The following is a 42,862-nucleotide window of genomic DNA, read 5'->3' on the forward strand; positions in this document are numbered from 1 at the left end:
TAATGGATAGTAGAGAGATTAATGATGTTATTGTAAATCGTCTCGATAATTTTATAGAAAATACAGGGGCTATCGTTCTAGAATGTGGCAATTATATTTCAATAACAAATTTACTAGATCAATACTTCCAAAACAAACCACCTTTTGCAGAAACAGGTAACAAGAAAAGTGAATTTCCCGATGCTATAGTATTATTAGCTACAGAGTCATGGGCGAAAGAAGAAGGTATTCAAGTATTAGCCGTTGCTAGCGATAAAGATTGGAAGAATTACTGTGACACATCAGCTAATATTGACTACATTGAAGATTTAGCTAACGCTCTAAGCAAGTTCAATAAAGCAACAGCTCCTTTTGCTTTCTTATCCTTTCTAACTTCTCAATTAAGAGAAAAAGAAGATAGTGCAATTAATTTTGTAGAAAGGATTCATAACAATTTAGAGATGTATTTCGATGGTTTTACACCAGATCAAGAAGCAGACTCTTCTCATTACTGGGAACCAGATGGTTGTCATGGCTGGCTAAGTGACTTTAAGTTAGCCAATTATGATTTCAAAATAATAGATCACGCAGAGGATTACGTGGTTTTGGAAATGAATACTATTATCTCAGTTGAGGTAGAGGGGGAATTTTCTCTTTCACACTACGACTCAATAGATCGTGATTACGTTGGTATTGGTGGAGTTACAACTACTACTGAAGTGCAGTTTAATTCTGAAATATTAGTCACTGTATGTGGCGACTTGACTGGTGATTTATCAGATGTAGAGATCGAGGACGTTGAAGTTGTAAACCCTATAACTACAGTTGATTTTGGCACGTTAGAGCCTAATTACGGATATGATGAATAAAGAAATGTACCAAACCAAAAAAAGGACGCCTCTCAGCGTCCTTTTTTTAAAATCAAAACCTTAAGTCTTAAAGATTACTCTTCAACACCCGCATCTTGACCTTTATATTTCGCATTTGCGTAGTCCCAGTTTACGAGCTTGTCTAGGAAGGTGTCAACATAGTCAGGACGACGGTTACGATAATCGATGTAGTAAGCGTGCTCCCATACGTCACAAGTCAATACCGCGACTTGACCATGGGCCAATGGGTTGTCAGCGTTACCAGTCTTCGCGATTGATAGTTTACCGCCGACTTTATCAGCGACAAGCCAAGCCCAACCAGAACCAAACTGTGAAGTTGCTGCGTTTTTGAACTCTTCACGGAACTTGTCATAGCTACCAAAATCTTCTTCGATTTTTGCTTTGAGATCACCAGTCGGTTCGCCGCCGCCGTTTTCTGGGGTCATGCAGTTCCAGTAAAACGTGTGGTTCCATACTTGTGCTGCTTGGTTAAACATGGTTTGTTTGCTATCGTCTTTTGCCGTAGCTTCAATGATCTCAGGTAGTGTCTTATCTTCAAGACCAGAGCCTGGTAGCATATCTTTTAATTTATTTACGTAAGCTGCATGGTGCTTGTCATGATGGTATTCTAGCGTTTCGGCACTGATATGTGGCTCTAGCGCGTCTTTTGCATAAGGTAGATCTGGTAGAGTAATGTTTGACATAATTATTTTATCCTTGCTTATTTGCCGCTCTTATCTCACCTGCCCCACAGAGGCAAGCAACATACCGAGCTAAATTGGCTGAGTTTATTGTTTGAGATGAATTTTATCGCTTAATACTTTTGTCGTTTAATACATGATATTTTTACTCACAATATCACGTATTGTCATGAATCCAAAAGCAACATTAGTGTTATTTTTTGCCCGAAAGCCAAGTGTTTGACTTCGCGGGCGTTTATTAACTTAATATTCACAAGCTATAAGATATCATTCACTGAATCTTGGCACCTATTATAGCAACAGTACGCGACAATATCAGTTACTAAATGTTATGGACGATACAACCTGTATAGCAATTGGTTATTTATCGAGCCACGCTATCTGGTTGTTTGAGCTTAACCGGTATAATAAATGGGCGGATGCGAGCCATTATGCATGTTTACTCTATTGAGCCTACCGCATTTACTGGTAACGTCTTTTTTGTCCCTCGACTTGATGGAATGATTTTATGAGCACTACCACAGGCCAACTATCTGGTCACCCCGTACCATCGCCAAATGAGGCAACCGCTGCCAGCCAGTGGGTACTCGCCAGTAATAACAAAGGCAAGCTTGCTGAGTTTAAACGTCTATTTGCGGCGGCAGATTTGGATGTGACGATCGTCCCGCAAGGCCAGCTTGATATCGATGATGCCACCGAGGATGGGCTCAGCTTTGTAGAAAACGCCATCATCAAGGCGCGGCATGCCAGCCGAGCCAGCAACCTGCCTGCCATTGCAGATGACTCAGGGTTATGCGTGCCCGTATTGGGCAATGCGCCTGGCATCTATTCGGCGCGCTACGCAGGCGAGCATGGCAATGATGCTAAAAACAACGCCAAGCTCATCGCTGATTTGCAGCCTATTCGCGCCGCCTCGCCAGATACGCCTATCAAAGGCATGTTTGTTTGTGTGCTGGCGATGGTACGCCATGCCGACGACCCGCTGCCGATTATCGCCCAAGGTCTGTGGCATGGTGAGATCTTGCAGGCAGCGCAAGGCGACGGCGGCTTTGGTTACGACCCCCTGTTTTGGCTGCCCAAGCGACAAACGACGGCCGCCAGCCTTAGCGCCGCTGACAAAAACAGCATCAGTCACCGCGGCCAAGCCATTCGGCAGTTATTGACGCAGCTACCGCTATGACAGTTGATGCGCTCTAAAATAGCGTTAGCGCTAATAATGCATGTCATCAAACATAAGGTAAATAAAGAACGCTTTATAGGTAAACACTAGGTAAACAGATAATTTTTACTTTAACAAACAGATAGATTATACTGTTCTACTTTTAAAATTTTGTTGAAGGCCGTTATTTGCCTGTATAATTCAGCAAAAAGCGTTATTATGCGCGGCATAAACGGTTTATTATTGATATTTGATAGCGTGTACTCAAACGCTGCCTGACAGCGCTTGGCCTTATAGCCGTGGCGCAGTTAGGTTATAGGGACGCCTGAGGCGATTGCTTAAAGGCCAGCTGAGCGACTGCGCGCTATCACTATCCCCTATTTATTCCAACGGCAATCAGCAGCACACGCCCGTATTTTGAGGTGCGATTGTCTATCATTATTATTTAACCCTAAAGGTGTAATTAACATGGCTACAGATTTGCAAGTCACAACCAACAAGCTATCTAATAAAGAGACTCAGCTGACGGTTAAAGTCCCCGTGGAAAAAATCCAAAACAAAGTAGAAGGCCGCATCAGCCAAGTGGCGAAAACCGCCAAAATCGACGGTTTCCGTAAAGGCAAAGTGCCAATGTCGCACATCCGCTCACAGTACGGTGCGGGCATCCAGCAAGAAGTGATCAACGATGTGATCCGTGATACGGTCTTTGAAGCGATCAAAGCTGAAGACATCCGCGCTGTTGGCATGCCAAACATCGACGACGTCAAACTAGAAGACGATTTTTTGGTGTATCAAGCCACTGTTGAGATCTTCCCAGAAATCGACGTACAAGGTATCGATGAAATCGAAGTTGAGCGTCACACTGCAACCGTCAGTGACGAAGACGTCGACACCATGATCGAAAACCTGCGAAAGCAGCGTCAAGAGTATGTTGAAAAGAAAGGCAAAGCAGCCAAAGACAACCAAGTGACCTTTGACTTTGAAGGCTCTATCGACGGCGAAAAATTTGAAGGCGGCTCAGCTGAAGACTTCAAATTGGTCATCGGTAGCAACCAGATGATTCCTGGCTTTGAAGCGGGTATCAAAGGCATGAAAGCTGGCGAAGAAAAAGTCATCGATGTGACCTTCCCAGAAGATTACCAAGCAGAAAACCTAGCCGGTAAAGAAGCACAGTTCAAAATCAATGTAAAATTGGTGGAAAGAGCCAAGCTACCTGAAATCGACGACGAGTTCCTAGAGCTATTTGGCGTGACCGAAGGCGGCGTTGAGAAGCTAAAAGAAGACGTACGCAAAAACATGGAACGTGAAATCAAAAACGCTGCGCGTAGCCAAGTCAAGCAAGCGACTTTTGATGCATTGCTAGAAAAGAACGAGTTTGACGTACCAAGCGCCATGCTAGAGCAAGAAATCGAGCGTCAGCGCAACATGATGATGCAGCGTTTTTCTCAGCAGTTCGGCGCTAGCGCTGACAGCTTTGACAAAGACATGCTGCCAAATGAGCTGTTTGAAGAGCAAGCGCTACGTGCTGCCCGTCTTGGCATCATCGTCGCTCGCGTCATCGACACCAAAGGCCTAGAAGTTGACCAAGAGCGTGTCGAAAACTTCATCAAAGAAGCGGCAGAAAACTACGAAGACCCAAGCGAAGTCATCGAGTACTATACCAATGACAAGCAGCAACGCGCCAACATCGAGTCTGTGGTACTAGAAGACCAAGTGGTCGACTATTTGATCAGCCAAGGTAAAGTAACTGACAAAGAAGTCAGCTACCAAGACCTGCTCGCCGCTCAGCAGCAGCAAGCAATGTAATCTTGCTTAGTCGTCCAGCCAGACCATTACGATCATCGCTAAGCACGGGTGATCATTGGTAACGACGATCAAGGTAATACAAAAATGCCCTAACCATTGTGTTAGGGCATTTTTCTTGGTAGATAGTTATTGATGGATAGAGTACTGGCACGTACGCCCACACTGACTGACTTTTTATCGAGTGTTTTTCATCATCGTTTATGACCAACCCCTTGATAAATAGTTGCAGACGCCTTATTAATAGACAGTCATTTATCAATTTTCACATTAAAAAGTTACTATTGCCTCAATAAAAAAGTTACCATTAGCTCAATTATTTTTTAGCGACACCTAGATGGTTTTATGGTGATAGTTTTATGGCATCTGGCTCGTACTAGGTATAAACGGCCGTATTTACAATGATAAGCCGTCAGCAAAGCTTGGCCACTCGCTACCCTCAAACCCTTTATTTTATGGACTTATACATAGGACATCTTTATGACAGATTATGATCGCATCACCGCCAACCCGTATTTTGATATGTTGATGAGTGCGCACAACGACGTACAAAACATCCAAAGCGCTCCGCAGTCTGCCTTAGTACCCATGGTGGTCGAGCAGTCTTCACGTGGTGAGCGCTCGTTTGATATTTTCTCGCGCTTGCTGCGTGAGCGTGTGATCTTTTTGACCGGTCAAGTCGAAGACCACATGGCCAATCTTATCGTTGCTCAGTTGCTATTTTTGGAAGCAGAAAACCCAGACAAAGACATTCATTTATACATCAACTCACCAGGCGGCTCAGTCAGTGCCGGTTTGGCAATTTTTGATACCATGAACTTTATCCAGCCTGAAGTATCGACCATCTGTATGGGCGGCGCGTATAGCATGGGTTCATTCCTATTGGCAGCAGGCCAAAAAGGCAAGCGTTACTCACTTGCCAATGCACGCGTGATGATTCACCAGCCATCAGGCGGCGCGCAAGGTCAAGCGACCGATATCGAGATTAATGCCCGTGAAATCCTCAAAATCCGTGATCGCCTAAACCGCATTTTGGCTGAGCGCACCGGCCAGCCGCTTGAAAAAATCGAAAAAGACGTCGAACGTGACTTTTGGCTAGATGCGCAAGAAGCCAAAGAGTACGGTCTGGTCGATGAAGTACTAGAGCGTCGTCCGACTTCGTTGTAGTCTTTGGGCGCCGCGCCATCATCGCGATATCCGCAGCCATTTTGTTACATTTTATGCCTGAGCACTTGCTGTTTGGGCATTGATGGACATACTCAGAATACTTATAAGCTTTAAATTTTAGGAGCGCCTTTTATGGCAGAAGATAACACCCCGCAGTGCTCATTTTGTGGTAAAGCCAAAAGTGACGTACAACAGCTCATTGCCTCTGACGATGCCAATATCTGTAATGAGTGCATCGAGCTATGTACCGACTTAATCGCAGACAGCGCCGAGCAGAGCGACGATAGCGATATTGACACCTCGTGGGTCAATAAAAAACTACCAACGCCAAAAGAAATACGCGCCAAGCTTGATCAGTATGTCATCGGGCAGGACGCGGCCAAAAAAGCCTTGGCAGTGGCGGTTTATAACCATTATAAACGTCTAAAAGTCAGCCAGACTTTGGCCAATGACAACAAAACAGCCAAGATTGGCGCTGATGATGCCATGGTTGAATTGGCAAAAAGCAATATCTTGCTGATTGGCCCGACCGGCTCTGGTAAGACACTGCTCGCGCAAACCTTAGCGCGCCTGCTCGACGTGCCTTTTGCCATGGCCGACGCCACCACCTTGACCGAAGCAGGCTACGTCGGTGAAGACGTCGAAAACATCGTGCAAAAACTACTGCAAGCGGCTGACTATGATGTGAGCAAAGCTGAGCAAGGTATCATTTATATCGATGAGATTGATAAAATCAGCAAAAAAGGCGACAACCCGTCTATCACGCGCGATGTATCGGGCGAAGGCGTACAGCAAGCCCTACTCAAGCTAATCGAAGGTACAGTTGCTGCTATCCCGCCTCATGGTGGCCGTAAGCATCCACAGCAAGAGCTGATCCAAGTCGATACCAGCAACATCCTCATCATCGTTGGTGGTGCATTCGCTGGCCTCGACCAAGTGATTCAGCAGCGTACCGAAAAAGGCGGTATCGGTTTCAATGCGGATGTCAGCTCAAAAGACGACAGCCGCCGTAGCTCAGATTTGCTTCAGCAAGTCGAGCCTGAAGATTTGATTAAGTTTGGTTTGATTCCTGAGCTGATCGGTCGTCTGCCGGTACTGGCCGCGCTCGAAGAGCTGGATGAAGAAGCGCTGGTGCAAATCTTGACCGAGCCAAAAAACGCGCTGGTCAAACAGTACAAGTATTTGTTTGATATGGAAGGCGCTGAGATTGAGTTTACCAAAGAAGCCCTCGATGCCATCGCCAAAAAAGCCATGGAGCGCAAAACAGGCGCGCGTGGTCTGCGCTCTATCGTAGAAAACGCCTTGCTAGAAACCATGTATGAGCTACCATCGATGAAAAACGCCAAAACCGTGATGGTCGATGAGTCGGTCATCAATGAAGGCAAAACGCCTAAAATTGCTTAATCTGAGCATGACTAAAGATAGCAGGACAAATGGTAGGCTATCTTGACAATAATCCTAAAAAAGCGTCTGGCAGCAGTGCTCAGGCGCTTTTTTGTGTTCGCTCGTCTGTATGCATAAATATATATGCCCAAGCGCACAAAAGGCGTATAAAAAATCCATAAAAAAATAAACTGGGCTTTTTTGCGGTATGCATAACCATCATAGTAATACTTAAGGTAGCTTCATATCACCTTCTACCAGCCAGCCCATACGCCGCATCACATAAGCGACAACACCGGCAATCACGGCTGGCAGCACAAACATCAATAACACAATCGCCGTCCATAGCTGTGCGGTGCTCATCAGTCCTTGCGAGGCCTCGATAACGCCAAATACCCCGACCAACCCGGCCGTCCCCATGCCAGCGCCAGTTGCGGTACATGCCAGCCCAAAGCCGACGGTCGCAATAGGGCCGACGATGGCGCTTGCGATGACCGCAGGCAATAGCACCAATGGTTTTTTTAGTACATTGGGAATCTGTAGCATACTGGTGCCAAGCCCCTGAGAGATCACCCCGCTCATGCCGTTGTCCTTAAAGCTCGCTACCGCAAAGCCGATCATGTGCGCCGCACAGCCCACCACTGCCGCACCGCCTGCCAGCCCGCCAAGCCCGATAGTGATACAGATGGCAGCGCTGGAGGTGGGAAGTGTCAGCAAAATCCCCACCACCACAGCTATCACCACCCCCATCAATAACGGCTGCAGCTCAGTAGCTGCTTGGATACCTTGTCCAATAGCGCTGACGGCAGCGACGATGGGCGGATTAAGTAGGGCACAAACCAGCAACGCCGCACTACATACCACCAATGGCACCAACAAAATATCAAGTTTGGTTTTACCTGCGACCCACGTACCAGCACGATACGCAAATACCGATGCCAAATACGCGCCAATCGGATTGCCTGGTATGGCGACAAAAGTCGCAGGTGCGCCTACCTGAGCGGTAAATAGCGTCCCTGCCATTAGCGCCTCGGAGTGGGCACCGAGCATACCAGCGACCAAGCAACTGAGCATCACCAGCGTCGGTGCTTTTAGATAGTACGCAATACCCACGCCGATACCCGCCCCCATCATGACTGAAGCCAGCTTGCCGACAGCCACCAGTGCTGGCAAATTTAACCAACCACCGATTTGCGAGATAATAAGACCAGCTATCAAGGTGACAAACAAGCCCAACGCCATGCCAGTAAAAGCATCAATAAAATATTTTTGAAAAAAAGCCTTAATGACACCGTGGGGTGCTACTGCGTGCGATACAGTCATAGCCATGCTCTTTGTAAGTTTTGGAGATAAATTGTGGTCAAATAAGGAAAATAGCGCCGTTCATATCGGGATATTGACCAGCTATTTGACGATGGTTGGCAAAATTTAGCCATTTTTAGCCCATTTAGATAACTATCGAGTGAATTGAAAACACGCCCTAAAATAAACGATAAAAAAGGCGTCGCTCGTACCAGTAAGCGACGCCTTTGTTTATAAACGAATCATCCTCCTAAGCTGCCGATGCTAGCGGCGCTGCTCGACGATGATAGAGTCGATGCCGTTATTTTGTAGGCGCTGCTGGGCGGTGGTCACCGCTTGACGATTATTCATCGGCCGTGAGATGACCTGATAGATGGGCAAGCCATTACCTGTGGTGTTTTTTACCACTCTTGCATCGACACCTGCCATCAGTACTTGAGCGCGGCGACGATCTGCTTCATCAGCATCACCAAAGCTATTGATCTGCAAAATGTAGGTGGCTGACGGTTTGGCGGCCTGTACGCTAGCGGTTCCGGCACCTGAGTTATTGCTACGGTTAGCGCCATTACTATTGCTAGTAGGCACAGGGCCATCGTAAGTGGCGTCTTCTTCGACAATGACAATCTCATCACTGTTTTCGGCTTGATTGGGCGCTGTCACTGTGCCATCCGCGATACCGACATTGTCTGACTCATCATCACGACTGGCGCTACTATCCTGCGGCTGAGTGACGACCACATCCGGCTCAAAGGCATTGATATCGCCTATTGCACTGTTGCCCACCTCGGCGATGTCTTCATCAGGAATCGTCGCCATTTCTTGACTGGGCAATATGTCATAAAACTCATAATCACCATTATCCGTGTCGGTATCGACACGCGGCTGTACCTGACGGTCTGGGTCATCGCCGGCGGCACTATCTGCTGGACTAAAATCAAACAATGGCGAGAGGTAGATAAACACCCCAATCATCAAGGTCAGTATCGCCCCGACGAACATCCATAATAAGCCTGACACACTACTGGTTTTGCGCTTTTCGGTCGCGCCTTTAGGTTTTTTGGCTAGCATGGATCTGGTTCTCCCTACTGAATCTAACTATCATTAAATTACGCTTATCGGCCGTCTCTTTATACTACATGCTAGACGGGGCAGACAACCCTAATAAATTAAGTCCGTTGGACAATACTTGACGCACCGCTTTTGACAACCGTAGACGCGCCTGCATCAATGCCATCTCATCAGTGCTCGGTGTCTCACCTGATGTCAAACTCACCGGCAAGATGCGGTTGCTGTCGTACCAGCCATGAAACAGCGCGGCCAGCTCTTTTAGATAATTGGTCAAGACGTGCGGCTCGTAGCCGGTTGCCGCGCGCGCCAAGGTCGCAGGATAGCCTGCTAGCAGCTTGATCAGTTCATCTTCATTAGGAGCGCTTAGCCTCGTTTGCTGCGCCTGCCCGATGGCATCATCTACCACAAAGCCACTGTTTTCAAGCTTCTCTAACACGCGGCAGACACGCGCATGCGCGTACTGAATGTAATAGACTTGGTTGTCTTTACTTTGCGACTTGGCCAGCTCCAGATCAAAGTCCACATGCACTTCAGGCTTACGCGCCACATAATAAAAACGCGCCGCATCGTTACCCACCTCAGAGCGCAGCTCGCGCAAGGTGACAAACTTGCCTGAGCGTGACGACATTTGTACTTTTTCACTACCGCGCCATAAGGCCACAAACTGTACCAATACCACATCGAGGCGCGCCTCATCGATGCCAAGCGCAGTCAGCGCCGCTTTTACCCGCGGGACATAACCATGGTGATCTGCGCCCCAGACGTTGATGACTTTATCAAAGCCGCGGTCAAACTTGTTTTTGTGATAAGCAATATCAGAGGCAAAGTACGTCGTTTGCCCATTGGCGCGGCGTACCACGCGGTCTTTTTCGTCACCAAAATCGGTCGATTTAAACCAAATATTGCCATCTTTTTCATACAGATAGCCTTTGTCGTCTAGTATCTGTAAGACAGGCTCGATCTCGCTATCGATTGAGCGCTCGCTAAACCAGCACTCATAACGCACCCCAAAGTCATTTAAATCATCTTTGATATCCGCCAAGATACTGCTCAGCGCAGCGTCTAAAAACAGCTCATAACCCTCGCCTAGCAAGAATTTACTATTGGCAATCAGGCCATCGATATGAGCTTCTTTGTCGCCTGATACCAGTGTTTTTTCGCCATCGGCATTGGTATCAAAGATAGCATCTGCTGGTACGTCTTTGGCGACGTCAGCGAAAGGATGAACGTAGCTGTCACCATGCTGCACCTTTAGAGTCTGTGCGATATCTCGGACATACTCACCTTGATAGCCATTGACCGGAAAGGTCACCTGCTCGCCGTTGATCTGCAAATAACGCAAGTAGGTGCTGGTTGCCAAAATATCCATTTGGCGACCGGCATCATTGACGTAGTATTCACGCGTGACGTCATACCCCACCGCCTCTAGCAAATTGGCGACGCTCATACCGAACGCTGCGCCGCGGCCGTGACCGACATGCAGGCTTGAGGTTGGGTTGGCAGAGACAAACTCGACTTGGATTTTTTGCCCGGCAAATTGCTCGCTTAGACCAAAACGGTCTTGTAGCTCAAAGATATCTGCTAATACTGCAAACTTGGCATCGCTGTTCAAAAACACATTGATAAAACCAGGGCCGGCGATTTCGACTTGGCGAATGTCTTGATTATCAGGCAACGCGGCGACGATTTTTTCGGCCAGCATACGCGGATTGCTCTTGGCTGCTTTGGCTGCTGTCAGCGCGATGTTACTGGCAAAATCACCATGGCTCAAATCCTTGGTACGGGTAATCTGGCTATTGTTTTTCCAATCAGCAGGCAAGATGTCTTGCGCCTGTAAGGTTTGAACAGCTTGGTCAAATAATGCGGTTAAGGTATCGATTTGGGCTTGTGACATAGGGTATAAACTCAGTTAAATAAACAACAAAAACGGTATGAAACATGATGAATGCGAGCAGTCGATATGGGATTATTATAATAGCGACAGGCTATGCAAAAGAGGCATTAGTACTAAAAAACAAGTAACCTATAAATATAACAATCTTTGTGCTGTATTGCACTATTTACGATAAAATTAGTGTCAAAATACAACACTTTAAGCCCAATTTGCCCCTAAGTATTGGCTATCTGATAAAGACGGCGCGCGCCGCGCTAAGCGTGCCATAACACCGAGCATTATGATTGTAGCGTTACTGTTGTTCAAGGCTTTGCGGTAGTTTATACCCAGTACATTCCACGCTATAATGACGGTTTGTCTTGCTGTCTTGCTGTAGTGAGGCAATACGCCCCATGGCAGCCGAGTCGCCTGCCATTATCCAGACGATAAAATAATAAAGACAATCAGACAACGCGTTACCACTTTATAGGACTATCTTATGTTTGCTATTGCTGCTAGTACCATCACCAGCTGGGGGTTGTACGTCTTACTACCAATATTTATCGCCTTTTTATTTTTTATTATGTGGGACATCTCTAAAAAATCTGAGGCTGGACGCGCTGGGACGTTTTGGATCTTTTTGGCACTGGGTGCTGGGTTTATGGGCTTTTTACTCAAGCTCTTACTAGAGGTCGCCTTTGAGAGATGGTTGATCTAACCAATGCTCTAGGGTCCTTCATTCAACCGACAGTCATCCAAATGGGTTCGAAGCGGCTAAACAGCGACCAAACACTGCACTGTTTTACTGTGCTATTTTTTGGCAATAATGGTCGCGCGCATCGGGGCAGGATAGCCTTCTACAGTTTTTGTTCGGTCATTAGGATCTAAAAAATCTGCTAAAGAGTGATACGTCATCCATTCGGTTTGGCGCTGCTCATTGGTCGAAGTCGTGGCCACATCGACGCAGCGCACGTCTGTAAACCCTGCTTTTTCAAGCCAGCCGATTAACGCTGCAACAGAGGGTAAAAAGTACACATTATTCATCTGCGCATAGCGGTCATGCGGCACCAGTACAGTATTGGCATCGCCTTCGATTACCAACGTCTCAAGCACCAGCTCGCCGCCTTTGACCAGCTGCCCCTTTAGCTGTTGCAAATGCTCAAAGGGTGACTGACGATGATAGAGCACCCCCATACTAAACACCGTATCAAATAGCTGACTATGCTCAGGTAAGGCTTCGAGTGGGACGGGGATATAATGCGTTTTATAACTATCAGTCGCGCCGACAAAATGCCGAATCGCCATAAACTGATGATAAAACAAGCAAGAGGGATCGATGATAATGACCGTCTCCGCGCCAGCCCCTGCCATACGCCAGCCATGATACCCAGAGCCGCCGCCGACATCGAGCACGCGCCGTCCTTTTAAGGTGCCCAAATGCGGCGCAACTCGCTGCCATTTCCAGTCACTGTGCCACTCGGTATCGATCTTGATACCTGACGCATCATCGCCGATTTGACCACCGATCTGAAACGGCCCCTTGCGCCACGGCATCAGCTGCTTTAACAGCGCCGTTGTTTGCTTGCGCTGCGAATCAATTAGATTTGCCTCAATGGTCAACACATCAGTGTTTAGATGGACAGCATCGACGACCAGTTCTGGCAAACGCGCCACCGACGCCTGATAAGCTGGCGCGTGCGCATAGTTGGCTTTGTCTTTGATGGCACCCAGCCATGTTGGCAACTGGGTCAGCCACTCATAAGCCGTCGGCTGCTGCTGCGCAAGTGTTAGCAAGGTCAAATACAGCTCACGTTCGGCGCGCAAGATAGTGTCATTAAGCATAAAAGCGAATTACCATGTGGATCAAAAAGTAAGGTTAAAAATTGCGTCCTCAAAGAAAGGCTATTTAAACGCCACAATCGAGACAAAGTTCAAAAACTGAAACCACGTCAGATGCCGCGCAAAACCCACCTCATCCAAACGCTGATGGTGCCCGTCTAAGGTGTCGGTGATAAGGACGTTTTCTAGCGCATTACGCTTGCCGCTGATTTCCATCTCGGTATAGCCATTAGCGCGCTTAAAGTCATAATAGCGCTCAACCAACCACGCATCATACTGCTCATCAAACGCATGGGTTTTTTCGGTCAACACCAATATACCGCCCTCGCTAAGTGCATTATAGATATTCTCTAACACCGCTACTCTATCGGCGGCTGGCAAAAACTGTAGCGTTAAATTTAAAATCACCATATCGCATGGCTCAAGTGTCACATCGCGGATATCGGCGGTGACGACTTCGATATCGTGCTCAGGATAGTTATCATTGAGCACAGTTGCCGCTTTTGTGGTCATCGCAGGCGAGATATCTATCGCTTTAATCTGTAAATCCTGCGGTGCAAATTCCCCAGCTAGCGCCATGCTAGCTGCACCAAGTGAGCAGCCCAAATCATACACACGGCTGACACGGCGGCCATCATCACCTTGCTGACGGTACTTGCAATGACGCCGAGCAAAGATAGGCAACATCGCCAGCACTTGACCATAACCTGGTACACTACGGCGAATCATATCTGGAAAACACGCCACCACCTGCTCATCAAAAGAAAAGCGCGCCGCTTTATCGAGAGGTGTGGTAAATAAAGTGTCATGCTTGATAGTGGCAGGATTAGATTGGCTCATGGGGCGACTCGTTTCGATAATAGCAAAAGCCCATTATAACATTACTGTTTGTTACTTATCGCCATCAGATGCCCTGCTAAGCTAAATAGGTGACGCTAAGGACAATCAATTGATGATTGAAGCAGTCGTTAAACCAACCGTGTCATTGAGTTGATAGAGTCTTTAAGCAGGTCGTTGAAAGTTGAAAAATGACCGTCTGCGACCAACATTTACATCAGTAGCGCTATGTCACTTTTAGAGTGAAGTGATTATATAATCTGATCATCTCTTTATAATAATAGGAAAAATTATGCAAACCATTATCTTAGGCGGTGGCTGCTTTTGGTGCACCGAATCGGTCTTTTTGTCCGTAAAAGGGGTATCGTCCGTGACCTCAGGCTATATGGGCGGCGATGCAGTATCGGCCAATTATGAGGCCGTCTGTAGCGGCACCACAGGTCATGTAGAGGTTATCAAAGTCGATTTTGATGACACTGTTGTCCCTCTGGAGGTGATACTTGATGTGTTTTTTGCCACTCACGACCCCACAACCAAAGATCGTCAAGGCAATGATGTCGGCAGTCAATATCGTAGCGTGGTGTTCTATACAGACGATGAGCAAAAACCAACCGTCGATCGCACCATCAACAAACTGCGCGATATGGGCGTCAACGTCGTTACAGAAGTCCATCCTGCTATGACGTTCTATAAGGCTGAAGAGTCGCACCAAGACTTTTTTAACAAAAACCCAGGCCAAGCCTACTGCAACTTTGCCATCCCGCCCAAACTTGCCAAACTGCGTAAAGAGTTTAGCGAATATATGGTCAATTAACTGACGCGCCATCACGAGTGCATCATTCGGCAAGTAACTCACCTATCGTCAGTTTGCTATAAAAATGTTATAGCAAACTGACCAATAAACGCATGACTCTTTTATTTAGAGTCGACTATATAGCTTGCTATATACAAGCCGCTTGCAACCTCACGCCTACGTCAATTTATAGTAACAGGGTGCTGCGACCGCTTTTCTTTATTATGCAGATTGGTTACTCTAAGTAAATATGACGATTTTGCACTTTATGCTGTTTTATTGATCGCTCTTATTTATAACCATTACTTATCATCACGTCCCATCACCATTTCTCATAATAATTTTGACGTTTATAGGATATCTTCATGCGTTTGACTCTTCTTTCGACCCTATCCATGCTGGCTGCGGCTATCGGTCTGAGCTTTGCCAGCACTGCCCAAGCGGCCAAACCACCAGCGCCAGACTTGTCCAATAGCGAGTTTCAGCAGTGTCTAGATAGGCTAAAAGGCTCTAGTAAGTTTCGCAGCGTAGACAGCTTTACCTTCAACAACTATCGCCCAGCTCAACCTGATCCTAGCGTTATTCAGTCGCTTAACTATCAGCCCGAGTTTCAAAAAGATGTCTGGGATTATCTCTCGGCGCTGGTGGACAAAGAGCGCGTCGAAGATGGTATTCGTGCCAAGCACCAATGGCGTGATACGCTGCGCCAAATCGAATCGCGCTATGGCGTAAAAGCCGAGCACGTCCTTGGCGTCTGGGGCGTGGAGTCCAACTTTGGTCAGACACTAGGTAAAAAACCGCTATTTGAATCCTTAGCGACTCTCTCCTGCTTTGATCGTCGCCAAAGCTACTTTCAGGGGGAGTTTGCCAACGCGCTCAAAATCGTCCAACGCGGTGATATCGCACCAAACGACATGACAGGCTCGTGGGCTGGCGCCTTTGGACAAACGCAGTTTATGCCGAGCACCTTTTTGGAACTGGCCGTCGACTTTGATGGCGATGGTCGCCGCGACCTCGTCAATAGCGTACCTGATGCACTAGCCTCTACCGCCAACTTTCTGGACAACCGTGGCTATCGTACAGGGGAGCCGTGGGGTTATGAAGTCAAACTCCCTGATGGCTACTGGGCGGCGTCCAACCGTAAAAACAAAAAATCCATGAGTCACTGGCGCAGCCAAGGTCTGACATTGGCAAATGGTAGCCCGCTGCCCTATGATTTGAGTAGTGCAGGACTGCTATTACCAGCTGGTATAGAAGGGCCGGCGTTTTTGGTTGGTAAAAACTTTGACACCTTTTACTCGTATAACGCGTCAGAAAACTACGCATTGGCCATCGCGCACTTGTCAGACTTAATCACGCGCGAAGACAGCAGCAAGACAGATTTTATCACTGCGTGGCCCACAGATGACCCAGGTATCAGTCGCCAACAAGCCAAAGACATCCAGCAAGCACTGCTCGATGCTGGCTATGATATTGGCGGTGTCGACGGCATCATCGGTGACAACACTCGTACGGCGATTCAGCAATACCAGACCAGTCACGGTATCTTCCCAGCTGATGGCCGTGCAGGGCAAAAATTTTATCGTGCTATCGTTGGCAGTGCGGCCCCAAGCCCGCGCTCGTATGGTCACTCATACTCTCAGCCCACCAATAGCCAACCCCTAAACCCAGCACCCGCCGATCGTATGGGGCAATTGATCCAGCAGCAGACCACCGCGCCAAGCGCTTACTCTCAGTCGCCGCAGCCCTCTACGTCTAGCAACCCGCGCTATCGCCGCGTGATCGGCAGCGACGGTACTATCAAGCTGGTACGTATTGATGAAGGCTCATAACCGCTAGGTTTTATCGCTCTCCCTCTGATAGCAAAAAGGCCACGCTATAGCTAGCGTGGCCTTTTTATGTATTTTAAGACGAGACCTTTAGGACGATACATTTAACAAATCAGTTTCTAGCTTTGTCTTTTTGACAAACCTACGTTTTGATCCTTTGATCATAGTGACGCGGTGTTATACGATAGGCGGCGGATTGGGCTTACCATTGTCGCCATCCCAGTTTTCCCGTGCCTTGTCGTCTAGGTCAGCAGGGGTTTTTGGCTCCCATTTGCCATTTTCTTTCCACGTCTCATCACCCCAATCCGCATCTTCTTCTTTTCTATCCAAGTCTTTGTAGGCTTGGCTAGGGTCGATGCCGCGGCGCTTCATGTCGGCAACTTGCTCTTCTAGAGTGCGAAACTGATCGGCATCATGCATGGCTTTTTCTAAGCCGTCGATTTCATGGTTGCGCTCATCATATTTAGAGTTGCTCATGTCTACTCTCCTTAATTATTCAGTGATCGTCAATGATACGTATCTCAGCGCTATTGTATGATGTGTTATCGTTTTAGTGATTTTGTTCTTTAGTCATGTTCGTCATTTCGTTCATGGCCTTCGGCTGTCGACTGAACGTGCGCTGAATCATGATTCTTATTATCACCAGTCCTGCTCAGTTTCACAACCTCTGCCACGTATGCTTTGTATTACAAAACGTAGTCGCGCGCGCAGATGCTTGCGGTATATCTGCTCGAGACAGCTACTACTGGAGGACTACTGAGAAAAGTAAACCAATAAAGAAGAGAAAAATTTAAAAAAGGCAGATTAAGACTGAGACGGGGTGTTTTTTAACAAGTTTTTTGCATAAAAAGTCATCTTCCATAGCTCCTGCGATACCCGTGTGCCATAGGTGGTCAGCTGTATCCAATTGGCACTGACCAGCTGACGCTGCAAGACGTTTAAGTCGTCTTGTGATATCTGACAGCGTGCAACCGCGTGGACATTTGGCATGTCTTGCTTGACGTCTGCTTCAGCTTTTGATGCTATCAGTCGGTTGATGGCGGTTTGTAAACCATAGCTAGAGAACGTTGAGGGAATTTTTGATAAGGCGCTCAGTACCTCTTGCCATGTCAGCGTCATCGGCCGTGTCACATCTGTCAGGTTACCCCCTGCATAGGCTTGCGCACTATAGGAGATATCAAAGGACTCTGTCAAAACGATGGGGTTACTGACATTATCTTCTGCAAAGCTGGCTTTGGGCTGCTCATGACGGTAGGTAAGATTATGTTGGGTCAGGCTGTGTTTGTTGATGGCTTTTTTGGCGGACAGCCGCTCAGCGGGTTTTTGCATAGTGGCTTGTTTGCTAAACTCAATGACCTCGTCACTGGCCTTTATCCAGCCGCCCGTGACTTTATGTGCAGCAATGATGGTGTGATAGGCTTGTACCAGCAGGCTTTCGATTTCATCAGCATTGTCATAGTAGTATATGCGATTGTCTTGCTTGGTCACTGCGTTGATAAATTCTTGCAACTGGCGGCTGATGGCGCTGTTTGGCGGCTGGTTTTTGATTAAGACCAGTAAAGGCTTGAGCTTGGCTTTGGCATTTAGATAGCTCAAATGCATTTGGCTGACGCCGGTTTTTTGTGCGGTGCCATAGCTATCACCGATTACCATCAACGCATAGTCGCAGGAGTCGATGCATTGGCGCCCATATAACGATGCCTTTGACAGTTGGCTTGACACATCATAAGTCAAAAAAGCGCGCGCCTGAAAAAATATCGCTAGGTTATCCAATACCAGCAATTGATCATTATCAGCGCATATGACGTGGATATGATAGCGACGGTTTGGCACAATCACCTCTAAGCTTCAGTCGTGACATAAGTAACGAGCAGATAAAATAAAGCACAAATATCTTGTTTTGCACAGACTAGCATAAACTTATAGAAATGGAATTATTTTATTTCGACTACAGCAGTTTCATCGTCATATAGGCGCGCCTGACACTCAAACCGCTGATCAGAAAAACCATGATAGCACTTATTTAGAAGCGTATTGCAAAACGGTCTCTTGCCCGACCAATTGTTTTATCAAAGCGCCCAACGTATCGTCATATTTGCTGGCATAAAAAGTCAACGGCAGTCGAATACTAGGCGGTATTTGATGATTTGTCGCTATCGCTCGGTGAGCGTTGTTGTCATTCTCGCCATCATCATTGCAATATTCATTGATATGGTTATTACCATTGCCTTTAATATTAGCACTTGCCAATAGCTGATTGCTCAGTAGCAGCTGCTTGACCCGCTCTGCAATCGCCTGTCCTGAGTCCAATACCTGTATCGATAACTGCTGGCGCGCAATTTCCTCCAACAAGAAACCCTTAAAAAACGGATAATGCGTGCACCCAAGGACCAACTGATCGATACCAGCTTGCGCGAAGACCATGAGCTGCTGACGTAAACGCCGCGCGGTCTCGTCCGCCTCTGGCATGCCCGCCTCCACCCATGGCACTAGTAGAGGGTCAAAGTACTTAGTCACTTCTACATTATTGGGCAGAGCAAACGCATCGATAACCTTGTTTAGTAACGCACCATTTAAGGTCGCCTTGGTCGCCAGCACCGCCACGCGATGGGTATTGCTGGCCAGTACCGCCGGTTTTAATGCTGGCACCAATCCCACAATAGGCAGCTGCGGATAACAACGCCTAGCCGTCTCTAGCGCATAGGCAGAAGCACTGTTGCAAGCGATAACGATAAGTTTGCAGCCTTGCTGATATAGCCACTCGATCGCTCTTAATGTCAGCCTCTCAATATCAGTGCTGTCGCGATTACCATAAGGGACATGTAGCGTATCGGCATAATAGACATAGCGCTCAGCAGGCAGCTGCTCGGCCAGATGCAGATACACAGACAGACCGCCTACCCCCGAGTCAAATAAGCCTATCGGTGCGTTTGGGTCGGCATGATAAGTCGTTGTCTCAGCTGCCACCTCATGAGCAGCAGCCTGCCAGATAGCCGCTGTCTTCATGTGTTTGGCTAGCACAGCCTCAGGATGTGCCCTATCCACGTTTAGCGCGTCATTTTTGCTCATACCCTTCATGGCTGTACTGTCGTTTTTTTGGTCATATCGGTATCTTTATACTACTGATTGCGTGACTTGTCGGTAGTCAATCAAACTGCTACACACATCCTGTCACGCTTTGCTATTTATTGTTTATTCTACAAATTAGCAATAGCTTAAGGCCTTGATAGCTTAAGTTATTGCTAATTTGATTGGTACGTTAAAACATTGATATGTTAAGGCATCGATAACTGATAGCATTGCCCACCACTTTGTAAGGTTAATATCGTCTCGCCGTTTTGCTCTGTCAGCTCACCAATTTCAGCCAAATGATAAAACGTATTGCGGCCGATCAGCGCCATCAAGCCCTGTCTGACGGGCATATACGGACGTACTTGCTGCTCGGCTGCTTGTTGCTGATGGTCTTTGGCGTTTTGTGCATTATTGGCTTGAGCGCTGCTGGCCTGAGGCTGACTCTCGGCATGCTTGTCTAATACATTAGGATTATACGCCTTTAATACGATTTTGTGCTCGTCATCTAGGCGAACGACATCGCCTGTGGTCGTGGTAAACTCCAACCAGCGCACGCCTGCTTCCTCAACGATACCCACATCGTTGATCAATAACGGCGCATCTTCAACTTGAATACGAATTTTTTGTACAGGCGTCTTTAAAAAGTACTCTGTTTTGCCCTGATTTTCTTCTTTCCACAAAATCGTGGCAAACAGACTCACCAATGACTCTCTGGTCATTTGCCCGCCTTCGTGCCACCACTCGCCATTTGCCTTGATCACCAAATCCATATCCGTCACTTGCTCAGGATGCCAGCACTCTAGGGGCGGTATGGCTCGCCCCTCGCGCGCCCCAGCAGTGGTCTTTAGATACTGGCTCAATGCGTCCATACTATTTAGGTCTGATGGCACGTCGTTTGGGGCTTGTGGCGTATCGTTTTGGTGTTTATTGGCTTGCTTGTTATGGCTATCCATCTTATGATTTCCTATCTAGTATGCAAAGTTTGGCAAATCTATTGTGACTATAAATTTTAGTTTCAGGTATGATGAATCTTTGTCGTCAATCAATCATCATAATTAGCTCATTATTTTAATTTTACCTTAACATCGATACTCACAAATGCGTATCGTGTTTGTAGGACTTTTCTTTTATAATGAGTAACGATTTTTCATTTACGTGTTTTTATTTACATGGTTAAGTGGGTGCTGTATCGCTGTATCAATGAGGCGTTTTTTAAGGTGTTGATATCTTTGCATAAATGGTTTGTCGCAAAGAGCCCAGCTCATTGTTATTGATACGGCGCAGACAGTTTTTATCGGGCAGCCATATGTCGAGTGACGTTAGCGCCACAAGTCTATTATTTAATTGTTAAGCTAATGATGCCCTGAGATAAGCCACCATAAGTTTAGGAGTAGGTATGCAAGAGCAAGACAATCAAAAGCCAGTCGTTGATGGCGATACTGTAGCGACAGATACGGTCGAGCAAGACGTGCAAGCACAAAGCGTGGCTGCAGAGCCTGAGATAGAACGCGAGTCTATGGAGTTTGATGTCATCATCGTCGGCGGCGGTCCTGCAGGTTTGTCTGCGGCTATCCGTCTACGTCAGCTTGCCATTGAGGCGGGCAATGATGAGTTTATGGTTTGTGTGGTCGAAAAAGGCTCTGAGTTTGGCGCTCATACCTTATCTGGCGCAGTTATCGAGCCACGCGCGCTCAATGAGCTCATCCCTGACTGGAAAGAAAAAGGTGCCCCGCTCAACGTACCTGCGACCGAAGATCGTTTTTATTACCTCAATTCAGCCACGCGCTCGACCAAAGTACCTGACCCCTTAATCCCAGCACCGATGCACAACGATGGCAACTATATCGTCTCGCTAGGCAATGTGGTGCGCTGGCTTGCCGTACAGGCAGAAGAGCTAGAAGTGATGATGTTCCCAGGTTTCCCTGCCGCCGATATCTTATATAATGATGACGGCTCAGTACGTGGTATTTTGACAGGCGATATGGGTGTGGCGGCTAACGGTGAGGCCAAGCCAAGCTTTGAGCCAGGCTATGAGCTACTGGCCAAATACACCATCTTTGCTGAAGGTAGCCGCGGTCACTTGGGCAAACGTTTAATCAGCCGCTTTAGTCTCGATAAAGACGCTGATCCTCAGCATTATGGTATCGGTCTAAAAGAGCTATGGGAAGTGGCACCTGAAAAACATGAGCAAGGCGTGGTCATGCACGGTCTTGGCTGGCCATTGACCGAAACTGGCTCGACGGGTGGCTGGTGGTTGTATTTCGACGAAAATAACCAAGTCAGCTTTGGTCTGGTGGCAGATTTGTCTTATCACAATCCATATATGTCGCCATTTGATGAAATGCAGCGCTTAAAGACGCACCCTGTTATCAAAAATGTATTAGAAGGCGGCAAGCGTATTTCCTACGGTGCCCGTGCCCTGACCAAAGGTGGCCTAAACTCTCTACCAAAATTCACTTTCCCAGGCGGCGTGTTGGTCGGTGACGATGCTGGTTTCTTAAACCCAGCCAAAATCAAAGGCACACACACCTCGATGAAATCAGGCATGCTTGCGGCTGAGGCGATTTTTGAGGCGCTGCAAGCCGACCGCCAGCACGACGAAGTGGTGGCTTATACCACTATGTATAAAGAGTCGTGGTTATATCAAGACAACTATGAGTCACGCAACTTCTCCCCTGCGATACATCGCATGGGTCTGTTTATGGGCGGCGCCTTTACCTTTATCGAGCACAATCTATTAAAAGGTAAAATGCCACTGACCCTGCATGACAACATCCCTGACTACGATCAGCTAGAGCGTGCCAACCATGCCTATCAGCCGACCTACCTAAAACCAGATGGTAAGCTGGTATTTGATAAGCTGTCATCAGTATTTATCTCTAATACCAACCACGCAGAAGATCAGCCAACACATCTTAAGCTCACTGACCCAACGGTGCCAGTGTCGATTAACCTGCCCCTCTATGCCGAGCCTGCGCGTTTGTACTGCCCAGCGGGCGTCTATGAAGTGGTCAAGGATGCCGAAGGCGCAAAATTCGTCATCAACGCGCAAAACTGCGTACACTGTAAGACTTGTGATATCAAAGATCCATCACAGAACATCACTTGGGTCACACCAGAAGGCGGCGGTGGCCCCAACTATCCAAACATGTAATGGTGTTGGAGAGCCTTGAGCAGTCATCTGCTCACCGCTGAGCAATAAAAAACCGCCCTTAATTTATAAGGGCGGTTTTTTAATACTTATACATTCAATGTCTCAATTAAATGACGCGACAACCCATCTTAATCTGTCCAAGCGTCACGGTTGGCTTCGTCTTTTAATTTGACAAAATCATCAGGGTCAAATTTGATTTGTGTCCCTGATTTGCCTTCTTTGATTTGACGCTCGTAGTCACGCAGTATGCGTAGCGCCACAGGAGACAAGAGCAAAATAGCCACCAAGTTGACGAGTGCCATCATACCCATGGATAAATCCGCAAAGTTCCAAATCGCAGGCAAGCTGGCGATGGCACCAATAAACACCATTCCCAATACCATAAAGCGAAATATCATGATCATTACTTTGGCGTTTTTGGCGCCTGAGATAAACTCAAGGTTCGACTCGCCATAGCTGTAGTTGGCAATAATAGAAGTAAAAGAAAAGAAGAAAATGGCAATGGCGACAAAGATAATACCCAAATCACCCACGTACTGCGACAACGCCAGCTGTGTCAGCTGAATACCTTCTTGCTCGACATTGGGGTCGACCACACCTGACAAAATGATGATAGCAGCCGTTGCGGTACAGATCACCAGCGTATCCATAAACACGCCAAGCATTTGCATAAACCCTTGCACCGCGGGATGGTCAGGATGACTTTTGGCTGTGGCTGCCGCATTGGGCGCCGACCCCATGCCTGCTTCGTTAGAAAACAATCCGCGTTTGATACCGTTGATCATCGCCTGAGCGATACCATAACCGATGACCCCGCCCGCTGCTTGCTCAAATCCGAAAGCTGATTTTACGATCAAGGCGATGGCAGCTGGGAATTGGCTAAGGTTGGTGATGATAATAAACAGTGCCAATAAAATATATAAAATCGCCATGATAGGGACGATTTTGCCCGCGATACGAGCCACCGAGCGCAACCCTCCAAACACCACAGGCGCAACCAGTGCCACCAATACAAGGCCTGTCATCCATGTTGGCACGCCAAAGGCTTCGTTGGTCGCTTGTGCGATGGTGTTGGACTGTACGCCATTGAAAGCAAGACCAAAGGCCACGAGCAGACACAGTGAGAAAAATATCGCAAGCCAGCGTTTACCTAAGCCTTTTTCGATATAGTAGGCCGGTCCACCGCGGTACACATTGTCGTTGTGAGGGACTTTGTATGCTTGGGCGAGCGTCGACTCGATAAAGCTGGTCGACATACCAACCAGCGCGGTCATCCACATCCAAAACACGGCACCTGGGCCACCGAGATAAATCGCAATCGCAACCCCTGCCAAGTTACCCGTACCCACACGCGCCGCCAGCGACGTCATCAATGCTTCAAATGAGCTGATACCACCATTTTTGCGTCCTTGGTTGGAGACGCGCAGTAGCTTCCACATATGACCAAAGTGGCGAAACTGAATAAAACGTGTCACGACAGTAAAATACAGACCTGCGCCAATCAGTACAAACATCAGCAGACCATACCAAGGGTTATTGGCAATCAACCAATCATTATTCCCCCAGATAATACTGACACCATAATTTACGAGGCTGTTAAACCACCCTACTACCCCTTCACTCATATCAACTCCTCGTGAATATTTTTTAAAACTTGCTTATTTTTTGCGTTTTATATCAAATAAACGCCATTAAAACCAGCATACCATGCTCAGTTGTCAAATCTGCTGTGCATTTTATAGAGATTCGGTGCGCCACAACCATCACGTTTACTTATCGGTTAACTATATTTATTTTTAAAATAAATACTACAGGCTTCTCCTATCCTATAGAATGATAAAAGTAACCAATTTACTGCACAAAGTAAGCCAGCGGTGATGGTTGTTACATACTTTTATCCACCTATCAGGCCTTTATTACTAATGGTTATGCAGGATTTTTGGTTTATGCATATTTTTTTGCAGTGACGCAGACTTGAAAGTGATAGACTAAATTTTATAGGCATTGTGACTTATTGAATATTCACTTATTGTCATGATTGTTTGGCATACTAAAAACTTTAAGACGCTTGTCAGGAAGACGAGACGGTAATCAAAGACAGTGGATGGTCTGCCCCCTCCTTTCTTCCTCAAATATTGTTTGTTATAGCGCTCTTAAATACAGTGTCTTGGCAAATAGTCATCATGCTAAATCAGCACTCGCGTTATCTGATCGTCAGTACGTGCTTGTCAGATGTCTTTATCAGACTGACGAGACTGAGATCAACCATGATATTTTAGGTAAGACAAAAGGAGTTGTCCTATGGAAAACCATAACGATCCATCCGGCTATTGGCGTGCCAATGTCCGTCTCATTTTAGGCAGCCTTATCATTTGGGCATTATGCTCGTATGGCTTTGCTATTCTCTTACGTCCTCTTTTGGCAGGTATAAAAATCGGTGGCACTGATTTGGGCTTTTGGTTTGCCCAGCAAGGTTCTATCGGGGTTTTTATCGTCTTAATTTTTTTCTACGCTTGGCGTATGAATAAGTTGGACAAACAATATGGCGTAGATGAGGAATAGATCATGAGCCAATATATAATTAATATTATTTTTGTAGGAGCGTCTTTCGCGCTGTACTTCGGTATCGCGATTTGGGCACGTGCTGGGACCACCAGTGAATTCTATGTGGCAGGCGGCGGCGTACATCCAGTTGTAAACGGTATGGCTACCGCTGCTGACTGGATGAGTGCGGCGTCCTTTATCTCCATGGCAGGTTTGATTGCTGCTGGTGGTTATGGTGCTTCAACTTATTTGATGGGCTGGACAGGCGGTTATGTACTACTCGCTATGTTGCTTGCCCCATACTTACGTAAATTCGGTAAGTTTACGGTTCCAGACTTTATCTCCGATCGCTTTTATTCCAAGACAGCAGCGATGATTGCGGTGGTTTGTCTGATTGTGGCATCGACCACCTATGTTATCGGACAGATGACTGGTGCAGGTGTTGCTTTCTCTCGCTTTTTGGAAGTGGAGAATGACACAGGTCTTCTCATTGCCGCAGTAGTGGTGTTTTTCTACGCAGTACTAGGCGGTATGAAAGGCATTACCTATACACAGGTCGCTCAGTACATCGTCTTGATGATTGCCTATACCATTCCGGCTGTCTTTATCTCGCTTGAGCTGACCGGCAACCCTATTCCAGGTTTGGGTCTGTTTTCTACGCATGCTGAGTCCGGCGTGCCTATTTTGACCAAGCTTGATCAAGTCGTCACTGATCTTGGTTTTGCTGCTTATACTGCTGATGTGCCAAACAAGCTTAACATGGTACTGTTTACGCTATCACTTATGATTGGTACAGCAGGCCTACCACACGTTATCATTCGCTTCTTTACCGTACCAAAAGTCGCTGATGCGCGCTGGACAGCGGGTTGGACACTAGTATTCATCTCGCTATTGTACTTTACTGCTCCGGCGGTGGGTGCCATGGCCCGTTTGAACTTAAACGACACCATCTATCCACAAGGCGTTGATCAGCCGGCACTGCCTTATGAGCAGCGTCCTGACTGGATGCGGACATGGGAAGACACAGGGCTTATCAAGTATAACGATCTAAACAATGATGGTCGTATCCAGATGTATAACGACAGTGGACTTGGTGCCGCTCAAATAGCCCTTAACACCGCTGAAGCAGAAGGTGGCGATGTCACCGCTGCTACAGCAGAAGTCGCCAAGGCGCAAGCCGCTCACGACCAAGAGCTTGATGGACGCTTTGCTGAAACAGGTTGGGCGGGTAATGAGCTGGATGTCAATAACGATATCTTAGTCTTGGCCAACCCAGAGATTGCTCAGCTGCCACCTTGGGTGATCGGTCTTATCGCTGCTGGTGGTTTGGCAGCCGCGCTATCGACCGCGGCAGGATTGTTGCTGGCCATCTCGTCTGCCATTAGTCACGACTTAATCAAACGAAACCTCAACCCAAACATCACTGATAAAGGAGAGCTACAAGTTGCTCGAATCTCTATGGCGATTGCGATTGTGGTGGCAACGTGGCTTGGCCTAAATCCGCCAGGGTTTGCCGCACAGGTGGTGGCCTTGGCCTTTGGTATCGCTGGCGCCTCCTTGTTCCCCGCGCTGATGATGGGTATCTTCTCAAAACGCATCAATAATCTGGGCGCAATCTTTGGGATGCTTGCCGGCCTTATCACGACCTTGGTATATATCTTTGTCTTTAAAGGCTGGTTCTTTATCAGTGGTACTGCCAACTTCCCCGATACCGCAGAGTACTGGTTGTTTGGTATCTCACCGCTGTCGTTTGGGGCCATTGGCGCGCTGATTAACTTTGCAGTCGCCTTTATCGTTTCTTATTCGACAAAAGCGCCACCGCTGCACATCCAAGAACTGGTTGAAAGTGTTCGCTCTCCGCGCGGCGCTGGCGGTGCCATCGACCACTAGGTGTACGAGCCATGTGGGCTCTATAATCAAACCACGCTAAAAGGATAAATGTTGAACGTCACTTTTTTTCTTGGAATGATTATAGATATCATACGTAAAGTGTCACTCACAGGCAGGCGCTGCTTGTGAGTGATTTTTTTATCCCTTTAGGTGCAGAATAAGTCTTGGATGGTTGCCAGATTTGTTTTTGCCTAAATAGAACACAAACCGCCCTAACCCATTAAGAAGGAAGATTTTATGCTTTTTGAGTTTATTGCCACCATGGCCGCAGCGTTTGGTATGGCTGGACTGGCACTGATCATAACTCACCTTAGTAAACTGGCGGGCAAACGCGCGCCAAAGTGGCTGGTGCCACTCTTTGCAGCGATTGGCATTTTTACCTTCCAAATTCATCAAGAATACAACTGGTATTCTCAGCAAGTCAGCAAGTTACCCTCGGGCGTAGAGGTGGTCAAAACAGCAGAGAGTCGCACTTGGTTTCGGCCCTGGTCTTATGTCAAGCCGCAAATACTGCGTTTTATCGCCGCAGATATCAAAAATGCCCGTGTCCAAGTAGACAATGCGGATATGCACTTAGTCACTCTTTATTTGTTTGAAAGACGTAGAAGCGTACAAAAAATCCCGCAAGTCATCGATTGCGCGGCGCCTGCGCGTGCAGATTATATACTGCCAAAAGCAAGCAGCACCCTATCGCTTGATGAACATGTACAGCAAACCAGCACATGGCACCCATTGACCAAAGCGGATTCTTTATTTATCCGTGTTTGCACAGATAGTAATCCATAACGCCTCTGGCATGTTTAGCGTATAGAGCCTACCTGATAGGTATGTTTTGAGTTGGCACCCAATAGCAGACCGGCGCACAAGCCGCCGAAATGCGCGGCAAATGAAATGCCTTGCTGCGGCATCAAACCTTGCTTGATAATCAACCAATAGCCTGTACCCATGACAATACAAGCGAGCAGGTAGCCCCAACGTCTGGCAAATACCGCGCCGCCGATCATATACCCAATCATGGCAAAGCATAGCCCCGATGCGCCGATATGAATAGAAGACGGCGAACCGATGACCCAAGTGACCAGCCCTGAGGCAATCGCCAGCTTAATCACCGTGCGATAGGCGTTTTTTTCAAACAAGCCAAACAAAAATAAAATCTGCAACAACGTGATAGTATTGCCCAATAAGTGAGAAAAGTTGCCGTGCATTGTCCATGAAGCGACTACCCCTATCATGCTACCCACATCTAAGGCGCGCGGTACAATACCAAACACATTCCAGATGCCAAAAAAGACCGTTTCATTTAAAAAAAACATCCCCCACATCGGCATCAGCACAAAAGCATATAGTCCGATGACTTGTTTGACCCGTGTCATGATGAGAGAAAATAACTGCTGCCCATTCATATCGTGACCTGCCCTTGACTCTATGCTTTGTATTTAATATTTATGCTATAGTCGATTCTAAATAAAACAGATATAGTCGATACACTCTAAAAATGTCATAGCACTACTGGGATGCTATTTTTAAACGTAGGTTGCGCAGCCTCTGGGAACGCAGCACGCAAGTAAAATTTATACCAGTAGCGCGTTTAAATCCATAACAGTTTTACATTCAGCTAACTATACATTGTCTGTCAACGTGGAACTGGTATAAATAGCAGACTGTTTTCTTTATCAGCGGCCAAATAGCTATCACCATGCAGCAATGAGGTTGAATGATAAGGCACCAAAGCCGTTGGGATAAAACGGCGCGCCGCATCGATATGCTGAATTGAATCATCAAAAAAGATATGCGGCGCAAAGGTTCTGAGCACCGCTGTCTTTTCTAGTCCACCCAAAAAAAACGCCATATCGACATTGACGCCCCACTCTCGCAATGTTTTGATGGCCCGCAGATCAGCAGGGGCATTGCGAGCGGTTACCAGAGCGATTTTTATCGGAGAGTAGCTAAGCCCTGCTGGCAGACGCTCTTGCAAGTTTGAGAGCTTAATCAAGAGCTCGGCGTACGGCCCCTTCTCTATCGGCAAATCCCGCATTTTGGCTTCACGGTCATGAAAGGCGCGTAACCCTTTTTGCTTATAAAGCAGCTCACCTGAGTCATCAAAAAGCACCGCATCACCATCAAAAGCGATACGCAGCTGCTGAGTATCCAGCTCATAAGTATTGACAGGCGTCGCATCCAAGATGGCACACGCACAAATATTGGCATCTGCAACTTGCTGCGCGTCCTCGCGATTGGTGGTCAAAAACAAGTCCACATTAAAATCATCGATATAAGGCGCCACCGGGCTACCTGAGATGAAAGCTGATCGAGAAATATTGAGGCCATGCTCACGAATGGCGTTGAGAACCTGAATACCAGTATCGGGGCTGCTTTTTGAGACGATAACCACCTCAACTAGCGGCGCTTCTAGCTCAGTTTCTTGACTGTCAGCCTGACAGTATCTGTTGAGGTTTAGCAGCGCTTTTATCAGGGGATAGCCTGCACCAATGCTCAAAGGATCGTTTTCGCGCTCCGTCATATAATCGCGAAACGCTTTAATGGCCGTATCAGGATGCTGCGCTAATAACTGCGACAAATAGCTCTCAGACTCCGTTAAATCAAACAGCGCCGTTGCAGAAATCGCTACAATCAACGTATTACTAAAATCAACTGCCATAATAAAAGGCTCTCACTTGTCAGGCTCCATGGTAGGGGTTATTGTAACAAGGCGCTATCAGAAGATATATGGCACTTTTATGACTGGCGCTAGCACCGATAGCGAGCGTAATCGTTCAATTATTACAACAAAAAAGCCATATTGCTTTATAAACAATATGGCCATTTAAACACAGTTACCGTTTAGACTATTATCTGAGAAAGGTTATGCTAGCAGTACTAGAGAAATCGCAGGGAACGCCACCAAAATCACCAAGCGAATCACATCGGAAACAATAAACGGCGCCACCCCTCGAAACATATCGGACAGCTTAATATGCGGTGCCATCGCCTTAATCACAAAGATGTTCATGCCCATCGGTGGCGTAATCAGTCCAAGCTCTACCGTCAGTACTGCGATGATACCAAACCATACCGGATCAAACCCTAAGGCTATAATGATTGGATACACCACCGGAATGGTGATGACCAGCATCGCCAAGGCATCCATAAACAGCCCTAATAAGAAGTACATGATCAAAATACAAATCAGCACCACCATCGGACTCACTGCCAAGGTACCAATCCAGCTCGCTAAGGTATATGACAATCTAGAAACTGAGATAAAGTAGCCCAGTGCCTCTGCACCTAGTAGCATGAAAAATACCACTGCAGATAATGCTAAGGTTTCAATCAACGACTGCTTCAGTCCCTTCATACGCATGCCTTTGGCAAATGCATAAGCCCAAGAAATGAATGCCCCGACGGCAGCGCCTTCCGTTGGGGTAAACAACCCAAAGAAAATACCAGCGATAATAACGATGAAGATAAAGCTAAAGGGAATGAGTCCTGTCAATGCTACAAGCTTGGCTTTCCATGAGGTAGACTCACCGCGCTGCGCCAAGTGTGGTTTCCAGCGCACCATGATCATGACAGTGATCGAATACATGACCATACCTAGCATACCGGGCAAAAATCCTGCAATAAACATGTCACCGACCGACTGCTGGGTCAAAATGGCATAAACCAGTAAGGCAATACTGGGCGGAATCATAATTCCAAGCGTACCACCAGCCGCTAAAATGCCGCAGGCAAAGCCTGGCTGATAGCCATACTTCTCCATTTGTGGTAAGGCCACTTTGGTCATGGTAGAGGCGGTCGCTAACGATGATCCCGAGATTGAGGCAAAGATACCCGATGAACCGATACCGGCGATTCCCAAACTGCCCCTAACACCGCCAAAGATGGTGCGGGTTGCTCCAAACAATTTTCCCGCCATACCAGAATGAGTGGCAAAAACGCCCATCAAGATAAATAACGGAATGGCACTAAAGTCATATTTGGCTAAAACGTCGACAGGGAGGTCTTTGAGCATTTGTACAGCGCCACTCGGTGCCGTCACAGCGCCAAAGCCGACCAGACCAACACCAAGCATAGCAAGGGCAACGGGTACTCGTAAGACGACGAGTAGGATCATGACAACTAAGCCGATGGCTCCAACGATTTCTGGACTCATGCGCCTGTCTCCTCAGCGTCAAAAAACTCGCCTGTCTTAAAGATATTGATGGACTCGATCAAGGATCGAATGGCCAGCAGAGCACTTAAAAAGGCGCTGACAAGGTAAATAGGCATCATTGAAACCCGCAAATCCTGGGTGACTTTGCCAAACTCGATAGCATCAACGGCGCTCTCAAACAGCCCCCAAGCAAAGACGATACCGATGATAAAGAACCCCAGCATAAAGACGCCCATCATATAGCCTTTGATAGACTTGGGCATCTTTTGGGTGAAAACATCAACAATGATTTGTGAGCGTTCAACAAAAGCGGCAAAGGCAGCTAATAGCGCAAACAGCATAAAATAAGAAACAATCTCGACGCTGCCTTTGACAGTGAAACCAAACTCACCGCCGGTGAGCTTGAAGATATAACGGGCGGTAACATCTAGCATGGTGGTCAAAACGATGATGATCAGACTGATACCACCGATGAGCTGACATAGCCGTGAGATGAAGGTACTGATTTTGACCAAGTAGGCCATACGGCGACTCCTTTAGGTTAGACCTTGCAGGCGGCGCTGGCGGCTTTGGCTTTTTCGTAGACACTATCTGCATCTAGGCCCAAAGCATTTACATCTTTGAGATATTTCTTTGTGCCTTCTAATAACGGACCTCGCCAATCTGGATCATTTAATGGATCTGGAACCTCCACAATCTCATCGCCTTTAGCTTGAGCCGCTTTTATTGCCATATCGTCATGTTTATCAAATACTTCACCTACCTTTTTGGCAAGCGCCATGCCTGAGTTGTTATCAAGAACTTGTTTTAAATCATCAGGCAGGGCGTCGTATTTGTCCTTATTCATCGTGACCATCAGGGCAGAGCTATAAAAAGGAATATTGGTATGATACTTGGTGATTTCGTCTATTTTAAAAGCTGTCACAGCTTCCCACGGAAAGCTCAAACCATCAACGACACCGCGCTGTAAAGAAGTATACATATCATTAGCAGGCAAACCCACAGGTGAGGCTCCAGCACTTTCTATGATATCACCAGCGACCGCAGAAGGACGACGAATACGCATGCCCTTCATATCTGCTGGCGTGCGTATTAGCTTATCGGTCGTGTGCAAAGAGCCAGGTCCAGCACCATACATAAAGAGGAGATGTGAATCTTCATACTCACCGGCCAAGGTGCCGTCATCATAGAGGGTTTGTAGCATACAGCCCATCTGTGTGGCAGAATTAGACAAACCTGGAAGCTCAGTGATCTGCGTTAATGGAAAACGTCCACTGGTATAACCATGCGCTTGTGAGCCAATATCTATAGTGCCTTTAGCAGCGGACTCATAGGTCACGTCAGCTTTTGCAAGACCTGCTGAAGGGTATAGCTCAACTTTTAATCGGCCATCAGAATCAGTTTCGATTTGCTTGGCCCATGGCTCAAAAACTTCTGTACTGATTGAGGAGGTTGCAGGCCAAAAATGAGAAAAACGTAGGACAGTGGTTTCTTGAGAATTTGCTGATACACCATCGGTACTATCCGCAGATTGATTTGAACAACCAAAAAGACTCGCGGCAGCTAATGCACCAATCGAAAAAAGGGGAGCTAACTTCATTATCAATTCCTTTTGATAACTGTAAGAATAAAGGTCAAAGACAAACTGAGTATTTATCTCGTCAAATCATTTATGACGTTACAAGCCTAAAACATCCTTTTATAGACCTGTAATAAATATTACTATTTAAAATTAGCAGTTATAATGATATAAGTCAAATCATTTTATTAGAATAAAACATAAAAACCGCACCCAAAAAAAAGCCCCCAACACTAAGTTGGGGGCTTTTAGGGTATAGGGAGCTGACGATGACCTGAGAACCGTTAAAAAATTGCATGCCAAACTGCGAGCACAGCTCTTGTCTTGCGTCGGACGAAACCGTGTTTCGCTTATCCCTCCTCAGGTTCGCAAGAGCTATTCCTTTGAATAGGAATAGCTGCGTAGGTCACATGGTAATATGGTAATGACTAAATTAAAGGCAAAAAAAAGAGCCACCCGGTTAAGGATGACTCTTCTTAGAATAGAGAGCTGACGATGACCTACTCTCACATGGCCGGAGCCACACTACCATTGGCGCAACGATGTTTCACTTCTGAGTTCGGGAAGGGATCAGGTGGTGCCATCGTGCTATTGTCGTCAGCAAAGAGGGTTAGATATGAGTCTATGTTTGTTTTACTTAATGACTTAAGTATCACTTATCCTAACTGAATCAAGGATAACGGTGATATCGAATAATTGCTTGATACAAACCACTTGGGTGTTGTATGGTCAAGCCAAACGAGCAATTAGTACAGGTTAGCTACACGCATCACTGCGCTTCCACACCCTGCCTATCAACGTCCTAGTCTTGAACGGCTCTTTAGGGAAATCTAATCTTGAGGTGGGCTTCCCGCTTAGATGCTTTCAGCGGTTATCCCATCCGAACGTAGCTACCGGGCAATGCCATTGGCATGACAACCCGAACACCAGCGGTTCGTCCACTCTGGTCCTCTCGTACTAGGAGCAGATCCTCTCAAATTTCCAACGCCCACGGTAGATAGGGACCGAACTGTCTCACGACGTTCTAAACCCAGCTCGCGTACCTCTTTAAATGGCGAACAGCCATACCCTTAGGACCTGCTTCAGCCCTAGGATGAGATGAGCCGACATCGAGGTGCCAAACACCGCCGTCGATATGAACTCTTGGGCGGTATCAGCCTGTTATCCCCAGAGTACCTTTTATCCGTTGAGCGATGGCCCTTCCATACAGAACCACCGGATCACTAAGACCTACTTTCGTACCTGCTCGACTTGTGGGTCTCGCAGTTAAGCGCGCTTTTGCCTTTATACTCTATGAACGATTTCCGACCGTTCTGAGCGCACCTTCGTACTCCTCCGTTACTCTTTAGGAGGAGACCGCCCCAGTCAAACTACCCACCATACATTGTCCTCGGTATTGTGATACCTGAGTTAGAACCCCAACATGACCAGGGTGGTATTTCAAGGATGGCTCCACCAAGACTGGCGTCTCGGTTTCAAAGCCTCCCACCTATCCTGCACAAGTCAGGTCAAAGTTCAATGTAAAGCTGTAGTAAAGGTTCACGGGGTCTTTCCGTCTAGCCGCGGGTACACAGCATCTTCACTGCGATTTCGATTTCACTGAGTCTCTGCTGGAGACAGCGCTGCCATCATTATGTCATTCGTGCAGGTCGGAACTTACCCGACAAGGAATTTCGCTACCTTAGGACCGTTATAGTTACGGCCGCCGTTTACTGGGGCTTCGATCAAGACCTTCGCATACGCTAAGCCCATCAATTAACCTTCCAGCACCGGGCAGACATCACACCCTATACGTCCACTTTCGTGTTTGCAGAGTGCTGTGTTTTTAATAAACAGTTGCAGCAGCCTGGTATCTGCGACTGCCAATAGCTTACGGAGCAAGTCCTTCACCATCAGCAGCGTACCTTCTCCCGAAGTTACGGTACCATTTTGCCTAGTTCCTTCAGCAGAGTTCTCTCAAGCGCCTTGGTATTCTCTACCTGACCACCTGTGTCGGTTTAGGGTACGATTCGTTTATGACTATCGCTTAGAAGCTTTTCCTGGAAGCATGGTATTTGCCACTTCGTCCTACAAGTAGGACTTGCTATCAGATCTCGGTATGAAATAGCCCGGATTTACCTAAGCTATAAACCTACACCCTTCCACTCAGACAACCATCGCTGAGCTGGCATAACCTTCTCCGTCCCTCCATCGCATCATAAACAAGTATCGGAATATTAACCGATTTCCCATCGACTACGCCTTTCGGCCTCGCCTTAGGGGTCGACTCACCCAGCCCCGATTAACGTTGGACTGGAACCCTTGGTCTTCCGGCGTGCGAGCTTTTCACTCGCATTATCGTTACTCACGTCAGCATTCGCTCTTGTGATACCTCCAGCATGCTTTACAACACACCTTCACAGGCTTACACAACGCTCCCCTACCACTTGAAACAAATTCAAATCCGCAGCTTCGGCTCCTAGTTTGAGCCCCGTTACATCTTCCGCGCGGGCCGACTCGACTAGTGAGCTATTACGCTTTCTTTAAAGGATGGCTGCTTCTAAGCCAACCTCCTAGCTGTCTATGCCTTCCCACCTCGTTTCCCACTTAACTAGGAATTTGGGGCCTTAGCTGGCGGTCTGGGTTGTTTCCCTCTCCACGATGGACGTTAGCACCCACCGTGTGTCTCCCGGATATCACTCATCGGTATTCGGAGTTTGCATCGGTTTGGTAAGTCGGTATGACCCCTAGCCGAAACAGTGCTCTACCCCCAATGGTGTTCGTCCGAGGCGCTACCTAAATAGCTTTCGGGGAGAACCAGCTATCACCGAGTTTGATTAGCCTTTCACCCCTATCCACAAGTCATCCCCTGGCTTTTCAACGACAGTGGGTTCGGTCCTCCGGTGCCTGTTACGGCACTTTCAACCTGCTCATGGATAGATCACTCGGTTTCGGGTCTATACCCTGCAACTAGACGCCCTATTAAGACTCGGTTTCCCTACGGCTCCCCTAAACGGTTAACCTTGCTACAGAATATAAGTCGCTGACCCATTATACAAAAGGTACGCGGTCACCCAACAAGTGGGCTCCCACTGCTTGTACGCACACGGTTTCAGGTTCTATTTCACTCCCTCACAGGGGTTCTTTTCGCCTTTCCCTCACGGTACTGGTTCACTATCGGTCAGTCAGGAGTATTTAGCCTTGGAGGATGGTCCCCCCATCTTCAAACAGGATTTCTCGTGCCCCGCTCTACTTAATATGTTAACGCTAATGTTTCGAATACAGGACTATCACCTACTATGGTCAGCTTTCCCACGCTGTTCTTCTACATTAGCATTAATCGGCTTCTCCCCGTTCGCTCGCCGCTACTAGGGAATCTCAATTGATGTCTATTCCTAAGGGTACTGAGATGTTTCACTTCCCTCGTTCGCTTCTTGTACAAGTACAAGATACTTACCTTATGGTAAGTGGGTTTCCCATTCAGAAATCTCCGGATCACAGGATATTGCCGCCTCCCCGAAGCTTATCGCAGGCTGTCACGTCTTTCATCGCCTCTGACTGCCAAGGCATCCACCATGTGCGCTTAATTACTTGACCATACAACCCCAAGGGGTCTTTGTCAGCAATTATAACGATATCACCTATGTTTACGCTTGATTCAGTTCTCTTTACTTTGAAGACTAGCCCTTGGGATAACAAACAATGTCGTTAAAGGCTAGTCTTCAGGTTAACAATAACACGTGAAATGTTATTGCTAACCCAGACTCATATCTATGTTTTTAAATAGTCTCTATGCTTTCGTCAAGTCATAGATTTCCGTATAAAACAGAAAGAAGTAATCGTGTCTTTATTCAAAGATAAATCACTTGTTTCTATTTAATACCTATTGTATTTATTTGCACGCTAAGCTTCCGAGGTTTGTAGTGGTGGAGCCAAACGGAGTCGAACCGTTGACCTCCTGCGTGCAAGGCAGGCGCTCTACCAACTGAGCTATGGCCCCATGTATAATGGTGGGTCTAGGTGGACTTGAACCACCGACCCCCGCGTTATCAACACGGTGCTCTAACCAGCTGAGCTACAGACCCTAGTACGTCCTAAAACGTAAGCTTAAACTAAAGAACAACTTGTTGTGAATTCTTGCTGACCGAATGCTGTCTATAAGGAGGTGATCCAGCCGCAGGTTCCCCTACGGCTACCTTGTTACGACTTCACCCCAGTCATCAACCACACCGTGGTGATCGCCCTCACTAAGTTAGGCTAACCACTTCTGGTGCAATCAACTCCCATGGTGTGACGGGCGGTGTGTACAAGGCCCGGGAACGTATTCACCGCGGCATTCTGATCCGCGATTACTAGCGATTCCTACTTCATGGAGTCGAGTTGCAGACTCCAATCTGGACTACGATAGGCTTTTTGAGATTCGCATCACATCGCTGTGTAGCTGCCCTCTGTACCTACCATTGTAGCACGTGTGTAGCCCTGGTCGTAAGGGCCATGATGACTTGACGTCGTCCCCGCCTTCCTCCAGTTTGTCACTGGCAGTATCCTTAGAGTTCCCGGCTTAACCCGCTGGTAACTAAGGACAAGGGTTGCGCTCGTTGCGGGACTTAACCCAACATCTCACGACACGAGCTGACGACAGCCATGCAGCACCTGTATCACAATTCCCGAAGGCACTCTCGTATCTCTACAAGATTCTGTGTATGTCAAGACCAGGTAAGGTTCTTCGCGTTGCATCGAATTAAACCACATGCTCCACCGCTTGTGCGGGCCCCCGTCAATTCATTTGAGTTTTAACCTTGCGGCCGTACTCCCCAGGCGGTCTACTTATTGCGTTAGCTGCGTCACTAAGTCCTCAAGGGACCCAACGACTAGTAGACATCGTTTACGGCGTGGACTACCAGGGTATCTAATCCTGTTTGCTACCCACGCTTTCGAACCTCAGTGTCAGTATGATGCCAGGAAGCTGCCTTCGCCATCGGTATTCCTCCAGATCTCTACGCATTTCACCGCTACACCTGGAATTCTACTTCCCTCTCACCTACTCTAGCTTAACAGTATCAGATGCAGTTCCCAGGTTAAGCCCGGGGATTTCACATCTGACTTATCAAGCCACCTACGCTCGCTTTACGCCCAGTAATTCCGATTAACGCTTGCACCCTCTGTATTACCGCGGCTGCTGGCACAGAGTTAGCCGGTGCTTATTCTGCAGCTAATGTCATCGCTAACGGGTATTAACCGTTAGGTCTTCTTCACTGCTTAAAGTGCTTTACAACCAAAAGGCCTTCTTCACACACGCGGCATGGCTGGATCAGGGTTTCCCCCATTGTCCAATATTCCCCACTGCTGCCTCCCGTAGGAGTCCGGGCCGTGTCTCAGTCCCGGTGTGGCTGATCATCCTCTCAGACCAGCTACAGATCGTCGCCTTGGTAGGCCTTTACCCCACCAACTAGCTAATCCGACTTAGGCTCATCTAATAGCGAGAGCAGTAAACTGCCCCCTTTCTCCCGTAGGACGTATGCGGTATTAATTCGAGTTTCCCCGAGCTATCCCCCACTACTAGGTAGATTCCTAAGTGTTACTCACCCGTCCGCCGCTCGACGCCTGGGAGCAAGCTCCCATCGTTTCCGCTCGACTTGCATGTGTTAAGCCTGCCGCCAGCGTTCAATCTGAGCCATGATCAAACTCTTCAGTTTAATCTTTCTGAAGCCTTTACCTATAAATAGGAAGATGACTTCTAATCTTGGCTCATTTATCTAGCAAATCGCTTAAAATTATGTTCGTAATGAATTAACTTTGAGTTTTTCTGCTGAGTAAATGATAATTTTTATAGTTAGATTTAACTCCCGAAAAGAAGTCAAAACCAACTTTATTTTTTAGCATTCTATATCAGCAAAAATCCACACAAGTTGTTCTTTAGTTGTGCTTTTAAATAGTGTCTCTTCACTGTCGTCCAGTTAAAGAGTTATATAACTAATAACTAAGCAATGTGCTTATCGTTATTAGCGAGCCGACTATCATATCATAAAGATTTGGTTTGTCAAGCTTTTTATCTAATTTGTTTCTCAAGGTTCGCTGTGTTGTTACTATGTAATCTACCCTAGTAATGCTTAGCTTGTCCTGATGAGGTGCGTATTATAGACGCTTTATTTGGTAAGTCAAGAACTAATTTGGTTTATTTTAAATTAGTTGGTCAGGCTTGGAGTTTAAGAGTTTAAAATAATAAATCATTCTTTGAATGAGCCACTCTTTAATCCGCCTTCCCTTTCGACTGGGTGGCATTATACGCGTATTTGGGTGGGGGTCAAGGGGCCAGACTTATTAATTAAGAGATTATTTGGCATGATGATTGATACTTGATATATATCAAACAGTTAACAGGGAAAATAATTTACCGCTAATCTCAATTACTCTGTTTTAGCGTTTAGCCCTCTTGGTTCTCAGACGACGTTATTCTATCTATGCTTCTTTATGTATCCTTTATAGCTTGCCCATTTTTTCAAAAAAAGCTTTATAGGCGGCGATTTTTTTGTCTAACGCCAAAGGATAAGCGCGCGAGGTGGAGGGCAGGCGATATAAGGTCAGCTCTTTGACGGCGGGGTCTTTGTCATGATGCTGCCAATGATAAGGATACTGCATGCTTTGATTGGTCTTCGGATGCTTGGATTTGGCAGGTGGCTCCACTAGTAAGCTTAGCAAGACCTCAGTTGCTTTGCCGCCAGTGGTAAAGAGCGTCTTAACCTTTGGTACTTGCAGCAAGATATTATCTAAATCCACTGGGGTAACGACGGTTAGGTGTTTGTCCGACGCATTTCCGGTCTCACGAATGGCTTGCTTCACCGTCGGGCACGAGGCAATACCGCGATCAAACATAAAGTCGCGAATACGCTCAGGATCAAAACGCTTTTCACCTTCTACTCTAAAGTAATCAATATCGTCAAAAAACACGCCGCCATAAATACGCCACATATCATTATAAAAGTTTGGATAGTGAAAGCGCATTGCCCATTTATCAGCGGTCGGTGGAAAGGTGCCCATCATCATTACATTGGCATTTGCAGGCAGTACTGGGGCAAACGGATGGGTTTCTACTTCTAAAGCATCGTCTTTTGACAATGCTGCGTCGATTTCTGTATGAGACATGGGGTGCTGGTTGCTAGTTGGTTGATTGGTCATAAGATTCTTCATCAAAAAAGCGGTTTTTTTGGTATCATAGCAGGCCTAAACACTACTTCACCGACCCTGACGTCATATAGTCATCCATAATAGTAAAATATAGTCGATTTAATACAACATAGCATCTTCATTGATGCGCTCAATACGTGGCCGCTTACCATAACAATTCAACTTTATTGGTAATATTTTGCGCGGTAAGCATGTTGTGATAACTCTATATATGTCATATATGTCGCCATTTATGTAGTCAAAGAGAATCGTACTGTCAAGAGATAAAAGCTCTAGGCGCGGTTGTTAGGTAGGCTAAGCTTACTATGAATGCGCTAAAGGCGGGGTAACGTGTGGTAAGTGTTTGTATTTTTTATACTAATGGCAACCGCAGCGACTGCGCAAGCATCAGACCCAAAACCAAGCCAAAACCAAGAGAGTACTTATGAGTGACTTAAAAATTACTGTAATCGATCATCCGCTAGTCCGTCATAAACTCAGCCTAATGCGCGAAAAAGACTGTAGCACTTATAAATTTCGTACATTAACCAAAGAGCTTGCGCGCTTGATGGCGTACGAAGCAAGCCGTGATTTTGAAATTGAGACCTTCCCAATGGAAGGCTGGTGTGGTGAAATCACAGGTGAGCAAATCATCGGTAAGACGGCAACCATCGTACCTATCTTACGTGCCGGCATTGGCATGCTAGATGGGGTACTCGATTTGATCCCTACGGCCAAAATCTCTGTCGTCGGCTTACAACGTGACGAAGAAACCTTGCAGCCTGTACCTTTCTTTGAAAAGTTCGTCAGCCACATGGACAAGCGCCCTGCCCTAATCATTGACCCAATGCTAGCCACAGGCGGCTCGATGGTCGCAACCATTGAGATGCTAAAGAAAAACGGCTGTACCAATATCAAGGCGTTGGTATTGGTAGCGGCTCCTGAAGGGGTGCGTTTGGTCAACGAAGCGCATCCTGATGTGACCATCTTTACAGCGGCGCTAGACAGCCATTTAGATGAGCACGGCTATATCATCCCAGGTCTTGGCGATGCTGGCGATAAAATCTTTGGTAAACAGCTATTTAATAGATAAGCGCAAGCTGCCACAAAACAGCGCACCATTCATATCACAAAAGCCACATACGATATCACTTATAAGGATATAACATGAACGTATTGATTACAGGAGCAAGTGCTGGATTCGGTAAAGCGCTGGCGGAGAAGTTAGTAGCACAAGGCCACCAAGTGATCGGTTGTGCCAGACGCCGCGATAAGCTTGATGCACTGGCAGCTACATTGGGCGAGGCGTTTTTGCCAGTCGTTATGGATGTCAGCGATACCCAGTCTATTGCTCCAATTATCGCTGATCTGCCAAAAGACTTTAGCCAAATCGATGTCTTGGTAAATAATGCTGGGCTAGCGCTCGGCACCGAGCCTGCCCATGAGGCAGATCTCAATGACTGGATGCGTATGCTCGATACCAATATCAAAGGTCTGGTGACGCTGACCCACGCTGTACTACCTGCGATGGTGGCACGCGACAGCGGTTATGTCATCAATGTCGGCTCTATCGCTGGCAGTTGGCCATACTTTGGCGGTAATGTCTATGGCGCGACCAAAGCCTTTGTCAAACAGTTTAGCTTAAATCTGCGCGCGGACTTAGTCGGTACGCAGGTGCGCGTCACCAATCTTGAACCAGGTAATGTCGCGGGCACTGAGTTTTCGAACGTGCGCTATCATGGCGATGATGAGAAAGCGGCCAAAGTCTATGACGGCTTTAAAACCATGACCGGTGAGGATATCGGCGATATTTTATTGTGGTTGATTGAATCGCCCGCCCATATCAATGTCAATCGCTTGGAAGTGATGCCAGTGGCGCAAACTTATAATGGTCTGACCATTGCGAAGCAAGGCTGTTAAAAGCTTAGCCGGCCGTTTTGCTCTCTAACGTAACTCATAAGACCGAAGCAATATAGTCTCATCTATATTGCTTCTTTTTTTGGGTTGAATTTGGGTTTCTTTGACCAGCGTTAACTGCTGAAAGTCCAAAATCAGCACTTCATTTCGAATGCGCTCACTGGTGCGCTTATTATGGCGAATAGGAAAGCCTAAGAGGTGTTTGCCGACGATGGTTATCTGATTGACTACCATCTGTGTATATTGCACAGCACGGCTACTTGGCTGCGCATCGATGATAGCAGTCGCAGGATTGACCGTGGTGGTTAGCAGCTTGGTTTGTCGTACCTGCTTTGGCATATCACCTGCAAAAAACAGCACTTGCCCCAGCGGTAAATACTGCGCATGACGCGTCAGCTCACGGCGAAATAATGCGGGCATATCGGTATTAAAGCTGTCCTCGCTTTGCCGATAAAAAGCGGTAAAGTTCCGATGCAAATAGCGGCCAAACACACTGCTATTGATCCAGTCCTGATACACCTCATTGGCTAATAACTGTTGTGTAAAATCCCGAGCATCAGGCATGCTCTCTGCGCTTAGCATCGCGACTAGTAGCGCCTGCGGGGTTGCAAAAGTTTGCTGCTGCCAGATCTGTGGATACAAACTACTATCAAGCAAGGCTAACGTCGATTTGCTCATACACTCTTCCTTTATGTCACTGATGATCATTGATCGGCCGCTCATCCCTTAACCTGCTCGCCGCTATTACCGCTAGGCATTTTTTATGCTATGGTCAGTTTAATTGTTTTAATATAGCAGGGTTTTATCA

Annotated in this window: 32 protein-coding genes, 2 tRNA genes and 3 rRNA genes (1 of these 37 only partly in view); 14 read left to right on the forward strand and 23 right to left on the reverse strand. The window is 47.0% G+C overall.

Annotated elements, in window-relative coordinates; all coding sequences use genetic code 11:
* Positions 1-848, forward strand: the 3' portion of a protein-coding gene (locus ACNFVB_RS12030) for a PIN domain-containing protein (protein WP_430737647.1). The gene continues 280 nt to the left of window position 1, outside the view; the window shows 848 of its 1,128 coding nt (coding positions 281-1,128); the start codon falls outside the window, past its left edge; its stop codon occupies positions 846-848.
* A 74-nt stretch (positions 849-922) separates the two neighbouring features.
* Here ACNFVB_RS12030 and ACNFVB_RS12035 read toward each other — a convergent pair whose 3' ends face one another.
* Positions 923-1,552, reverse strand: a complete 630-nt coding sequence (locus ACNFVB_RS12035; protein ID WP_192993323.1) for a superoxide dismutase — start codon at positions 1,550-1,552, stop codon at positions 923-925.
* 505 nt (positions 1,553-2,057) lie between these two features.
* Here ACNFVB_RS12035 and rdgB point away from each other — a divergent pair.
* The 4 genes from rdgB (at position 2,058) to clpX (ending at position 7,082) form a co-directional block, all read left to right on the forward strand.
* A complete protein-coding gene (gene rdgB / locus ACNFVB_RS12040) occupies positions 2,058-2,729 on the forward strand; it encodes an RdgB/HAM1 family non-canonical purine NTP pyrophosphatase (protein ID WP_430737648.1) in 672 nt (223 codons plus the stop codon).
* A gap of 447 nt (positions 2,730-3,176) precedes the next feature.
* Positions 3,177-4,514, forward strand: coding sequence for a trigger factor (gene tig, locus ACNFVB_RS12045; RefSeq protein WP_430737649.1), 1,338 nt, complete (start codon positions 3,177-3,179; stop codon positions 4,512-4,514).
* Between the two features lie 525 nt (positions 4,515-5,039).
* Positions 5,040-5,678 carry an ATP-dependent Clp endopeptidase proteolytic subunit ClpP gene (gene clpP, locus ACNFVB_RS12050; RefSeq protein WP_172953052.1) on the forward strand — a complete coding sequence of 213 codons (639 nt, stop codon included), beginning with the start codon at positions 5,040-5,042 and terminating at the stop codon, positions 5,676-5,678.
* A 132-nt stretch (positions 5,679-5,810) separates the two neighbouring features.
* Positions 5,811-7,082: an ATP-dependent protease ATP-binding subunit ClpX gene (gene clpX / locus ACNFVB_RS12055; RefSeq protein WP_198336427.1), complete on the forward strand. Its 1,272-nt coding sequence runs from the start codon at positions 5,811-5,813 to the stop codon at positions 7,080-7,082.
* A 210-nt stretch (positions 7,083-7,292) separates the two neighbouring features.
* Here clpX and ACNFVB_RS12060 read toward each other — a convergent pair whose 3' ends face one another.
* The 3 genes from ACNFVB_RS12060 to argS all read right to left on the reverse strand — a co-directional run bounded on the left by ACNFVB_RS12060 (position 7,293) and on the right by argS (position 11,325).
* Positions 7,293-8,384, reverse strand: a complete 1,092-nt coding sequence (locus ACNFVB_RS12060; protein WP_430737650.1) for a PTS transporter subunit IIC — start codon at positions 8,382-8,384, stop codon at positions 7,293-7,295.
* A 243-nt stretch (positions 8,385-8,627) separates the two neighbouring features.
* A complete protein-coding gene (locus ACNFVB_RS12065; RefSeq protein ID WP_430737651.1) occupies positions 8,628-9,431 on the reverse strand; it encodes an SPOR domain-containing protein in 804 nt (267 codons plus the stop codon).
* A 64-nt stretch (positions 9,432-9,495) separates the two neighbouring features.
* A complete protein-coding gene (gene argS / locus ACNFVB_RS12070; RefSeq protein WP_317053926.1) occupies positions 9,496-11,325 on the reverse strand; it encodes an arginine--tRNA ligase in 1,830 nt (609 codons plus the stop codon).
* A gap of 478 nt (positions 11,326-11,803) precedes the next feature.
* On the opposite strand from argS, the gene ACNFVB_RS12075 reads away from it, so the two are divergent.
* Positions 11,804-12,022: a DUF2788 domain-containing protein gene (locus ACNFVB_RS12075; RefSeq protein WP_430737652.1), complete on the forward strand. Its 219-nt coding sequence runs from the start codon at positions 11,804-11,806 to the stop codon at positions 12,020-12,022.
* A 92-nt stretch (positions 12,023-12,114) separates the two neighbouring features.
* Here the strand turns inward: ACNFVB_RS12075 and cmoB are convergent, their stop codons facing one another.
* Together cmoB and cmoA are read right to left on the reverse strand one after the other, a co-directional pair.
* Positions 12,115-13,146: a tRNA 5-methoxyuridine(34)/uridine 5-oxyacetic acid(34) synthase CmoB gene (gene cmoB / locus ACNFVB_RS12080; protein WP_430737653.1), complete on the reverse strand. Its 1,032-nt coding sequence runs from the start codon at positions 13,144-13,146 to the stop codon at positions 12,115-12,117.
* 60 nt (positions 13,147-13,206) lie between these two features.
* Positions 13,207-13,983, reverse strand: coding sequence for a carboxy-S-adenosyl-L-methionine synthase CmoA (cmoA, locus tag ACNFVB_RS12085; protein ID WP_198336423.1), 777 nt, complete (start codon positions 13,981-13,983; stop codon positions 13,207-13,209).
* A gap of 289 nt (positions 13,984-14,272) precedes the next feature.
* Here cmoA and msrA point away from each other — a divergent pair, with 289 nt between their 5' ends.
* Positions 14,273-14,794 carry a peptide-methionine (S)-S-oxide reductase MsrA gene (msrA, locus tag ACNFVB_RS12090; RefSeq protein ID WP_430737654.1) on the forward strand — a complete coding sequence of 174 codons (522 nt, stop codon included), beginning with the start codon at positions 14,273-14,275 and terminating at the stop codon, positions 14,792-14,794.
* A gap of 344 nt (positions 14,795-15,138) precedes the next feature.
* Positions 15,139-16,605, forward strand: coding sequence for a lytic murein transglycosylase (locus tag ACNFVB_RS12095; protein ID WP_430737655.1), 1,467 nt, complete (start codon positions 15,139-15,141; stop codon positions 16,603-16,605).
* Between the two features lie 174 nt (positions 16,606-16,779).
* On the opposite strand, the gene ACNFVB_RS12100 is transcribed toward ACNFVB_RS12095, so the two are convergent.
* From ACNFVB_RS12100 to ACNFVB_RS12115, 4 genes are all read right to left on the reverse strand, one after another.
* On the reverse strand, positions 16,780-17,079 hold the full coding sequence (locus ACNFVB_RS12100) for a hypothetical protein (RefSeq protein ID WP_075102515.1): 300 nt from the start codon (positions 17,077-17,079) through the stop codon (positions 16,780-16,782).
* A gap of 327 nt (positions 17,080-17,406) precedes the next feature.
* The gene (locus ACNFVB_RS12105) at positions 17,407-18,435 is read right to left on the reverse strand and encodes a DUF4062 domain-containing protein (protein WP_430737656.1); all 1,029 of its coding nucleotides are present in this window, start codon (positions 18,433-18,435) and stop codon (positions 17,407-17,409) included.
* Between the two features lie 186 nt (positions 18,436-18,621).
* Positions 18,622-19,671: a glutamate racemase gene (gene murI, locus ACNFVB_RS12110; protein ID WP_430737657.1), complete on the reverse strand. Its 1,050-nt coding sequence runs from the start codon at positions 19,669-19,671 to the stop codon at positions 18,622-18,624.
* Between the two features lie 206 nt (positions 19,672-19,877).
* Complete coding sequence (locus ACNFVB_RS12115; RefSeq protein ID WP_430737658.1) at positions 19,878-20,627, reverse strand: DUF1285 domain-containing protein; 750 nt, start codon at positions 20,625-20,627, stop codon at positions 19,878-19,880.
* A gap of 563 nt (positions 20,628-21,190) precedes the next feature.
* Between ACNFVB_RS12115 and ACNFVB_RS12120 the strand changes: the two genes are divergently transcribed.
* Positions 21,191-22,828: an electron transfer flavoprotein-ubiquinone oxidoreductase gene (locus tag ACNFVB_RS12120; protein WP_288998299.1), complete on the forward strand. Its 1,638-nt coding sequence runs from the start codon at positions 21,191-21,193 to the stop codon at positions 22,826-22,828.
* 128 nt (positions 22,829-22,956) lie between these two features.
* Here the strand turns inward: ACNFVB_RS12120 and ACNFVB_RS12125 are convergent, their stop codons facing one another.
* Complete coding sequence (locus tag ACNFVB_RS12125) at positions 22,957-24,453, reverse strand: alanine/glycine:cation symporter family protein (protein ID WP_192993297.1); 1,497 nt, start codon at positions 24,451-24,453, stop codon at positions 22,957-22,959.
* A gap of 676 nt (positions 24,454-25,129) precedes the next feature.
* Between ACNFVB_RS12125 and ACNFVB_RS12130 the strand changes: the two genes are divergently transcribed.
* From ACNFVB_RS12130 to ACNFVB_RS12140, 3 genes are all read left to right on the forward strand, one after another.
* Positions 25,130-25,390, forward strand: coding sequence for a DUF4212 domain-containing protein (locus ACNFVB_RS12130; RefSeq protein WP_100748990.1), 261 nt, complete (start codon positions 25,130-25,132; stop codon positions 25,388-25,390).
* 3 nt (positions 25,391-25,393) lie between these two features.
* Entirely contained in the window at positions 25,394-27,262 is a 1,869-nt protein-coding gene (locus tag ACNFVB_RS12135) for a sodium:solute symporter family protein (protein WP_430737659.1), read from the forward strand.
* A gap of 237 nt (positions 27,263-27,499) precedes the next feature.
* On the forward strand, positions 27,500-28,048 hold the full coding sequence (locus ACNFVB_RS12140; protein WP_430737660.1) for a hypothetical protein: 549 nt from the start codon (positions 27,500-27,502) through the stop codon (positions 28,046-28,048).
* Between the two features lie 14 nt (positions 28,049-28,062).
* On the opposite strand, the gene ACNFVB_RS12145 is transcribed toward ACNFVB_RS12140, so the two are convergent.
* The 11 genes from ACNFVB_RS12145 to ACNFVB_RS12195 all read right to left on the reverse strand — a co-directional run bounded on the left by ACNFVB_RS12145 (position 28,063) and on the right by ACNFVB_RS12195 (position 40,116).
* Positions 28,063-28,665 carry a rhomboid family intramembrane serine protease gene (locus tag ACNFVB_RS12145; RefSeq protein ID WP_192993291.1) on the reverse strand — a complete coding sequence of 201 codons (603 nt, stop codon included), beginning with the start codon at positions 28,663-28,665 and terminating at the stop codon, positions 28,063-28,065.
* Positions 28,666-28,895: 230 nt separating this feature from the next.
* On the reverse strand, positions 28,896-29,921 hold the full coding sequence (locus tag ACNFVB_RS12150; protein ID WP_192993289.1) for a 5'-nucleotidase: 1,026 nt from the start codon (positions 29,919-29,921) through the stop codon (positions 28,896-28,898).
* A 204-nt stretch (positions 29,922-30,125) separates the two neighbouring features.
* Positions 30,126-31,415 carry a TRAP transporter large permease gene (locus ACNFVB_RS12155; RefSeq protein WP_430737661.1) on the reverse strand — a complete coding sequence of 430 codons (1,290 nt, stop codon included), beginning with the start codon at positions 31,413-31,415 and terminating at the stop codon, positions 30,126-30,128.
* Positions 31,412-31,939, reverse strand: coding sequence for a TRAP transporter small permease (locus tag ACNFVB_RS12160; RefSeq protein WP_201586380.1), 528 nt, complete (start codon positions 31,937-31,939; stop codon positions 31,412-31,414). Before ACNFVB_RS12160 ends, ACNFVB_RS12155 begins: the two co-directional genes overlap by 4 nt.
* Positions 31,940-31,956: 17 nt before the next feature.
* Positions 31,957-33,015 carry a TRAP transporter substrate-binding protein gene (locus ACNFVB_RS12165; protein WP_430737662.1) on the reverse strand — a complete coding sequence of 353 codons (1,059 nt, stop codon included), beginning with the start codon at positions 33,013-33,015 and terminating at the stop codon, positions 31,957-31,959.
* A gap of 466 nt (positions 33,016-33,481) precedes the next feature.
* Positions 33,482-33,596, reverse strand: a 5S ribosomal RNA gene (gene rrf, locus ACNFVB_RS12170).
* A gap of 123 nt (positions 33,597-33,719) precedes the next feature.
* A 23S ribosomal RNA gene (locus ACNFVB_RS12175) occupies positions 33,720-36,570 on the reverse strand.
* Between the two features lie 327 nt (positions 36,571-36,897).
* Positions 36,898-36,973 (reverse strand) — tRNA-Ala (locus ACNFVB_RS12180).
* Positions 36,974-36,981: 8 nt separating this feature from the next.
* A tRNA-Ile gene (locus tag ACNFVB_RS12185) sits at positions 36,982-37,058 on the reverse strand.
* Positions 37,059-37,131: 73 nt separating this feature from the next.
* Positions 37,132-38,669 (reverse strand): 16S ribosomal RNA (locus ACNFVB_RS12190).
* Together the 16S, 23S and 5S rRNA genes with 2 tRNA genes alongside form the textbook arrangement of a ribosomal RNA operon.
* A 784-nt stretch (positions 38,670-39,453) precedes the next feature.
* Positions 39,454-40,116: a DNA glycosylase gene (locus tag ACNFVB_RS12195; RefSeq protein WP_075101977.1), complete on the reverse strand. Its 663-nt coding sequence runs from the start codon at positions 40,114-40,116 to the stop codon at positions 39,454-39,456.
* A gap of 466 nt (positions 40,117-40,582) precedes the next feature.
* On the opposite strand from ACNFVB_RS12195, the gene upp reads away from it, so the two are divergent.
* Entirely contained in the window at positions 40,583-41,230 is a 648-nt protein-coding gene (gene upp / locus ACNFVB_RS12200; protein ID WP_075101966.1) for a uracil phosphoribosyltransferase, read from the forward strand.
* Between the two features lie 74 nt (positions 41,231-41,304).
* Positions 41,305-42,057, forward strand: a complete 753-nt coding sequence (locus tag ACNFVB_RS12205) for an SDR family NAD(P)-dependent oxidoreductase (protein WP_430737663.1) — start codon at positions 41,305-41,307, stop codon at positions 42,055-42,057.
* Positions 42,058-42,081: 24 nt separating this feature from the next.
* On the opposite strand, the gene ACNFVB_RS12210 is transcribed toward ACNFVB_RS12205, so the two are convergent.
* The gene (locus ACNFVB_RS12210; protein WP_430737664.1) at positions 42,082-42,732 is read right to left on the reverse strand and encodes a hypothetical protein; all 651 of its coding nucleotides are present in this window, start codon (positions 42,730-42,732) and stop codon (positions 42,082-42,084) included.
* Positions 42,733-42,862: the final 130 nt, after the last annotated feature.

The organism is Psychrobacter sp. VH5, assembly GCF_050572635.1.
Taxonomy (GTDB): domain Bacteria; phylum Pseudomonadota; class Gammaproteobacteria; order Pseudomonadales; family Moraxellaceae; genus Psychrobacter; species Psychrobacter celer.

Excerpts from the sequence above, each read along its gene's own strand:
- ACNFVB_RS12155 (WP_430737661.1), bottom strand. The coding sequence starts at position 31,415 with ATGAGTCCAGAAATCGTTGGAGCCATCGGCTTAGTTGTCATGATCCTA.
- tig (WP_430737649.1), top strand. The coding sequence starts at position 3,177 with ATGGCTACAGATTTGCAAGTCACAACCAACAAGCTATCTAATAAAGAG.
- msrA (WP_430737654.1), top strand. The coding sequence starts at position 14,273 with ATGCAAACCATTATCTTAGGCGGTGGCTGCTTTTGGTGCACCGAATCG.
- ACNFVB_RS12165 (WP_430737662.1), bottom strand. The coding sequence starts at position 33,015 with ATGAAGTTAGCTCCCCTTTTTTCGATTGGTGCATTAGCTGCCGCGAGT.
- upp (WP_075101966.1), top strand. The coding sequence starts at position 40,583 with ATGAGTGACTTAAAAATTACTGTAATCGATCATCCGCTAGTCCGTCAT.
- ACNFVB_RS12125 (WP_192993297.1), bottom strand. The coding sequence starts at position 24,453 with ATGAGTGAAGGGGTAGTAGGGTGGTTTAACAGCCTCGTAAATTATGGT.
- ACNFVB_RS12205 (WP_430737663.1), top strand. The coding sequence starts at position 41,305 with ATGAACGTATTGATTACAGGAGCAAGTGCTGGATTCGGTAAAGCGCTG.
- ACNFVB_RS12120 (WP_288998299.1), top strand. The coding sequence starts at position 21,191 with ATGGAGTTTGATGTCATCATCGTCGGCGGCGGTCCTGCAGGTTTGTCT.
- clpX (WP_198336427.1), top strand. The coding sequence starts at position 5,811 with ATGGCAGAAGATAACACCCCGCAGTGCTCATTTTGTGGTAAAGCCAAA.
- ACNFVB_RS12140 (WP_430737660.1), top strand. The coding sequence starts at position 27,500 with ATGCTTTTTGAGTTTATTGCCACCATGGCCGCAGCGTTTGGTATGGCT.
- murI (WP_430737657.1), bottom strand. The coding sequence starts at position 19,671 with ATGAGCAAAAATGACGCGCTAAACGTGGATAGGGCACATCCTGAGGCT.
- ACNFVB_RS12145 (WP_192993291.1), bottom strand. The coding sequence starts at position 28,665 with ATGAATGGGCAGCAGTTATTTTCTCTCATCATGACACGGGTCAAACAA.
- rdgB (WP_430737648.1), top strand. The coding sequence starts at position 2,058 with ATGAGCACTACCACAGGCCAACTATCTGGTCACCCCGTACCATCGCCA.
- argS (WP_317053926.1), bottom strand. The coding sequence starts at position 11,325 with ATGTCACAAGCCCAAATCGATACCTTAACCGCATTATTTGACCAAGCT.
- ACNFVB_RS12115 (WP_430737658.1), bottom strand. The coding sequence starts at position 20,627 with ATGGATAGCCATAACAAGCAAGCCAATAAACACCAAAACGATACGCCA.
- ACNFVB_RS12100 (WP_075102515.1), bottom strand. The coding sequence starts at position 17,079 with ATGAGCAACTCTAAATATGATGAGCGCAACCATGAAATCGACGGCTTA.
- ACNFVB_RS12195 (WP_075101977.1), bottom strand. The coding sequence starts at position 40,116 with ATGTCTCATACAGAAATCGACGCAGCATTGTCAAAAGACGATGCTTTA.
- ACNFVB_RS12160 (WP_201586380.1), bottom strand. The coding sequence starts at position 31,939 with ATGGCCTACTTGGTCAAAATCAGTACCTTCATCTCACGGCTATGTCAG.
- ACNFVB_RS12075 (WP_430737652.1), top strand. The coding sequence starts at position 11,804 with ATGTTTGCTATTGCTGCTAGTACCATCACCAGCTGGGGGTTGTACGTC.
- cmoA (WP_198336423.1), bottom strand. The coding sequence starts at position 13,983 with ATGAGCCAATCTAATCCTGCCACTATCAAGCATGACACTTTATTTACC.
- ACNFVB_RS12065 (WP_430737651.1), bottom strand. The coding sequence starts at position 9,431 with ATGCTAGCCAAAAAACCTAAAGGCGCGACCGAAAAGCGCAAAACCAGT.
- cmoB (WP_430737653.1), bottom strand. The coding sequence starts at position 13,146 with ATGCTTAATGACACTATCTTGCGCGCCGAACGTGAGCTGTATTTGACC.
- ACNFVB_RS12150 (WP_192993289.1), bottom strand. The coding sequence starts at position 29,921 with ATGGCAGTTGATTTTAGTAATACGTTGATTGTAGCGATTTCTGCAACG.
- ACNFVB_RS12060 (WP_430737650.1), bottom strand. The coding sequence starts at position 8,384 with ATGACTGTATCGCACGCAGTAGCACCCCACGGTGTCATTAAGGCTTTT.
- ACNFVB_RS12130 (WP_100748990.1), top strand. The coding sequence starts at position 25,130 with ATGGAAAACCATAACGATCCATCCGGCTATTGGCGTGCCAATGTCCGT.
- ACNFVB_RS12135 (WP_430737659.1), top strand. The coding sequence starts at position 25,394 with ATGAGCCAATATATAATTAATATTATTTTTGTAGGAGCGTCTTTCGCG.
- ACNFVB_RS12210 (WP_430737664.1), bottom strand. The coding sequence starts at position 42,732 with ATGAGCAAATCGACGTTAGCCTTGCTTGATAGTAGTTTGTATCCACAG.
- ACNFVB_RS12095 (WP_430737655.1), top strand. The coding sequence starts at position 15,139 with ATGCGTTTGACTCTTCTTTCGACCCTATCCATGCTGGCTGCGGCTATC.
- ACNFVB_RS12035 (WP_192993323.1), bottom strand. The coding sequence starts at position 1,552 with ATGTCAAACATTACTCTACCAGATCTACCTTATGCAAAAGACGCGCTA.
- clpP (WP_172953052.1), top strand. The coding sequence starts at position 5,040 with ATGAGTGCGCACAACGACGTACAAAACATCCAAAGCGCTCCGCAGTCT.